57 protein-coding genes (1 of these 57 only partly in view) are annotated in these 55,917 nt (G+C 68.1%); 23 read left to right on the top strand and 34 right to left on the bottom strand.

Annotation, left to right across the window (positions count from 1 at the left end; all coding sequences use genetic code 11):
• The 7 genes in view from JK358_RS27445 to JK358_RS27415 are tightly spaced (at most 3 nt apart) and all read right to left on the bottom strand, a layout consistent with a single transcriptional unit that may run on beyond the window.
• On the bottom strand, positions 1-977 hold the 5' portion of the coding sequence (locus JK358_RS27445; RefSeq protein WP_201952918.1) for an MlaD family protein. The gene continues 91 nt to the left of window position 1, outside the view; 977 of the gene's 1,068 nt are visible here — the first part of the coding sequence; it begins with the start codon at positions 975-977; the stop codon falls past the left edge of the window.
• Positions 974-1,936: an MlaD family protein gene (locus JK358_RS27440; RefSeq protein ID WP_201952915.1), complete on the bottom strand. Its 963-nt coding sequence runs from the start codon at positions 1,934-1,936 to the stop codon at positions 974-976. The genes JK358_RS27445 and JK358_RS27440 overlap by 4 nt, the downstream gene beginning before the upstream one ends.
• Positions 1,936-2,949, bottom strand: a complete 1,014-nt coding sequence (locus JK358_RS27435; RefSeq protein ID WP_201952912.1) for an MlaD family protein — start codon at positions 2,947-2,949, stop codon at positions 1,936-1,938. Before JK358_RS27435 ends, JK358_RS27440 begins: the two co-directional genes overlap by 1 nt.
• A complete protein-coding gene (locus tag JK358_RS27430; RefSeq protein WP_201952909.1) occupies positions 2,937-3,935 on the bottom strand; it encodes an MlaD family protein in 999 nt (332 codons plus the stop codon). The genes JK358_RS27435 and JK358_RS27430 overlap by 13 nt, the downstream gene beginning before the upstream one ends.
• Positions 3,932-4,948 (bottom strand): MlaD family protein, encoded by a 1,017-nt coding sequence (locus JK358_RS27425; RefSeq protein ID WP_201952905.1) that lies wholly within the window; start codon positions 4,946-4,948, stop codon positions 3,932-3,934. The genes JK358_RS27430 and JK358_RS27425 overlap by 4 nt, the downstream gene beginning before the upstream one ends.
• Positions 4,949-4,951: 3 nt before the next feature.
• On the bottom strand, positions 4,952-5,815 hold the full coding sequence (locus JK358_RS27420; protein WP_201952901.1) for an ABC transporter permease: 864 nt from the start codon (positions 5,813-5,815) through the stop codon (positions 4,952-4,954).
• A complete protein-coding gene (locus JK358_RS27415) occupies positions 5,815-6,660 on the bottom strand; it encodes an ABC transporter permease (protein WP_201952898.1) in 846 nt (281 codons plus the stop codon). Before JK358_RS27415 ends, JK358_RS27420 begins: the two co-directional genes overlap by 1 nt.
• A gap of 372 nt (positions 6,661-7,032) precedes the next feature.
• On the opposite strand from JK358_RS27415, the gene JK358_RS27410 reads away from it, so the two are divergent.
• Positions 7,033-7,257 (top strand): nuclear transport factor 2 family protein, encoded by a 225-nt coding sequence (locus tag JK358_RS27410; RefSeq protein ID WP_201952895.1) that lies wholly within the window; start codon positions 7,033-7,035, stop codon positions 7,255-7,257.
• On the opposite strand, the gene JK358_RS27405 is transcribed toward JK358_RS27410, so the two are convergent.
• On the bottom strand, positions 7,254-8,363 hold the full coding sequence (locus tag JK358_RS27405; RefSeq protein WP_372440734.1) for a calcium:cation antiporter: 1,110 nt from the start codon (positions 8,361-8,363) through the stop codon (positions 7,254-7,256). The two genes, JK358_RS27410 and JK358_RS27405, sit on opposite strands and share 4 nt — an antisense overlap.
• Before the next feature lie 98 nt (positions 8,364-8,461).
• Between JK358_RS27405 and JK358_RS27400 the strand changes: the two genes are divergently transcribed.
• Positions 8,462-9,205: a VIT1/CCC1 transporter family protein gene (locus JK358_RS27400; RefSeq protein WP_201952892.1), complete on the top strand. Its 744-nt coding sequence runs from the start codon at positions 8,462-8,464 to the stop codon at positions 9,203-9,205.
• Positions 9,206-9,214: 9 nt separating this feature from the next.
• On the opposite strand, the gene JK358_RS27395 is transcribed toward JK358_RS27400, so the two are convergent.
• From JK358_RS27395 to JK358_RS27380, 4 genes are all read right to left on the bottom strand, one after another.
• The gene (locus JK358_RS27395) at positions 9,215-9,655 is read right to left on the bottom strand and encodes a hypothetical protein (RefSeq protein ID WP_201952889.1); all 441 of its coding nucleotides are present in this window, start codon (positions 9,653-9,655) and stop codon (positions 9,215-9,217) included.
• 27 nt (positions 9,656-9,682) lie between these two features.
• Positions 9,683-10,168 carry a hypothetical protein gene (locus tag JK358_RS27390; protein ID WP_201952886.1) on the bottom strand — a complete coding sequence of 162 codons (486 nt, stop codon included), beginning with the start codon at positions 10,166-10,168 and terminating at the stop codon, positions 9,683-9,685.
• Between the two features lie 145 nt (positions 10,169-10,313).
• Positions 10,314-10,712, bottom strand: a complete 399-nt coding sequence (locus JK358_RS27385; protein WP_201952882.1) for a nitroreductase/quinone reductase family protein — start codon at positions 10,710-10,712, stop codon at positions 10,314-10,316.
• 24 nt (positions 10,713-10,736) lie between these two features.
• Positions 10,737-11,240 (bottom strand): nuclear transport factor 2 family protein, encoded by a 504-nt coding sequence (locus JK358_RS27380; RefSeq protein WP_201952879.1) that lies wholly within the window; start codon positions 11,238-11,240, stop codon positions 10,737-10,739.
• 120 nt (positions 11,241-11,360) lie between these two features.
• Here JK358_RS27380 and JK358_RS27375 point away from each other — a divergent pair, with 120 nt between their 5' ends.
• Positions 11,361-12,248 carry a LysR family transcriptional regulator gene (locus JK358_RS27375; protein WP_201952876.1) on the top strand — a complete coding sequence of 296 codons (888 nt, stop codon included), beginning with the start codon at positions 11,361-11,363 and terminating at the stop codon, positions 12,246-12,248.
• Here JK358_RS27375 and JK358_RS27370 read toward each other — a convergent pair.
• The gene (locus tag JK358_RS27370) at positions 12,245-13,264 is read right to left on the bottom strand and encodes a zinc-dependent alcohol dehydrogenase family protein (RefSeq protein WP_232852002.1); all 1,020 of its coding nucleotides are present in this window, start codon (positions 13,262-13,264) and stop codon (positions 12,245-12,247) included. The genes JK358_RS27375 and JK358_RS27370 overlap by 4 nt on opposite strands.
• A gap of 188 nt (positions 13,265-13,452) precedes the next feature.
• Here JK358_RS27370 and JK358_RS27365 point away from each other — a divergent pair, with 188 nt between their 5' ends.
• The 3 genes from JK358_RS27365 to JK358_RS27355 all read left to right on the top strand — a co-directional run bounded on the left by JK358_RS27365 (position 13,453) and on the right by JK358_RS27355 (position 16,351).
• Complete coding sequence (locus JK358_RS27365) at positions 13,453-14,244, top strand: helix-turn-helix domain-containing protein (RefSeq protein ID WP_201952873.1); 792 nt, start codon at positions 13,453-13,455, stop codon at positions 14,242-14,244.
• Between the two features lie 62 nt (positions 14,245-14,306).
• The gene (locus JK358_RS27360; protein ID WP_201952871.1) at positions 14,307-14,957 is read left to right on the top strand and encodes a PadR family transcriptional regulator; all 651 of its coding nucleotides are present in this window, start codon (positions 14,307-14,309) and stop codon (positions 14,955-14,957) included.
• A gap of 188 nt (positions 14,958-15,145) precedes the next feature.
• Positions 15,146-16,351: an FAD-dependent oxidoreductase gene (locus JK358_RS27355; RefSeq protein ID WP_201952868.1), complete on the top strand. Its 1,206-nt coding sequence runs from the start codon at positions 15,146-15,148 to the stop codon at positions 16,349-16,351.
• On the opposite strand, the gene JK358_RS27350 is transcribed toward JK358_RS27355, so the two are convergent.
• Entirely contained in the window at positions 16,340-18,373 is a 2,034-nt protein-coding gene (locus tag JK358_RS27350; protein WP_232852001.1) for an MDR family MFS transporter, read from the bottom strand. The genes JK358_RS27355 and JK358_RS27350 overlap by 12 nt on opposite strands.
• A gap of 89 nt (positions 18,374-18,462) precedes the next feature.
• The gene (locus JK358_RS27345; RefSeq protein ID WP_201952864.1) at positions 18,463-19,122 is read right to left on the bottom strand and encodes a TetR/AcrR family transcriptional regulator; all 660 of its coding nucleotides are present in this window, start codon (positions 19,120-19,122) and stop codon (positions 18,463-18,465) included.
• A 107-nt stretch (positions 19,123-19,229) separates the two neighbouring features.
• Between JK358_RS27345 and JK358_RS27340 the strand changes: the two genes are divergently transcribed.
• From JK358_RS27340 to JK358_RS27325, 4 genes are all read left to right on the top strand, one after another.
• Positions 19,230-20,174 carry a sigma-70 family RNA polymerase sigma factor gene (locus tag JK358_RS27340; RefSeq protein ID WP_201952861.1) on the top strand — a complete coding sequence of 315 codons (945 nt, stop codon included), beginning with the start codon at positions 19,230-19,232 and terminating at the stop codon, positions 20,172-20,174.
• A gap of 100 nt (positions 20,175-20,274) precedes the next feature.
• A complete protein-coding gene (locus JK358_RS27335) occupies positions 20,275-21,150 on the top strand; it encodes an oxidoreductase (RefSeq protein WP_201952857.1) in 876 nt (291 codons plus the stop codon).
• A gap of 63 nt (positions 21,151-21,213) precedes the next feature.
• Positions 21,214-21,660 carry a transcriptional regulator gene (locus JK358_RS27330; RefSeq protein WP_201952855.1) on the top strand — a complete coding sequence of 149 codons (447 nt, stop codon included), beginning with the start codon at positions 21,214-21,216 and terminating at the stop codon, positions 21,658-21,660.
• On the top strand, positions 21,657-22,067 hold the full coding sequence (locus JK358_RS27325; protein ID WP_201952851.1) for a DUF3817 domain-containing protein: 411 nt from the start codon (positions 21,657-21,659) through the stop codon (positions 22,065-22,067). The genes JK358_RS27330 and JK358_RS27325 overlap by 4 nt, the downstream gene beginning before the upstream one ends.
• Before the next feature lie 90 nt (positions 22,068-22,157).
• Here the strand turns inward: JK358_RS27325 and rdgB are convergent, their stop codons facing one another.
• From rdgB to JK358_RS27305, 4 genes are all read right to left on the bottom strand, one after another.
• Complete coding sequence (gene rdgB / locus JK358_RS27320) at positions 22,158-22,766, bottom strand: RdgB/HAM1 family non-canonical purine NTP pyrophosphatase (protein WP_201952847.1); 609 nt, start codon at positions 22,764-22,766, stop codon at positions 22,158-22,160.
• On the bottom strand, positions 22,763-23,533 hold the full coding sequence (gene rph, locus JK358_RS27315) for a ribonuclease PH (RefSeq protein WP_201952844.1): 771 nt from the start codon (positions 23,531-23,533) through the stop codon (positions 22,763-22,765). Before rph ends, rdgB begins: the two co-directional genes overlap by 4 nt.
• A 149-nt stretch (positions 23,534-23,682) precedes the next feature.
• Positions 23,683-24,447, bottom strand: a complete 765-nt coding sequence (locus JK358_RS27310; RefSeq protein ID WP_201953572.1) for a cyclic nucleotide-degrading phosphodiesterase — start codon at positions 24,445-24,447, stop codon at positions 23,683-23,685.
• Between the two features lie 68 nt (positions 24,448-24,515).
• Positions 24,516-25,169: a rhomboid family intramembrane serine protease gene (locus tag JK358_RS27305; RefSeq protein ID WP_232852000.1), complete on the bottom strand. Its 654-nt coding sequence runs from the start codon at positions 25,167-25,169 to the stop codon at positions 24,516-24,518.
• Between the two features lie 179 nt (positions 25,170-25,348).
• On the opposite strand from JK358_RS27305, the gene JK358_RS27300 reads away from it, so the two are divergent.
• Positions 25,349-25,576 carry a hypothetical protein gene (locus JK358_RS27300; protein ID WP_201952830.1) on the top strand — a complete coding sequence of 76 codons (228 nt, stop codon included), beginning with the start codon at positions 25,349-25,351 and terminating at the stop codon, positions 25,574-25,576.
• Positions 25,577-25,597: 21 nt separating this feature from the next.
• Here the strand turns inward: JK358_RS27300 and JK358_RS27295 are convergent, their stop codons facing one another.
• The 6 genes from JK358_RS27295 to clpS form a co-directional block, all read right to left on the bottom strand.
• Complete coding sequence (locus JK358_RS27295) at positions 25,598-26,560, bottom strand: PLP-dependent cysteine synthase family protein (protein WP_201952826.1); 963 nt, start codon at positions 26,558-26,560, stop codon at positions 25,598-25,600.
• A 2-nt stretch (positions 26,561-26,562) separates the two neighbouring features.
• The gene (locus JK358_RS27290; RefSeq protein ID WP_201952823.1) at positions 26,563-26,841 is read right to left on the bottom strand and encodes a MoaD/ThiS family protein; all 279 of its coding nucleotides are present in this window, start codon (positions 26,839-26,841) and stop codon (positions 26,563-26,565) included.
• A gap of 35 nt (positions 26,842-26,876) precedes the next feature.
• Positions 26,877-27,338 carry a M67 family metallopeptidase gene (locus tag JK358_RS27285; RefSeq protein ID WP_201952820.1) on the bottom strand — a complete coding sequence of 154 codons (462 nt, stop codon included), beginning with the start codon at positions 27,336-27,338 and terminating at the stop codon, positions 26,877-26,879.
• A gap of 83 nt (positions 27,339-27,421) precedes the next feature.
• Entirely contained in the window at positions 27,422-28,492 is a 1,071-nt protein-coding gene (locus JK358_RS27280; protein ID WP_201952817.1) for a P1 family peptidase, read from the bottom strand.
• A 102-nt stretch (positions 28,493-28,594) separates the two neighbouring features.
• Positions 28,595-29,164, bottom strand: a complete 570-nt coding sequence (aosR, locus tag JK358_RS27275; RefSeq protein ID WP_201953569.1) for an oxidative stress transcriptional regulator AosR — start codon at positions 29,162-29,164, stop codon at positions 28,595-28,597.
• 22 nt (positions 29,165-29,186) lie between these two features.
• The gene (gene clpS / locus JK358_RS27270; protein ID WP_201952814.1) at positions 29,187-29,543 is read right to left on the bottom strand and encodes an ATP-dependent Clp protease adapter ClpS; all 357 of its coding nucleotides are present in this window, start codon (positions 29,541-29,543) and stop codon (positions 29,187-29,189) included.
• A 194-nt stretch (positions 29,544-29,737) separates the two neighbouring features.
• Here clpS and JK358_RS27265 point away from each other — a divergent pair, with 194 nt between their 5' ends.
• The 3 genes from JK358_RS27265 to JK358_RS27255 all read left to right on the top strand — a co-directional run bounded on the left by JK358_RS27265 (position 29,738) and on the right by JK358_RS27255 (position 33,993).
• Complete coding sequence (locus JK358_RS27265; RefSeq protein WP_232852035.1) at positions 29,738-30,991, top strand: nicotinate phosphoribosyltransferase; 1,254 nt, start codon at positions 29,738-29,740, stop codon at positions 30,989-30,991.
• 288 nt (positions 30,992-31,279) lie between these two features.
• Positions 31,280-31,849 (top strand): isochorismatase family protein, encoded by a 570-nt coding sequence (locus JK358_RS27260; RefSeq protein WP_201952808.1) that lies wholly within the window; start codon positions 31,280-31,282, stop codon positions 31,847-31,849.
• Positions 31,850-31,938: 89 nt separating this feature from the next.
• Positions 31,939-33,993 carry an ATP-dependent DNA helicase gene (locus JK358_RS27255; protein ID WP_201952806.1) on the top strand — a complete coding sequence of 685 codons (2,055 nt, stop codon included), beginning with the start codon at positions 31,939-31,941 and terminating at the stop codon, positions 33,991-33,993.
• A 152-nt stretch (positions 33,994-34,145) separates the two neighbouring features.
• Here the strand turns inward: JK358_RS27255 and JK358_RS27250 are convergent, their stop codons facing one another.
• The gene (locus tag JK358_RS27250) at positions 34,146-34,694 is read right to left on the bottom strand and encodes a DoxX family protein (RefSeq protein ID WP_201952804.1); all 549 of its coding nucleotides are present in this window, start codon (positions 34,692-34,694) and stop codon (positions 34,146-34,148) included.
• 165 nt (positions 34,695-34,859) lie between these two features.
• On the bottom strand, positions 34,860-36,224 hold the full coding sequence (locus JK358_RS27245; RefSeq protein ID WP_201952802.1) for an NCS2 family permease: 1,365 nt from the start codon (positions 36,222-36,224) through the stop codon (positions 34,860-34,862).
• Positions 36,225-36,493: 269 nt separating this feature from the next.
• On the opposite strand from JK358_RS27245, the gene JK358_RS27240 reads away from it, so the two are divergent.
• Positions 36,494-38,548: an AMP-binding protein gene (locus tag JK358_RS27240; RefSeq protein ID WP_201952799.1), complete on the top strand. Its 2,055-nt coding sequence runs from the start codon at positions 36,494-36,496 to the stop codon at positions 38,546-38,548.
• A 2-nt stretch (positions 38,549-38,550) separates the two neighbouring features.
• On the opposite strand, the gene glgP is transcribed toward JK358_RS27240, so the two are convergent.
• Positions 38,551-41,118, bottom strand: coding sequence for an alpha-glucan family phosphorylase (gene glgP, locus JK358_RS27235; protein WP_201952797.1), 2,568 nt, complete (start codon positions 41,116-41,118; stop codon positions 38,551-38,553).
• A 186-nt stretch (positions 41,119-41,304) separates the two neighbouring features.
• Here glgP and JK358_RS27230 point away from each other — a divergent pair, with 186 nt between their 5' ends.
• The gene (locus JK358_RS27230; RefSeq protein WP_201952794.1) at positions 41,305-41,964 is read left to right on the top strand and encodes a PaaI family thioesterase; all 660 of its coding nucleotides are present in this window, start codon (positions 41,305-41,307) and stop codon (positions 41,962-41,964) included.
• A gap of 241 nt (positions 41,965-42,205) precedes the next feature.
• Positions 42,206-44,209, top strand: coding sequence for an alpha-1,4-glucan--maltose-1-phosphate maltosyltransferase (locus tag JK358_RS27225; RefSeq protein WP_201952791.1), 2,004 nt, complete (start codon positions 42,206-42,208; stop codon positions 44,207-44,209).
• Between the two features lie 44 nt (positions 44,210-44,253).
• On the opposite strand, the gene JK358_RS27220 is transcribed toward JK358_RS27225, so the two are convergent.
• Positions 44,254-45,207: an SDR family NAD(P)-dependent oxidoreductase gene (locus JK358_RS27220; protein WP_201952788.1), complete on the bottom strand. Its 954-nt coding sequence runs from the start codon at positions 45,205-45,207 to the stop codon at positions 44,254-44,256.
• Positions 45,208-45,307: 100 nt separating this feature from the next.
• Here JK358_RS27220 and JK358_RS27215 point away from each other — a divergent pair, with 100 nt between their 5' ends.
• The 4 genes from JK358_RS27215 (at position 45,308) to JK358_RS27200 (ending at position 50,339) form a co-directional block, all read left to right on the top strand.
• The gene (locus JK358_RS27215) at positions 45,308-46,219 is read left to right on the top strand and encodes an SDR family NAD(P)-dependent oxidoreductase (protein WP_201952784.1); all 912 of its coding nucleotides are present in this window, start codon (positions 45,308-45,310) and stop codon (positions 46,217-46,219) included.
• Between the two features lie 48 nt (positions 46,220-46,267).
• Positions 46,268-47,833 carry a flavin-containing monooxygenase gene (locus tag JK358_RS27210; protein WP_201952782.1) on the top strand — a complete coding sequence of 522 codons (1,566 nt, stop codon included), beginning with the start codon at positions 46,268-46,270 and terminating at the stop codon, positions 47,831-47,833.
• Positions 47,834-47,908: 75 nt separating this feature from the next.
• Complete coding sequence (glgB, locus tag JK358_RS27205; RefSeq protein WP_201952779.1) at positions 47,909-50,056, top strand: 1,4-alpha-glucan branching protein GlgB; 2,148 nt, start codon at positions 47,909-47,911, stop codon at positions 50,054-50,056.
• Between the two features lie 58 nt (positions 50,057-50,114).
• Positions 50,115-50,339 (top strand): hypothetical protein, encoded by a 225-nt coding sequence (locus tag JK358_RS27200; RefSeq protein ID WP_201952777.1) that lies wholly within the window; start codon positions 50,115-50,117, stop codon positions 50,337-50,339.
• A 63-nt stretch (positions 50,340-50,402) separates the two neighbouring features.
• Here the strand turns inward: JK358_RS27200 and JK358_RS27195 are convergent, their stop codons facing one another.
• The 3 genes from JK358_RS27195 to JK358_RS27185 form a co-directional block, all read right to left on the bottom strand.
• Complete coding sequence (locus JK358_RS27195; RefSeq protein ID WP_201953566.1) at positions 50,403-51,257, bottom strand: tetratricopeptide repeat protein; 855 nt, start codon at positions 51,255-51,257, stop codon at positions 50,403-50,405.
• A 58-nt stretch (positions 51,258-51,315) separates the two neighbouring features.
• On the bottom strand, positions 51,316-51,681 hold the full coding sequence (locus JK358_RS27190) for a DUF3817 domain-containing protein (RefSeq protein WP_201952773.1): 366 nt from the start codon (positions 51,679-51,681) through the stop codon (positions 51,316-51,318).
• 219 nt (positions 51,682-51,900) lie between these two features.
• Complete coding sequence (locus JK358_RS27185) at positions 51,901-53,079, bottom strand: acetyl-CoA C-acetyltransferase (protein WP_201952770.1); 1,179 nt, start codon at positions 53,077-53,079, stop codon at positions 51,901-51,903.
• A 114-nt stretch (positions 53,080-53,193) separates the two neighbouring features.
• On the opposite strand from JK358_RS27185, the gene mce reads away from it, so the two are divergent.
• The gene (gene mce / locus JK358_RS27180) at positions 53,194-53,664 is read left to right on the top strand and encodes a methylmalonyl-CoA epimerase (protein ID WP_201952767.1); all 471 of its coding nucleotides are present in this window, start codon (positions 53,194-53,196) and stop codon (positions 53,662-53,664) included.
• A gap of 86 nt (positions 53,665-53,750) precedes the next feature.
• Positions 53,751-54,719 carry a coiled-coil domain-containing protein gene (locus tag JK358_RS27175; protein ID WP_201952753.1) on the top strand — a complete coding sequence of 323 codons (969 nt, stop codon included), beginning with the start codon at positions 53,751-53,753 and terminating at the stop codon, positions 54,717-54,719.
• A 104-nt stretch (positions 54,720-54,823) separates the two neighbouring features.
• Here the strand turns inward: JK358_RS27175 and JK358_RS27170 are convergent, their stop codons facing one another.
• A complete protein-coding gene (locus JK358_RS27170; protein ID WP_201952750.1) occupies positions 54,824-55,126 on the bottom strand; it encodes an Rv1322 family protein in 303 nt (100 codons plus the stop codon).
• A gap of 10 nt (positions 55,127-55,136) precedes the next feature.
• On the bottom strand, positions 55,137-55,817 hold the full coding sequence (gene nucS, locus JK358_RS27165) for an endonuclease NucS (protein ID WP_201952748.1): 681 nt from the start codon (positions 55,815-55,817) through the stop codon (positions 55,137-55,139).
• Positions 55,818-55,917 lie beyond the last annotated feature (100 nt).

The following is a 55,917-nucleotide window of genomic DNA, read 5'->3' as shown; positions in this document are numbered from 1 at the left end:
TTCACCTTCGGGCCGTTCTCCACCCACGGAATCAGCTTGTCCCGCAACAGGGATACGAACATCGACAGATTCGACGGCTTGGACAGGTCCAGCGGCTGCCCCGACAGGGCCAGCGGCGCGAACGCCTGCACCGCCGCGTCACCGGAGGTCGCGAGCGGCCCCAGCCACACCAGCGAGGAGCCCAATTGGCCCAGGCAGGCGAAGATCTGGGTGACGCCGCGAATGGAGTTGGTGACGCCGGTCATCACATCCACCGACTCCTGCGACAGCTGATGGTCCAGGAAGTCGACGCGGTCGCGCAGCACCTGCGCGTTCACGCCCAGACCGTTCAGCAGCGAGTCGACACTGTCCAGGTTGGCCGCCAGATCGATGGCATTGCCGCCCGCGTTCTCGGCGATGCGAGCCGTCTCCTTCGGATCCGACGGCAGCACCGCGTTGATCCGATTGATGATGTCCTGCAACTGATTCACCGCACCGCCCTGGGTGAAGGCGGCCAGCGCGGCCATGGTGTCCTCCAGCTGCACCGGCGGCCGCGTGCGCTCCTGCGTGATGGTGCCCTCCGGCTTCAGCAGCGAGCCGAAACCGTCCGGCGGCGTGGTCAGCGCCAGGTGGATGTCACCGAGCACGGTGTTCTGCCGCAGCTCGGCGATGGTGTTCGTCGGCAGCTGCACCTTGGACGAGATCTCCGCGTCCACCACGACATAGCCGCCGCGGCCGCCGGACTGCGCCGAATTCACCACGCGCACCCCGGAAACCGAGCCGACCTGCGCGCCGTTGGCGATGACCTTCGCCCGCGCGGGCAGATTCAGCACGTTCGCGAACTCGATGTGGATGCGGTAGGTCGGACCGGACACGGTGGTGCCGGGCACCGGCACCGACGAGGGGTCGAAGGCGCAGCCGCTGCCACCGGCCAGCAGACCCGCGGCCATCAGCATCGCGCCCGCGCTCTGCACGAGTCGGCTTTTCGCGATTCTCATCGCACACCTGCCATTCCGAGCGCGCCGGGCAAGCTCATGCCGTCGGTCATCATCGACTGCGAGGCATTGGTGAGCACCGGGAGTTTGAGCATGATCTCCGACAGCGAGCCGACATTGGCGCGCAGCATGCGCACCAGCGGCAGGGTGTCCTCGAGCGCCCGCATGATCGGATCACCGGCGATGGTCACCAGATCGTTGAGCATGGGCAGCGCGGCCCCGAGCCGATCGATCAATTCCGCACCGGGACCGAGCAATTCGGTGCTGGCATTGTTCAGCGCGGGAGCCAGGCGCAGCAGCATGGAGCGCAGATCACCCCAGTGGCTCTCCACCTTCTCGCCGACCGAGGCGAAGGCGTCGAAGATGCCCGCCAGATGGCCGATGTCGGCATCCGGCTGCGACAGCGCCGAACCCAGCTTCTTCACGATCGCGTTGATCTCCGGGCCCGCGCCCACCGTGGCCGTATCCAGCGCGGACAGGCCGTGCTGCAACGCATCCGGGGCCTGCGCCTGCTGCAGATCCGCGGACAGGTCCGCCAGCGCGGTCAGGGTCTCCGTAATGCTCTTGGGCGTCAGGGTTTTGGTGATGCAGTCCGACGGGCTCCAGCGCGCGGTGTTCTTACCGCTGAACAGCACCGCCAGATTGCGGTCCGCCACAATGGAATCCGCGACGGTAGTGGCGGCGGCGTCGGCGTACACGGGGTATTTCGCGTCCACCTCGAAGCCCACCTTCACCTTCGCACCGTCGGATGCGATGGAGGTCACCGTGCCCACCGGGATACCCCGCATGGTCACCTTGTTGCCCACGTACAGGCCCACCGCGTCCGGCATCAGCGCGCAGTAGGACTGGGTCTTCTTCATCGGATCGAAGTAGACGAAGTAGCCGACCACGGCCAGCACCACCACCAGGGCGGCGCCGGCCACGGACATGAAGGCCTGGGATCCGAGCATGCGCTTGAGCATCAGCAGTCCTTCCCGGGCAGCGGGACGCACACCTGCGGCGCGGTCACGGGCTGGTTCTGATCGGCCGTCCCCTCGGCGGGGATCATCAGCTCGGACAGTTTGGTCTGCAGGCTCTGCGCGGCGGTCAGCGTGGGCGCGAACTTCGCACCGAGCTGTTCGAGCTGGGTGATGGCATCCTCCAGCTGCGGTTTCAGCTGATCCCACGCGGGCTGCGCGCCGCCGAGCCGGCCCAGCACATCACTGAGCAGCCGGATGGCCTCGGCCATCTCGGTGTGCTTGTCGTCGAGGATGGTCACCAGCATGTTGGCGTTGTCCATGAGCCGGCCCAGATGCGATTTCGCGCCGTCGTACATGCGCACGTACTCATCCGCCACCGAGACGGCGTTCGAGACCTGGGTGCGCTGGCGGTCCAGGGCGTCCACGTAGTCGCTGACGGTCTGCAGCGTGGTGCGCAGGCTGTCGGGCGCGGAGTCGATGGAACCGGCCAGGGCGGACAGATTCTGGTTCAGCGTGCCGCCGTCGATCTTCGCGAGCGGGGTGGCCGCGTCCTGGAAGGTCTGAACCAGGCTGTAGGGCAGGCGAACTCGGTCCATCGGAATGGCCTTGTCGCCCAGAGGCTTGTCACCGGCCGGGAACAGCGCCACGTAGTGGCCGCCCACGATGGTCAGCATGCGGATGTCCAGGGAGCTCTGATCACCCACGAACACATTGGAATTCACGGTGAACTTCATGACCACGCGATCGGGCTTCAGGTCCAGCGACTTCACCTCGCCCACCGTGATTCCGGCGATGCGGATGTCGTCGCCGGCCTTCACCGACTGGGCCTCGGCGAGTTCGGCGGTGTAGGTCTGCTTGCCCAGCGGCAGCACGAACAGCGCGCCCGCGCCGATCAGCAGCAGCGCCACCAGCGCCGCGCCGATGATGCCGCGGCGCAGTTCCCGCTTCTTCTTCGTCCCCTCGTCGATGACGCGATCGTCGCGAGTCAGGAAGCGCGGCAGGGTCATCCGTTGCATACCGCCACCTCCTGGCCCGAGACGAGCACCTTGACCACGGTCGGCAACTCGGCATTCCCCTTGCTGCACACCGGCTTCCAACCGCTCCCGGTCGCGGGCAGCGAGGCGTCGGCGGCGGCCAGCACGGCGGGCAGCCGGCCGAAGACCTCGACGGCTTCCTGGGCGTCCGGGAAGATCCGGCGGATCAGCGCGTCCACATCGCTGCCGCTGTTGATGCCGAGGGTGCGCAGCAGGTTGTCGACCGGCCGCAGCACCGACGGCGCGGTGGCCGCGAACTGGGCCAGGCCACCGATATTGGCGTTGAGCGCCTCGAAGATGTCGGTCAGCTGGGCGAGCAGCGGCACCAGGTAGTGCACGCGACCGCTGAGCCGATCCGACAGCTCCGACATATTGCGGATGAGCGTGCCGATCACCTGCTGGCGGTTGTCCACGTAGGAGGCCAGTGTGCCGATGGCGTCCAGGGCCGGGCCCACGCCCTGACCATCACCCTCGATCAAAGCGACCATGCTGGCGGCGAACTGGTTGATGGCCTCCGGGGAAATGGTGGCCAGCACCGGCTTCAGACCGTTGAACAGGCTCGTCACATCGAAAGACGGGACGGTGTGGTCGATTCCGACGCGCGCGCCCGCGGCCAGCTCGGTACCGGGCACCGGCTGCTGCTGCAGATCGATGTAGCGCTGTCCGGTGAGGTTCTGGTAGCGGATGGCCAGCTTCGAGTTGTCGTAGATCGGCGCATCGGTCTTCAGCGACAGGGAAACTCGCGCCTGCGCGTTCTCCAGGGCGATGCTCTTGACCTTGCCCACCTGCACGCCGTACATGCGCACGTCGTCACCGACCTTGAGGCCGTTGGCGTCCGCGAAGATCGCGTCGTGCAGTTCGGTCTCGCCCGACACCGGGCGCTGGATCGCGGTGATCACCAGCATGAGCACCACCGCGATCACCGCGGCGAACAGGCCGAGCCGCCACGCTGCGGCTTTCACGCTCATCGGGCACCTCCCAGCAGCGGAACCGCGATGGCGGGCACGCCCTTCAGATCGAGTTCGACATCGAGCCCGTTGCCGGTGAACGAGGAATCCAGGCGCTGCAGCAGCGCACGCAGTTCGGCCGAGGACTGCTGCGGGGCGGGCACCATCTGCGCCAGCACGTTCAGCAGCGGCACCAGCATGTCGGTGGTGCCGGACAGCTGGGTTCCGGCCGTGGTCAGGGTGTTCGCCAGCACCGGCAGCAACTGCCCGGTGACGACCGCGACGCCCTGGTCGTAGGCGTCCCTGTCGTGCTGCAACCGCTCCATGCTGCGGATCAGGTCCACCACCTGCACGGTCGCGCCCGCGAACTGGCCGCCGCCGTCGAAGGCTGGGCCGAGCGTGCCGAAAAGCTGTGACAGCGGCATCTTCTGGTTGTCGGCGATGACGCGCTGCGCGGTGATGAGCGCCTGCGCCAGCGGGGTCAGCGCCTGGGTGTCGGCGGCCGCCTGCGCGATGACCGAGGCCATCTGCGGGGTCAGCACCGAGCCGCCGACCTGCGACATGCTCCGCAGGATCGAGCCCATGGTGGCGTCGTAGACGTCCTCGGCCTTCGCCCCGGTCAGGTCGATCACACTGCCCGCGCGCAGCGGGGAACCGCCCGCGCCCCGGCGCAATTCGATCTCGCTGATGCCGAAGAGGTTGGCGGGCGCGTAGTCCACCAGCAGGCTGTCGTCCAGCCCGAACAGGCGGGAATCGTCGAGCCGCAACGAGATTCGCTGGGTGCCGCGCGCGTCCGGGGTGATCTCGGTGACCTTGCCGATCACCACGCCCTCGGCGCGCACATCGGTGCCCACCAGCACGCCGTCACCGATCTGCTCGGTGCGCAGCGAAATGTCCATGCCCGCTTCGGCTTTCTGCGAGCGGTACAGCGCCCATCCGGCGGCCACGGCCACCACGAGCGCGATGGCGATCGCCCCGACCGCCATGGACCGCTTGCGGTCCACGGCGACACCCGGCATTCCGTAGTTCGGCATCCCCTACCCCGTAAACGTGATGGCCGAGTTGAATCCCCACAGCCCGAGCGACAGCACCATGTCGACGGCGATGATGGCGACCGAGCTGGCGCGCACCGCCTTACCCGACGCGATGCCCACGCCCTCCGGGCCGCCGGTGGCGAAGAACCCGTAGTAGCAGTGGATCAGGATGACGACCACCGCGAAGATGGCCACCTTCACCACCGCCGCGATCACATCGAATCCGGCGACGAACTGGAAGAAGTAGTGGTCGTACACACCCGCCGACGACCCGTGCACCAGCGTGATCAGCCCGCGGCAGGCCGCGTAGGACAGGATCAGCGCGATGAGGAAGGTCGGGATGATGGCGACCGCACCCGCGAGCACGCGGGTGGTCACCACGAACGGCACCGACCGCAGGCCCAGCGATTCGATGGCGTCGATCTCCTCGGAGATGCGCATGGAACCGATCTCGGCGGTCATGCGGCAGCCCGCCTGCGCGGCGAAGCCGATGGCCGCGGCGATGGGCGCGAGTTCACGTGTGGTGGCGTAGGCCGACACCAGGCCGGTGACCGGGCCCATGCCCAGCATGTCCAGGGTCGCGAAGGACTCCACGGCCACCGACGCGCCCATGACCAGGCCGAGCACGATCATCATGGGCACGGTGCCGCCGCCCACGATGATGGAGCCGCGGCCCCAGGTCATATTGGTGATGGCGCGCATGGTCTCATCGCGATAGCGCTTGAGCGTCAACGGAATCGACGACAGCACCTGCCATACGAACGACAGCACGAAGCCGAGGTTCTCCACGCGGCGCAGAATCAGGCCGCGCTTGCGATAGGCGCGCGCGGCCCAGCCCAGTCCCTTCGGGACGTAAGTAGCGGACATCAAGCCAGCCTTGTCGGCAGGAACATGGCGGTGAGCTGGGTCGCCACCAGGTTCACGGTCACGATGGACACGACGGAGAGCACCACGGCGGCGTTCACGGCGTCGGCGACGCCGCGCGGGCCGCCCTTGGCCTCGAGCCCGCGCTGACAGGCGATGATCACCACGAGGAAGCCGAAGATGACGGCCTTCACCAGTGAGATCCACACGTCGGCGGTGGTGGTGAAGGAGCCGAAGGTGGCCCAGTAGCTGCCGGGGGTGACGCCCTGCCCGCCGATGGCGACCATGTATCCGGCGAGCACGCCGACGAAGATGATGAGCACGTTCAGCAGCGGGGCCACGAACAGCATGGCCACCATGCGCGGGATCACCAGGCGGTGGATCGGGCTGATGCCCATGGTGTTCAGCGCGTCGATCTCTTCGCGGATGGTGCGCGCGCCGAGGTCGGCGGCCAGCGCCGCCGCGCCCGCGCCGCCCAGCAGGAAGCCGGTGGCCAGCGGTGCGCCCTGCTTGATGACGCCGAGGCCGCCGGTCGCGCCCAGCAGCGAATCCGCGCCGAGGGTGTGGATGAGGTTGCCGACCTGGACCGAGACGATCACGCCGAACGGGATCGCCATGAGGATGGCCGGAATCGCGGTGACGGTCACCAGACGCCAGGCCTGAAGGATGGCTTCCTTCCACTGGAATTCCCGGCGCGCGATATCGGTGATCGTGCCGACGACCGACTCCTGTGCGATGCCGGCGGCTCGGCCGAAGGTGCGGAGGGAGGCCACGACCGTGCCTGAGAAGTTGTCGCGGACTATGCGGACGGCACTGTCCTTGTCAGGTTGGTAGGTGACCAGCTTCAAAACTCTTCTCCGTGATCGGCAACACTGCCTGCCCACCAAGCTAATGGTTACGGCCGGTTACAACAAATCCAGATCGGGTGTGATCGGGACCGCCAAGCTACCAGCGGGTAGATCGGCTGTCGAACCTGTTGAGAGCAGCATTTCCGCATGTGAACGGCAGTTCTGGAACGTGTTATCAGAGTGGATCCGCTATCAATATGACGCCCGACACGCCGACGGCACTTCCTCTACGGCACGCCGACAAGGGCTTCAGTGATACCTCGGAGCCGAATTAAGTGAACTACCAGCAACCACAACGTCCGTGGTCACGCAGCCCACCGAATCCACGCATTCGGGCTGCGGTTCCCGTACCGGACGTGTTGACTTGCGGCTGTGGATAAGACGGTGTCCGCGGTCGTGCACGCCATCGAGACCGGCGACTGGACCTCATTCGCGAAACTCGTTCACCCCTATGTGCACTGGACCGAAGACGGGAGCACCACGCGCGGCCGGACCCGCGTGATGGCCCGGCTGTCCGGCGAGCACGGCGCGCAATCACCGCGCCCGGCAACCACTTACGAACTACGCGACGGCCAGGTGTACCGCTGGACCGTCTAGGGACTGACGGCCAGGAAGACGAATCCCGAGAACAGCACCAGGTGCACGCAGCCCTGCAGCAGGGTCGCGCGGCCGGGCACCACGGTGAGCGCGCCGACCACCACCGTCAGCGCCAGCAACACCATCTGCGTCGCGCCCAGACCCAGCATGAGCGGACCCTCGATCCACACCGAGGCCAGCGCCACCGCCGGAATGGTCAGGCCGATACTCGCCATGGCCGAACCCAGCGCCAGATTCAGGCCGATCTGCACGCGGTCGCGACGTGCGGCGCGCACGGCGGCGATGGTCTCGGGCAGCAGCACCAGCATGGCGATCACGACACCGACCGCCGAATGCGGCAGCCCCGCCGACTCGACACCGGATTCGATGGACGGCGACACCAGCTTGGCCAGGCCGACCACGCCGACCAGCGCGACCAGCAGCAGCCCCAGGCTGCGCAGCGCCTGCTTTCCGGTGGGGCGCTCCTCGTGCTCGTCGTCGTCGAGCACCACATCGCCCTCGGCCCCACCCTCGACGGGCAGGAAGTCGTCCGGGTGCCGGACCGTCTGCACCATGACGAAGACGCCGTAGAGCACCAGCGAGGCCACCGCCGCGAAGATCAACTGCGAGGCCGAGAAGACCGGGCCCGGTTCACTGGTGGTGAAGGTCGGCAGCACCAGCGACAGGGTCGCGAGGGTGGCCACGGTGGCCAGCGCCGCGCCCGTGCCCTCGGCATTGAAGACCGCCACCCGCCTGCGTAGCGCACCGACCAGCAGCGAGAGACCGAAGATGCCGTTGCAGGTGATCATGACCGCCGCGAAGACGGTGTCCCGGGCGAGCGAGGCCGCCTTGTCACCGCTGGAGAGCATGAGCGTCACGATCAGGCCGACCTCGATGATGGTGACCGCCACCGCCAGGATCAGCGAACCAAACGGCTCGCCGACCCGGTGCGCGATCAATTCCGCGTGGTACACCGCCGCGAGCACCGCACCCACCAGCGCCACGCTCACCAGTGCGATCCCCACGCCGTTGAGACTCCGGCCCCAGAAGCCCGCCAGCACGACCGCGGCCAGGAGTGGAATCAGGACAGACCAGTAGCGAGTGCAGAAGCGGACCATGACCCCCATCGTTCCAGCAAATACTTCGCATTCACCGCAAAACGAGAGCGACGCCTCCGGCGTCGCGGTTCCGGAATGAGAACCCGCACGTGGCCTAGGCTGCGAATGTGGACGAAACGACCGGATCCGAACCAGTCGCGACCAGCGCGCCGCATCCGCACGAACCACACACCGAAGGGCTTGCCTCCCGGCTGAACTGGCTGCGCGCCGGGGTGCTCGGCGCCAACGACGGCATCGTCTCCACCGCCGGTCTGGTCGTCGGCGTGGCGGCGGCGACCACCGACACCTCGAACATCCTCACCGCGGGCATCGCCGGGCTCACCGCGGGCGCGATCTCCATGGCCGCCGGTGAGTACGTGTCGGTCAGCACGCAGCGCGACAGCGAGAAAGCCTTGCTCTCCAAGGAGAAACGCGAACTCGCCGAGGAACCCGACTACGAACTGCGTGAGCTGGCGCAGATCTATCAGGACAAGGGGCTCTCCCCCGCCACCGCGCGCAAGGTGGCCGAGGAGCTCACCGCCCATGACGCCTTCGCGGCGCACGCCGAGGCCGAATTGGGTTTGGACCCAGAAGAACTCACCAATCCGTGGCACGCCGCCCTGTCGTCGGCGGTGGCCTTCACCTGCGGCGCGCTGCTGCCGCTGCTGGCCATCCTGCTGCCGCCGGTCAGCTGGCGCATTCCGGTGACGTTCGCGGCCGTGCTTGTGGCACTTGCCATTACCGGATCGATCAGCGCGCGGCTCGGGCGCAGCAGCCGACGGCGGGCGATCATGCGCGTGGTGATCGGCGGCGCGCTCGCCATGCTCGTCACCTACGGAATCGGCCAGCTGGCAGACGTTTCCGGGATCTGAGGCACGCGGCTATTCGCCGGGCGGGATATCGAAATCCACCCGGGGCGGCGAGACCGGCGTGGGTGGCGAGACCTGCGGCGGCACCGCGGTGGGCACGGGGGCGATCACCGCGGCCGGGACCTCGGCCGGAGGCGGGACGGCGTTCGGGTACACCGCGCCGGGATCACCGGGACCGCGCACCGTGTTCGGGGACACCGCGCCCCCTGGGGCGGGCGGTGCGACAGCGGGCGGAACAGCCACGCCCGAGCGCACCGCCGGCGAACGCTGCGACGGGGTCGACACCGGGGCGACACCCGAATCGGTGCCCGCGGTGGTTTCGCCGGACCCGGTCAGCAGCATGCCCACCGCGACGGCGAGCACCAGGAGTCCGGAGACGACCGCCACCACGGCGAGGCTGCGCGGCGTGATGTCGCCGTCGTCGTGCGTCGCCGGTTCGAGGCTCTCCAGCATGACTGTCCTCCTTCGACTTCCGGCCCCTTACGGTGCGGGCGGCGGCGGGGGCGGGGGTGGCACCAGGAACGGGAGGATCGGGGCGAGGATTTCCGGGAGCCCCGGCAGGGGCGGCGGGGCGGGCGCCGGTGCGACCGGTTCGGGAGCCGGTTCCGGAGCCTGCTCGACGGGAGCCTGCTGGGCGGGGACATAGGTTTCCGGCGCCGGAACGGGCGGAGCCTCGGGCGGCGGGGGTGGAGCGGGCGCGACGGGGGACTGCGCCTTGACCGGTTCAGTGGTGGCGCTACCGGTGGAGGTGCTGGAGGCGGGCGCCTCGGCGGGCTCGGAATCGCCTCCGCCGAGGGTGAATCCGGCCCGCAGCGGGCCGCCGATGAGGGCGAAGACGACCGCGAACGAGAGCACGATCATGGCGGCCAGCACGCGCGGGGACATCTGACCCGACGGCGTCACGCCGGGTGTGTCCTCCTCCTGATGCGCAGCAGGCTGCTCTTTGACCGCACCGCCCAACGCCACCGCTGAACTCCTTCGATTCGAAGTCCCCGATCCGAAAAGCTCATACTCCAAGCACGCTACACATGTTTGCTGGAACGCAGGGAAACCATCCCGTAAGGATGTTGTTGCAGCTGAATATCCGTCGTTGTTATTAGCGAAAAATTCGCTAGGACGGATCCAGGTCGATCCGGACGGTCAGCAGGTCGGTACCGACCAGGCGCACCGCCGCACTGTTGGCGCGCGGCAGCGAACGCAGCCGGGCAATCGGATCGTCCTCGGGCAGCAGCTGGGCGGACCCGCTGAACCAGCGCCCGCGCAGCCGCACCCGGACCCGGTTGTCGGCCTGGATATTGCGGATGTACTGCGACCGCTCGCCGAACTCCGACACCAGCCAGAACTGATCCCCGACCCGGCGACCGCCGATGGGCGTGATGCGCGGCTGCCCGCTCACCCGCCCGCGGGTCTCCAGCAGCTGCTGGGCAGGCAGCCGTCGCAGGACGGGATTGCCCACGCTGCGCTGGAAGGTGGTCACCCAGCGATGCTGGAAATCGTGCAGCTTCGACACATCCGGCACAGTAGCACCGGCGTCTCAGTCACCGAAGATGGCCGTGGGATCGCCCTGGTACCACATGTTTTCGATCCGGATGCGACGCATCACCCAGCGCGCGCCGTCCCGCACCAGCTCCACGTCGTAGAGGTTCTTCAGCAGGGCGAAGGTGTCGTGCTCGGCGGTCAGCAGATGCTGGGCCTCGACCATGGCGGTGAGGCGGGCGGTGTCGCCGTCGACGACTACGCGCGGGTTGGTGACCTGGTGCGTGGTGTCCACCCGGCCCTCGAAACCGGTGAGGATGGTGTCGACGATGAACTCCCGTCCGGTCATGAGCGGAGCCACGCCGCCCCATTTCACCGCGGCGGGCTGGAAATCCAGTTCGGCGTCGGCGGCGAACGCGGAGGCGAACAGATCCTTGTCGCCCAGATCCTGGCCGAGGCCGAAGCGGTAGAGGGCGTCGACGATCTCTGCGCGGTCGCGCAGTTCACGAACGACGGCCTCGCCGGTGGTGGCGGATACGGCGTGCGAGTCGGTGATGTACACGGGATTCTCCTGGTGGGTCGGTGTTTCGATGACTCCACCTTCGCCCGGCGCGGCAACGCCATCAATGCGGAACTGTGCAATGATCGTCAAGCCAGGATTAACGATCGAGGTGGAGGACCGATGCTGGAACGCCACGAGCTGGAGGCGTTTCTGACCCTCGCCGAGGAACTGCACTTCGGCCGCACCGCCGACCGGCTGCACGTGTCCACCGCCCGGGTCAGCCAGACCATCGCGAAACTCGAACGCCGCCTGGGGGTTCCACTGTTCGAGCGCAGCAGCCGCCAGGTCCGCACCACCCCCGCCGGACGCGACCTGTACGCCGAACTGCGGCCGGCCTGGGACCGGATCACCACGGCCGTGCGGCACACCATGGACACCGGGCGCGGGCGCACCGGGACGCTCGAGATCGCCTTCGTTGACCCGGCCACCAGCCAACTGCTGATCCGCGCGGCCGAGGTGTTCCGCACGATGCTCCCCGACTGCGCCGTACGGCTGCGGGAAGCCCAACCGGCACAGGTGATTCCGTGGCTGCGCGACGGCGAGGTGGATCTGGTGCTGGATATGGTTCCCTTCCCCGCCGAAGGCGTCACGGCCGGTCCCGCGCTCGTGAGCGAGGCCCGCATGCTGGCCGTGCCCGCGAATCACGCACTGGCACGGCGACGTTCGATCACGCCCCGGGACCTGACCCGCGCCCCCATGCTGCAACTGCCCCCGGACCTTCCCGAGCAGGTACGCGGAATCCGCACGCCCCGAACGACTTCCGACGGGCAGCCGATACCTTCGGGTCCGGCGGCGAACACCTACAACGAACTGCTCGCCATGGTCGGCGGCGGGCAGGGCGTCTTCCCGGTGGGCGCGCACATCCGGCGGTATCACGTGCGCCCGGACGTCGCCTACGTCCCGCTCCGCGACGCCGAACCGGTGCGGTGGGCGCTGCTGTGGCGGACCGGCGGCGACACCGCGCCGATCCGCGCCTTCGCACGCGCCGCCGCCACCGCGGTCGGCTAGGACATCGTGATGACGACCTTGCCGAACGGGTCGCCCTGCGCGAAGTAGCGGTACGCCTCCACGGCCTGCTCGAAGGGGAAGACCCGGTCGATCACCGGATGCACGGCGTGCTCCGCGAGCGCGCGGTTCATGGCCTCGAAGTCGGTGCGGCTGCCGACGGCGGGGCGGCGCAGCGCCCGGTAGCCGAAGCCCAGCGGGTCGGCGAGCTGCTGTCCGTCCGGTGCGGGGAAGGCGCCGATCAACGTGACCTGGGCGTTGTAGCCCGCGGCGGCAAGGGATTTCGGCAATGTGGGCAGGCCGACCGCGTCCACGACGTGCTCGGCGCCGTCCCCGCCGGTCAGGTCCAGAACCGCCTGCTCCCAGTCGGGCGTCTCGGTGCGATCGACGGTCTCGTCCGCGCCGAGCGTGCGCAACCGCTCCGCCTTGTCCCGTGAGGAGGTGATCGAAACAACCCGTGCGCCCAGCATTTTCGCGTGCTGCACCGCGAACAGCGCCACGGTGCCCGTGCCGACCGTCACCACCGTCTCCCCCGGGGCGACCGGGATCGGCTTACTGATCGCGGACCAGGCCACCAGGCCCGCGGCGGTGAGGCTCGCGGCCTCCGCATCGGTCAGGTGGGCCGGCACGTGCGCGATCGAATCCTGCTCCAGCACAATGTAGTCCGCGAGCCAGCCGTCGAAGTTCGCGCCGTACTGCTGGGCACTCAGGGCTTGCGTCTGGCGGCCGTCCACCCAGTGCACGAAGTAGGAACCGGTGACGCGATCGCCGATCGCGGCCCGGGTCACGTTGCCGCCCAGGGCCACGACCGTACCGACGCCGTCCACCAGCGGGACCACGCCCGGCCGCATGGGCAGCGGATAGGCGCCCTCCATGAGCATCAGATCGCGGCGGTTGAGCGAGGCGGCGCGCACCCGCACCACCACCTGATCGGGGCCGGGCTCGGGAATCCGCTGGGCGCGGGTGGTCAGTCCGTCCAGACCGCGCATCGGGTCCGCCTGGTAGGCAATGGCATTCATGGTTCGCTCCGGATCTCCGAGGGTTCGGCGGGGTCCCGCCGCCGGTGGCGAGTCTGTCCGGCGGGCGGACGCCGCGCGATTCCCTCCGGGGAATGATCCGGTGGCCGCCCGCGTCATTCCCTCGCGGGCGTTCGCGTCATTCCCTCCGGGGAATCGCGAGGTGACCCGTGTGACGGCACGGTGGAGGTATGACGGCAATGGTGATCGCGAGTCCCTTCGCACAGCAGCTGCGGCACTGGCGCGGGCTGCGCCGGATCAGCCAGCTGGACCTGGCCATTCGCACCGAGACGAGCCAGCGGTATCTGAGCTTCCTGGAGCAGGGGCGGTCGCAGCCGGGGCGGACCATGGTGGTGCGGCTGGCCGAATCGCTGGAGCTGTCGCTCCGGGAGCGCAACAGCCTGCTGCTGGCCGCCGGGTACGCACCCGTGTTCGCCGAATCCGCTTTCGACGCACCGGAACTCGGAGCCGTGCGGGATGCGCTGGACTCGATCCTGCGGGGGCACATGCCGTATCCGGCCGTGGTCACGAAGGGCCACGGCGAATTGGTGTCCGCCAACGGCGCTTTCGAACTGCTCACCGAGGGGGCTCCGGCCGCGCTGCTGGAGCAGCCGGTGAACGTGCTGCGGCTGGCACTGCATTCGGAGGGGTTGGCGCGGCGGGTGCGGAATCTGCCCGAGTGGGGGCGGCACATCACCGACGCCCTGCGCGGACGGGACGCGCGCAGTCCCGATCCGGCGCGGGCGGGGTTCATCACCGAGCTGGAGAGTTACCTGCCACCGCTCGTACCCGGGCCGGAACATGTCGGTTTCTCGGTGCCCCTGCGTCTGCACACGGATGCGGGCGAGCTGAGCCTGATCACCACCATCAGCACGTTCTCCACGGCCACCGACGTCACCCTGTCGGAGCTGCACCTCGAGGCGTTCCTGCCCGCGGACCGGTTCACCGCCGACTATCTGCGGTCGCGGTTCTCACCCGAATAGGACCTTGCCGCCCTGATACTCGTAGACGTATATTCGTAGACGAGTAACAGGAGGTGTCCGCAATGGCCCGCAAGCGCAAGATCACCAATCTGATGGGCCTGGCCGTCCTGTCCACGCTGCATGTCGCACCCATGCACCGCTACGAGATCGCTGCGAAGTTGCGGTCCTGGGGCAAGGACCGCGATATGGATATCAAGTGGGGTTCGCTGTACACCGTCGTGGACAACCTCACCAAGCACGGGTTCCTGGAGATCACCGGCAGCGAGCGCGACGGAGCCCGGCCCGAGCGCACCATCTACGCCATCACCGAGGCCGGTCGCGCCGAATTGACCGACTGGACAAGGGAACTCATCTCCAGCCCCGAACCCGAGCAGCGGCGCTTCCGCGCCGGGCTCTCGGTGCTGGCGGTGCTGCCGCCGGACGAGGTCATCGACCTGCTGGGTGAGCGAATCACCAAGCTGGACAAGACCATTGCCGAGTATCGGGCCCAGATGGCAGCGCTGGAAGGCTCGCTGCCGCGCCTGTTCCTGGTCGAGGACGACTACGAGCTGGCCATGCTGGAGGCCGAGGTGAATTGGGCGCGCGGGCTGCGAGAGTCGCTGTCCGACGGCAGTTTCCCGGATGTCGAGGGCTGGCGCAGCTGGCACGTCAGTGGCCTGCCGCCCGCCGAAGTCGTCGCACTCATGGAGGAGGAACAGCCACCGCAGGACTGACCACCGACACGAAACCGGGCCCCGGCGGGGTGCTGCAACACCGTCGCCGAAGCCCGGGAAAACACCGCCTCGAACCGCGTCCGTGCAGGCGAACTTGGTAACGAGTTTGGCAACTACAGGATAACTGGGTTCTCCGCACGCGCGCCGTTTCGGGTATCGAATCTCGAATTCACTCAGGGAGACAACCCATGTCTGTTTCACGCGCGCTCATCATCGGCGGCGGCATCTCCGGCCCGGTGGCCGCGACCGCCCTGCACAAGGCGGGTATCGACGCCCGCGTCTACGAGGCCTATCCGGGCCCGGCCTACGGTATCGGCTCCGCACTGGCGCTGGCCCCCAACGGAATGGCCGCACTCGAGATCGTCGGAGCCGCGAACGCGGTGCGCGAGATCGCCGCTCCGGTCTCGCGGTCGTCGGCGTCCATCGGCGCCAAGACCATCCCGATGCCGCAGCTCACCGGGGTCGAGCCACTACAGGTGGTGGAACGCCCGGACCTGCACCGGGTACTGCACGACACCGCCGTCGCGGCGGGCGTGCCGTTCGAATACAACCGGCGCCTGGTCGATGTCGAGGAGCATGCGGGCGGGGTCACCGCGCATTTCGCGGACGGCAGCACCGCCACCGGCGACGTGCTCATCGGCGCCGACGGAATCCGTTCCACCGTGCGCGCTCTCGTCGATCCCACGGCTCCGGGGCCGAAGTTCCTGCGCATGATCGGTTTCGGCGCGACCGTCGACTGCGATGTCGAATGCCCGCCCGACACCATGGTTTTCGCGTTCGGCAAGCGGGCCTACTACATCTACTGGGGCATGCCGGACGGCCGGGTGGCCTGGGGCGCGAATCTGCCGCACGAGCAGTACCTTTCGCTCACCGAGGCGCGGGCGGTGCCCGCCGAGCAGTGGTTGCGGATCCTGCGCGAGACCTACGCCGACGACGATCCGGGTCATCGGCTGGCGCAGGCCACCACCGCCGACCAGCTGGTCACGACCGGTGCGCTGCACATCATGCCGCCGGTCCCGCGCTGGCATGGCGGGCGGCTGGCGCTCACCGGCGACGCCGTCCACGCGCCGAGCAACACCTCCGGACAGGGCGCGTCCCTGGCCATCGAGAGCGCCATCGAACTGGCCCGGTGCCTGCGGGACATCGAGGATCCGGCAACGGCTTTCACGACCTACGAGGCGCTGCGCCGCCCCCGCGTGGAAGCCGTGGCCGCCCGGGTGGCCCGCATCAACAACACCAAGGCCGCCGGGCCCATCGCCCGGCGGGTCATGCAGGCGGTCATGCCGGTCATGTTCAAGGCGATGAATCCGGAGAAGGCGTTCGGGGCCGAACAGCGGTTCCGGATTCCGTGGGACGAGCCGGTACGCCCGGCCCGCATGGGATCAGCTGCGTGACAGCACATCCGGGCGATCGGACTCGTCGAGCAGTTTGGTGGCGATATTGTCCAGCGCCTGATCGAGCAGGGCACGATCGTCCGGATCGGTGAGATCCCAGTCCTCCAACTGGGTGTCGAGCCAGCGCCGCCACGCGGCGCGCACCTTGTCCACCTCCGCGACACCGGCGTCGGTGAGGGTCAGGTCCGCACCGGCCCGGCGCACCAGCCCGTCCCGCTCCGCCTTGGCGAACACCGGATCGACCAGTTCGCCCGGAATGAAATGGGTCCTGGCGATATCCGACACCGTGGCGTGCCCGCGCAGCTGGGTGTAGAGGCGCACCTGCCCGAGCGCCCACGCCTCGTCCCGGTCCAGCGAACTGCCCGCCGCGGCAAGGATTCCGGTCTCCGGGACGGTGTTGTCGCGCTGCCTGCTCAGCACCCGCGCCACCGCCTTCTCCAGGTGCACCAGGCGATCCGGCGAGATCGGCATCGAGAAGCCGTCGCCCACATCGGACGCCTCGGCGCGCACGCTGTCGCGCAACTTCACCTGCTTCAGGAACCAGGCCACGAGGAAGCCGATCACCGCGACCGGCACCACCCAGCGGAAGACGTAGTCGATGGAGGTGGCGTAGGCGTCGATGATCGGATTCGCCTGTGCCTCGGGGAGTTTGCGCAGCAGTTCCGGATTCTGCGCGGTCTCCGGCGGCACCCTGGTCTCGATGACGGCCGCCTCCAGCTTCGGGGTGAGCTGATTGGTGTAGAGCGTGCCGAAAATCGCTGTGCCGAAGGCGCTTCCGATGGTGCGGAAGAAGGTGACACCGGAGGTCGCGGTGCCCAGATCCGCGTAGGGCACGCTGTTCTGCACCGCGATGGTGAGCACCTGCATGGTGAGGCCGATGCCCAGGCCCAGGATCAGCATGTACAGCGACTGCTCCCAGAAACCGGTGTCCCTGCCCATGGTGGACATCAGGGCCAGGCCCACCGCCATGACCGCGGTGCCGACGATCGGAAAAGCCTTGTAGCGCCCCGTCCTTCCCACCACGATGCCCGAGAGGATCGAGGTGGTGAACAGGCCCACCACCAGCGGCAGCGTCCGCAGGCCGGAGGCGGTGGCGCTGACGCCCATCACGTACTGCAGGAAGGCGGGCAGGAAGGTCATCGCGCCCAGCATGGCGAAGCCGACGATGAAGCTCAGGATCGAGCAGACCGTGAAGACATTGCTGCGGAACAGCTTCATGGGAATCGTGGGTTCCTTGGCCCGCAATTCCACCGGCACGAACAGCGCCACGGCGACGGCCGCCGTGACGAACAGGCCGATGATCATCGAAGAGCCCCAGGCGTATTCCTGCCCGCCCCACTCCAGGGCGAGAATCAGGCAGGTGACGCCGACGGCGATCAGGGCGACGCCCAGGTAGTCGATGATCGGCTTGGCGGCGGCCTTCACATGCGGCAGCGTGCGCGCCGCCAGCAGGATCATGAAGATGGCCAGCGGCACGTTCACGTAGAAGCACCAGCGCCAGCTGAGGTGGTCGGTGAACAGTCCGCCCAGGGTCGGCCCGAGCACGGTGGTGAGACCGAAGACCGCGCCCAGCGCACCCTGGTACTTGCCGCGTTCGCGCAGCGGAATGGTGTCGGCGATGAGGGCCATGGAGGTGACCATGAGCCCGCCCGCACCCACGCCCTGAATGCCCCGGGCAATGATCAGCAATGTCATGCCCTCGGACAGACCGGCGATGACCGAGCCGAGGATGAAGATCAGGCCGCTGATCTGGAAGACCAGTTTGCGGCCGAACATGTCACCGAACTTGCCCGCCAGCGCGGTCGCGATCGCCTCGGTCACCAGATATGAGCTGACCACCCACGCGATATGCCCGGCACCGCCCAGATCAGCGACGATGGTCGGCAGCGCGGTGGAGACGATGGTCTGGTCGAGGGCCGCCATGAGCATGCCCAGGACCACGGTGGCGAACACCAGATTGGTGCGTGCCCGGCTCATCGGCTGCGGCCCGGCAAGGTCTGCGGCGGCACTGGCACCAGTCATCGGCCCAGTATGTGACGGCCGTCGACCACGCCTGAGCAACGACACGGCAAACCATCGGATGCCCGACTCGCGGCGATTGCCGCGCCCGGTCAGGCGCGGACGGCGTACTCCCCCAGCGCGGGTTCGAGCACATCGAACGCGGCGCGCGTGCGCTCGACCAGCAGTGCGGCATTGGCATCGTCGGGCACGCCGTCGACCGTGCGGCGCAGGGTGTCCTCGAACAGTGCGCGATGGATGCCGCCCAGCAGCGCGGCGACGATGCGGGGCGTGAAATCGTCTGCGGCGGCGTGCGTTTCCGCGGCGAGCGTCTCGGCCAGCCGGTTCTCGCGCGCCTCGTGGAATTCGCGCACGCGGGCGGCCAGGGCCGGGCTCTCGGTCATCAGCCGGCCGAACTCCGGCCCGGAGAAGCCCTGGATCGGATTCCGTTCCGCCGCCCACTCGAGGTAGACGCGGCGCAGCGCGGCCAGCGCGGATTCACCGGACCGCCGTTCGCGCACCGTCCGGGCGAGGCTGTCCACGAAGACGTCCGACATGTCCAGCGCGAGGTCCTCCTTGCGCGGGAAGTAGTTCGTGACGGTCATCTTGGCGACATCGGCCGCCGCGGCGATCTCGGCGATGGTGACGGCCTCGAAGCCGCGTTCCAGGAACAGCCTGGTGGCCGTATCGGAGATGTTCTGCCTGGTCTGCAGCTTCTTCCGCTCGCGCAGGCCCAGCGGCTGCGCATCGGGCTCGACGGTGCTTGCACTCATACGGATGAGCGTATCTCAAACCCATCATAAATTCATGGTTGACATATTTTTAGGTCTGCTCTAACTTTGTGTTCGTCGCCGCAAGCGACGAGACCAGAGGAGCCGCCATGCCTGCCACCGTGAGCACCGTGAGTGAAGACGCCATCAAGGACTACCTGCGGCAGATCGGGCGGACGGAACTGCTGACCGCGGCCGACGAGCACGAGCTCGGCGAACGCATCGAGGCGGGCCTGCTCGCACAGCAGCGGCTGGACGAATGTGCCGCCGCGGGAATCGAACTCAGCGCGACGGAGCGCCGGGAGCTGGGCCGCGCCGTCGCCGCCGGCCACCGCGCCAAGGACCACATGGTGCGGGCGAATCTGCGCCTGGTGGTCTCCATCGCCAAGCGCTACCCCACCCCCACCGGCATGTCACTGCTGGACCTGACCCAGGAGGGCACCTTCGGGCTCATGCGGGCCGTCGACAAGTTCGAGCACCGGCGCGGGCTCAAGTTCTCCACCTACGCCACCTGGTGGATCAAACAGTCCATCGGGCGCGCGCTGGCCGATCAGAGCCGCACCATCCGAATTCCGGGGCATGTGGTCGAGGTGCTGAACCGGGCCGTGCGCACCCAGCGGACGCTGTCGCAGCAGCTGGGCCGGGACTGCACCGTCGAGGAGCTGGCGGCCGAGCTCGACCTGCCGGTCGAGCAGGTCCGCGAGACGCTTCGCCATGGGCGCGAACCGATTTCGCTGCACACGCCGATCGGCGAGGAGGACGCCACCGAATTCGGCGAACTGCTCGCCGACCGCACCCCCGACCCGTCGGTGACGGTCACCGAGGCGGCGCTGCGCGGTCAGCTCGGCAAGGTGCTGCGGTCCCTGCCCGAGCGGGAGGCACAGGTGATCGCACTGCGCTACGGGCTGGACGGCAGCGAGGCGCGCACACTGGAGGAGGTCGGGCGCGTCTTCGGCGTGTCGCGCGAGCGAATTCGCCAGATCGAAGCCAAGGCCATGCAGAAGATGCGGCATCCGTCGCGCACGGCCCTGCTCGAGGGCATGCTGTCTGAGTAAGCTGGCACGGCAGGCTACCGCCGGAACTTACTCTGAAGTAAGGTCGAGTGGGAGAATGCGACGGAGCACCTCCCCCGCACCTATTCAGTGAGGTCAGACCATGGCATGGAAGCCGAGCGAAATCCCGGATCAGTCGGGGCGCACCTTCGTGATCACCGGAGCCAATGGCGGGATCGGCGAGCAGACCACCAAGGTGCTCGCGAGCAAGGGCGCGACCATCGTCATGGCCTGCCGCAACACCGCCAAGGCGCAGGAGGTGGCCGACCGCATCGACGGTGACGTGCGGGTCGCGGCCCTCGACCTCGCCTCGCTGGCTTCGGTGCGCGAATTCGCCGCGCAGCAGGGCGAATTCGATGTGCTGATCAACAACGCGGGTCTGATGAACGTGCCGTTCTCGCGCACCAAGGACGGGTTCGAAACCCAGTGGGGCGTCAATCATCTGGGCCACTACGCGCTCACCGGCCTGCTGCTCGACAAGATCAATGACCGTGTGGTGTCGCTGGCCTCCATCGCGCACAAGCAGACGCCGAAGCTGTGGATCGACGATCTCAACTACGAGAACCGCCGCTACCAGCGCAATCTCGCGTACGCGCAGTCGAAGCTGTCCAACCTGATGTTCGCGCGGGAACTGCAGCGGCGACTCAGCGAGGCCGGGTCCACCAAGCGGTCCTACGGCGTGCACCCCGGCGTCTCGGCCACCGATCTGTTCGCGCAGACCGAAACCCCGCTGGACAAGATCTCCAAGCCGTTCATCCGGCTCGTCGGCCACTCCCCCGCCCGCGCCGCGCACTCGTCGCTGTTCGCGGCGACCATGCCGGACGCGGACCCGACCGTGTACTGGGGTCCGAACCGGTGGTTCGGCAGCCAGGGACCGGTCGAAGCGGCGGCCTCCACCAAGCTCTCGCAGAACCGCGAGCTGTGGCGGCGACTGTGGGAGGAGTCCGAGCGACTGACCGGCGTCACGTACAAGTTCTGACGCACGTCACATGTGTGTCCCCTGGCTACTACGGGCTCCGTAGTAGCCAGGTACCTTGTTAGTGTGTCCGCTCCCCAACGCCGTCCGGCATTGATTCTCTTCGTGATCATTGCGTCCGGGGTCTGCTTGGCCCTGGGGTACTGGCAGTGGACGCGCTTCGAAGCGACCGGTGGCACGGCACAGAATCTCGGTTACGCACTGCAGTGGCCGCTGTTCGCCGGGTTCGTCGTGTGGGCCTATTTCCGGTTCGTGCGGTTGGAACACCATGCCGAACTGGAACAGCAGGCGCAGGCTCCCGAGGAGCCCACGCCTACGCCCAAGCGGCCCAAAGCGGCCACGGCCCGCGAAATTCCCGCCGGAATCCTCCCCGAGCGCCCGAAGGCCGCCAAGGACGACGATCCGGAGCTCAGCGAATACAACAAATACCTGGCTGGATTGCACGCCCACGACATGGATGAACAGATCCGTGCTGCCGGGCTACGCACCAACACCGAAAGGAACGCCGGTTGACCACCCGCGACAACTCCGCCGACACCCCTGTCGCGACCGGTGACGCCACCCTCGCGCCGCGTCCGCTCGGTGCCGCGCCGACCGAGAAGATCCGCAGCGCACTGGTGCGGTACCGAGTCTTGGCCTACATCACCGGTATCTGGCTGCTCGTGCTCACCGGCGAGATGATCTACAAGTACCTGCTGCTCGACGACAGCAGCACCGCGCCGGGCTGGCTGTTCTACATCGGCCAGGTGCACGGCATCTTCTACATGATCTACCTGGCGTGCACGATCGACCTGGGTATCAAGGCGCGGTGGAAGCCGATGACGACCTTCCTCACCTGCCTGGCGGGCACGATTCCGTTCCTGTCGTTCGTATTCGAGCACACCCGCACCAAGGACGTGAAGGCGACCTTCGGCCTGTAGGGATCCAGACATAGCAGCGGCGCCCCCTCCTGATGGAGGGGGCGCCGCTGTATTCCCACAGTCGAAACAGCGAGATCGCCGCGTGCTGATTCAGTTGTCGGCCAGCGCCGCCAAGGTCGGGAGCAGTTGGCGCAGGGCGCGGCCGCGGTGTGAGGCGGCGTCCTTCTCCGCGGGGGTGAGCTCGGCCGAGGTGACCGTGCCGCCGGCCGGGACGAACAGCGGGTCGTAGCCGAAACCGCCGTCGCCCACCGGGTTCCGGTTGATGGTTCCGGGCCATTCGCCGCGCACGATCTCCTCGACGCCGTCGGCGACCAGGGCGCAGGCGGAGACGAACTGCGCGCCGCGACGGTCGTCGGGGACGTCGCCGAGCTGGGCCAGCAGCAGAATGTTGTTGGCCTCGTCGTCGCCGTGCTTGCCGGACCAGCGGGCCGACAGGACACCGGGCATACCGTTCAGGGCGTCCACGGCGATGCCGGAATCGTCTGCGACACAGGGCAATCCGGTGGCGGCGAAACCGTCTCGGGCCTTGGCGACCGCATTCTCCTCGAAGGTGGCTCCGGTTTCCGGGGCCTCCGGGTATTCGGGGACGTCGTTCAGGCCGACGATCTCGATGCCGGTGACGTTCGCTTCATCGAGGATGCGGCGGAGTTCGTTGAGCTTCTTGGCGTTTCGGCTGGCCACCAGGACGCGGCGGGTCATCGCTTCTTCGATTCCTCGGGTTCGGGGAGGACGCCGGGGTACGGGAGGGCGAGCGCTTCCTTCTGAATGGCGAAGATCTGCTCACAGCCCGCCAGCGCGGAATCCAGCAGGCGGTCCAGGGTGGAGCGCGGGAAGGTGGCGCCCTCACCGGTGCCCTGGATCTCGACCAGGGTGCCGGTGTCGGTGGCGACCACGTTCATGTCGACCTCGGCGCGCGAATCCTCCTCGTACGGCAGGTCCAGGCGCACACGGCCGTCCACCACGCCGACGCTCACCGCGGCGATGGCGCAGGAGATGGGCTGCGGGTCGGTGAGCTTGCCCGCGGCGGCCAGGTAGGTGACCGCGTCGGAGAGCGCCACGTACGCGCCGGTGATGGCGGCGGTGCGGGTGCCGCCGTCGGCCTGCAGCACATCGCAGTCGACGGCGATGGTGTTCTCGCCGATCGTGGACAGGTCGATGCAGGCGCGCAGCGAGCGGCCGATGAGCCGCGAGATCTCCTGGGTGCGGCCACCCACCTTGCCCTTCACCGACTCGCGGCCCGAGCGGGTGTGCGTGGCGGCGGGCAGCATGGCGTATTCCGCTGTCAGCCAACCCAATCCGGAGTCACGCCGCCACGGCGGGACGCCGTCCTGCACACTCGCGGTGCACATCACCCGCGTCTGCCCGAACTCCACCAGCACCGAACCTGCCGGATGCGTGGTGAACCCACGGGTGATCCGTACCTCGCGGAGTTCGTCATCCGCCCTGCCATCGGCTCGTTTAGACACGAGCACAGCCTAGCTCTCCCGCCTCTCCGCGACTCTTGCGGGCGATAAGGAGCCGTCGACAATCGTGCATCCGTGCCGCCGGTAACAGCCGACCCGATTTCGGACGTACCCGGTGAGTTACCCGGCCCGCACGAAATCAGTTGTCGCCTTCAGATCTCGAAGGTCTCACCCGGGGAGACGGCGTGGACGGGACCGGTGAAAACGGCCTTGGCTTCGGCGATCACGTCTTCGCGGGAGGTCCACGGCGGGATATGGGTGAGCAGGAGTTCCCCCACGCCTGCTTCGGCGGCGATCATGCCGGCCTCGGTGCCCGATAGGTGGATGCCGGGCGGGCGGTTGGCGGGGTCGTGGGTCCAGGAGGCCTCGGAGAGGAGGACGTCCGCGCCGCGCGCGAGTTCGTAGACGTCGTCGCAGATGGCCGTGTCGCCGGTGTAGACGAAGGTCTTGCCCGCGGCGGTCTTGATGCGCAGGCCGTAGGACTCCGGCGGGTGGTACATGCGGCGGGCCTCGACGGTGTGGCCGGGGCCGAAGGGGATCGGCTCGCCGACCGTCCACTGGCGCATGTCGATGACATCGGACCAGTCGTCGGTTTCGCCGCCGATCTCCGCGGAGGCGTTGCCGATGCGCAGCGAGGTGTCGGACGGGCCGTAGACGATGGCCTTCCCCGTGGGCGGGTTCGGGTGGTAGCGCCGCCACACCAGCAGGCCCGGCAGATCCAGGCAATGGTCGGCGTGCAGGTGGGTGAGGAAGATGTCCACCTCACCCGGATCGAGGTAGCGCTGCAACGCGCCCAGCACACCGGGACCGAAGTCGATGACGGTCGGGGTCATATCCGGGCCGGTGAGCAGGTATCCCGACGCCGGGGAATCCGGGCCGGACACGCTGCCCGAGCACCCGATGACGGTGAGGCGCATTCCCCCATGCTGCCACGACGCGTTCTCACTCAAGGAGGGATCCCCCAAATCGCCGACCGGTGCTCGCGTCACCCCGACGACGCGAGACGGCCGGCGTCAGCCCCGCGACGATGACGACGTTCATCGCTAGAGAGTACCCACCCGGCTACCAGTCCACCCAACGCCCCGAAAAGATGCCCTTGCCAAGAGATTCCGTTCTGTCCGGGCAGCACTCCCCACAGAATCGAGCCGTACAGCAACCCCACGACCACCCCGATGGCGATCTGAGCCACATTCCGCGCGAACCAGCCGCGCGAGATCAGATAGGTGAGCCAGCCGAACACCAGCACCGACGCGCCCACGTGGACGGAGTTGCTCGCACCCAGCAGCCACTGGCCCAGACCGCCGATCACCCACACGATTGCCGTGGCAGCCAGCCCACGGCCGATGCCGGTGAGCAAGGTGAGCAGTCCGAGGACCAGCACCGGGACGGTGTTGCCCATCAGATGCTCCCAATCGGCGTGCAGCACAGGCGCGAACAGAATCCCGTCCAGCCCGTCGACCTGCCGCGGCTTCACACCGCCGGCGAAGTCGAGACTGTGATCGGTCACGGAGTCGACGCCCTCTACCCCGTAGAGAAACGCCGTAAACGCGAGAACAATCGCAATCGCGCGCTGCCACAGCAGCTTCACCGCACCGCGCCCGCGCGCGGCCACGCCCGGATTCGCCAACTGCCCGCGCATGCGCGCGATCCGATCCGGATCGAACGACGCTCCGACGCCACCGCTCATCGCCAGTACCTCCTCGGCCTGCAATCGAGCGTACCGCCCGGCCGCGCCGGACCCGGGAAATGCGAAACCCGCCCCGGTCACGGCTGGGAAAATCAGGAGCGCGCGCGGCGGGGCTCGCCCTACCCTCGAGTATGTTCAGACGCCGGAAGACCGACCAGCGGGAACCGTCCGCAGCCGAAACGCCTCCGCCACAAGGGGACAACCCCGAGCCGCACCCACCCGAGGAGCCCGGCACCGGGCAGCGCGCGAAGCTGGTCTCGACGCTGATCGGGAAGATACGGAAGGACAACGAGCGCAACCGCCCCCGACCTCGCAACGACTACCACCCGCAGGGCGGCGGACCCAGTATCGCGGGCTGAGCCTGCGCCGAGTCCCCGGGCTCAGGCCCAGAGCTGGCCGTCGAGTTTCTCCTCCGCCTCTTCGAGGGTGCCGTCGTACGCGCCGGTGGACAGGTACTTCCAGCCCGCGTCCGCGACCACGAAGGCGATATCGGCGCGGCGGCCCGCCTTCTGCGCCTTCTTGGCCACGCCGAGTGCGGCGTGCAGGATCGCGCCCGTGGAGATGCCCGCGAAAATGCCTTCCTCCAGCACCAATTCGCGGGTGCGGCGGACGGCGTCGTAGGGGCCCACCGAGAAACGGGAGGTGAGCACCGACTCGTCGTAGAGCTCGGGGACGAAACCCTCGTCGAGATTACGCAGGCCGTAAACCAGTTCGCCGTACCGGGGTTCGGCGGCGACGATCTCGATATCGGGAAGCTTCTCGCGCAGGAAGCGGCCGGTGCCCATGAGGGTGCCGGTGGTGCCCAGGCCCGCCACGAAGTGGGTGATCTCGGGCAGGTCGGCCAGAATCTCCGGGCCCGTGCTCTCGTAGTGCGCGAGCGCGTTCGCGGGATTGCCGTACTGGTACAGCATCACCCAGTCCGGGTTCTCGGCGGCGATCTGCTTGGCCAGCGCCACAGCCTGATTGGAGCCGCCCGCGGCCGGGGAGTCGATGATCTCGGCGCCGAACATGGTGAGCAGTTGCCGCCGCTCCACCGAGGTGTTCTCCGGCATGACGCAGACCAGGCGGTAGCCCTTGAGCTTGGCGGCCATGGCCAGCGAGATGCCGGTGTTGCCGCTGGTGGGCTCCAGGATCGTGCAGCCGGGCGTCAGCCTGCCGTCGGCTTCGGCCTGCTCGATCATGCGCAGCGCCGGACGGTCCTTGATGGAGCCGGTCGGATTGCGGTCCTCGAGTTTCGCCCACAGCCGCACGTGGTCGTCGCCGTCCCACTGCGGGGACAGCGTCTTCAGCCCGACCAGCGGGGTATCGCCGAGCGTCGCGATCAGCGACTCGTAGCGCGCCACGGTTAGCGCGCGCCGCCGGCGACCGCCGGAAGAATGGTCACGGTGCCGTCAGCGGGCACCTCGGCCTCCAGCCCGCCCGCGAACCGCACATCCTCGTCATCGATGTAGATGTTGACGTAGCGGTTCAGCTTGCCGTCCTTGAGCAGCCGCTCCTTCAGCCCGGGATGGTTGGCCTCGAGGTTCTCGATGAGCGCGGCCAGGCTCGCGCCTTCGGCCGTCACCCGCTTCTCCCCTCCGGTGAGGGGACGCATGATGGTCGGGATGGACACGGTGACCGGCATGAGGGGGACTCCTTGCTTGTTCCGGCGGAAGGTGTTCAGGCGTCGGCGATTTCGGCCGCGTCGAGATCCTCGGTGGCATGGTCGGCGTACGAGTCGACGATGCGCACCGGCTCCTCGGTGACCACGCCGTCGACGATGCGGTAGCTGCGCAGCTCGTGCTGCACGGGGTCACGGGTGCCGATCAGCACGTAGTGCGCGCCCGGCTCCTGCGCCAGCGTGATATCGGTGCGGCTCGGGTACGGCTCGGTCGCGGTGTGCGAGTGGTAGATGACCACCTGCTCCTCGTCCTTGCCCTCGAGCTCGCGCACCAGACGGAGCAGATCCATCGAGTCGATTTCGTAGAAGGTGGGCGAGCGGGCGGCGTTCACCAGGGGGATGAACCGTTCGGGGCGGTCCGAGCCCTCGGGACCGGCGAGGACGCCGCAGGCTTCGTCGGGGTGATCGGCGCGCGCGTGCGCGACCATGGCGTCCACGAGGTCGGCCCTGATGACCAGCACGTTGCATCCTTCCCTTCACCACTCGACGCGACGCCGCTGCCTCGGCAGTCGAGTCGCTGTCGTCAACAGGTCAGGATATTCGGCTATTCCGGGCGCGCGCCGAACAGGTCGGTGTATGCCGGAATACCGGCGACCGAACGCGCGGAGAGGATCGCGTCCACGATCGCCCGCTCCACACACACCGCCGCGGCCGTGCACAGCTGGTCCAGAATCAGCAGATCAGCCGGAAAGGCCGGGGGCAGCGGGAAGTTCGCGGCGGTCTCGGCCGTACCGGTGGCCAGCGCGAACAGGGTGTCGCCGTCCAGCGGGGAGTGCGCGGGGCGGATGGCGCGGGCCAGACCGTCGTGCGCGGTGGTGGCCAGCCGCTTGCAGCCGACCGGATCCAGCGCCGCATCCGTCGCGACCACCCCGATGGTGGTATTGAGCACGGTGCCCTTCACCGGCAGGGCGTTCGCGGTGGCCAACTGCTCCGCGGTGGCGGGCCGCAGCCCGAAGAACTCCGGCCCATCGGTACCCGCACCCCACGGCAGCCCGGTGCGCGGATCGAACACCGACCCCACCGGATTGGCGACGATCAACGCGCCCACCGTGATCCCGGCGGCCGGGCCTTCGCTCAACCGGATACTCGCGCTGCCGACCCCGCCTTTGATCGACCCCGCACGCGCACCGGTGCCCGCACCGACCGCCCCCCGCGCGAAATCAACCCCCGCGTCCTCGGCGGCCAGGAACCCGAAGTCGGGCGTGGGCCGAATACCCCAGTCCCCCACCGGAAGATCGAAGATCACCGCCCCCGGCACGATCGGCACGACCCGGCTCGGATCGGCCGGATCCATCGGAATCCCCTCCTTGTGCTCCTCCAGCCACCGCATCACCCCATCGGCCGCGGCAAGCCCGTACGCACTACCCCCGGTCAGCAGAATGGCATTCGCCTGCCGCACGGTATTACCCGGATCGAGCAGATCGGTCTCCCGCGTCCCCGGCCCCCCACCGCGCACATCGACCGCCGCCACCGCTCCTCCGGACACCCGAACCACGGTGCAGCCGGTAGCCGCCCCCGCGCCGATGGTCGCGTCGGGATCCAGCTCCTGGTGATGCCCGACCAGCACCCCGGCCACATCGGTGATCGAATTACGCGGTCCCGCAACGCTGTTCATCAGCAACCTCCTGGAACTCCGGTTCGTCCTCCACTTGCGCACCCGCTCGCGCGCGTCGAGCGTCCCAGCCCCTCTTTCTTCTTACTCCACGATCACCAGCGGTTATGGGGCCATGGCCTGCAGCAGGGAGTCCTGCATCCAGGTGAGCCAGTGGTAGACCTCGAGGCTCGGGGCGCGGGGGTCGTCCTCGTCGAGGTGGTCGGGGGTGTCGGCCTCGATGCCGAGGGCGGTGCCGAGGGCGAGGCGGACGTCGTTGAGGGCGTTGAGCCAGGCGTCGGCCTGTTCGGGGTTGAGGGTGATCTTGCCGCCCTGGGGTGGGAGGGTTTCCAGGATGACCAAGCCCGCGGCGACCTTGGATTCGATGATCTCGGGTTCGTGCAGGCTGCGCAGGGCGCTGTTGAGGTCGGCGCGGTCGGCGTCGGGGGAGCCGGGTTCGCTGCGGTGGAAGTCGGGGAGCAGGCGGCGCAGGCGCGGATCCTCGGGCGGGGTGGTGTTGCCGAGCTGTAGCCCGGTGAGGGCGGCGAGGTCGTCCTCGGGGGCCGAGCGGGCGCGGTCGGTCAGCAGTCCGGTGACGGCTCCGACCAGCGATCGCAATATCTCCGCCTCGTGGGCGTCCATTTCCGAGCGTAGTTTCGGCCCGCCCAGGGAGGTCTTCCTGCTCCACTTCCGCACGGGTTCACCGTAGTCGCCCGGATCAGTCGTCACGCTGCATGGTCGCCCACAGGCCCGCCGCGTGCAGGCGTTGGACGTCGTGTTCCATTTTGTCGCGGGAGCCGGACGACACCACGGCCTTGCCGTCGTTGTGCACCTTGAGCATGAGCTCGGTTGCCTTGGCTTTGCTGTAGCCGAAGAGCTTCTGGAAGATGTAGGTCACGTAGTGCATGAGGTTGACCGGATCGTCCCAAACCACCGTTACCCAGGGCCGATCCTCGGCCTCCAGGATCTCGGTGTACTCGACCGCCTCGGGCGTCGCCTGTGCCGCCGACAGTGTCGCGATACCACCGCCCGCACCGGCGGCAATCCGGACAGCGTCTTCTGTGCACAGACCCATAACGTCAAGGGTACGACTCAACGCCGAAGAAACAACAGCCCACGCGACACGCCGATGGAGCTCGCGATGAACAGCGACGTGCCGGCGACCCGCACGCGCGTCGGCTCCCCGGCGGTGTGCCTACAGTGGGTGCCGTGAAGATCGCTGACGGGCTGGACAGCACCGCACTGTTGACCGACCAGTACGAGCTCACCATGCTCGCGGCCGCGCTGGCCGACGGATCCGCGCACCGGCGTTGCACTTTCGAGGTGTTCGCCCGGCGATTGCCGCACGGCAGGCGGTACGGCGTGGTCGCGGGGACCGGCCGGTTGCTCGCCGCGCTGCGCGAATTCCGGTTCGGCGAGCCCGAACTCGAGATCGCGGCCCGGTTCCTGGACGCACGCACGGTCGAGTGGCTGCGCGATTACCGCTTCACCGGCGATATCGACGGGTACCGCGAGGGCGAGCTGTACTTCCCCGGATCGCCGATCGTCACCGTGCGCGGCAGTTTCGCCGAGGCCGTGGTGCTCGAGACGCTGATCCTGTCGATCTACAACCATGACAGCGCCATCGCCTCGGCCGCCGCCCGCATGGTGAGCGCCGCCGGCGGCCGCCGCATGATCGAAATGGGTTCGCGCCGAACCCATGAGCTCGCCGCGCCCGCCAGCGCCCGCGCCGCCTATCTGGCCGGATTCGACGCCACCTCGAATCTGGAGGCCGCCCGCAGCTTCGGCGTGCCGACCGCGGGCACCAGCGCGCACGCCTTCACCCTGCTGCACAGCGGGGCCGACGGCCAGCACGAGGCCGAGGCGTTCCGCAGTCAGGTGGCGGCGCTCGGTATCGGCACCACGCTGCTGGTGGACACCTTCGACATCACCCGTGGCGTGGCCACCGCCATCGAGGTGGCCGGACCCGAATTGGGCGGTGTGCGAATCGATTCCGGCGATCTGGGCGTACTGGCGCGGCAGGTGCGCGATCAGCTGGACGCACTCGGGGCGACCGAAACCAGGATCGTGGTGTCCGGGGACCTGGACGAGTACGCCATCGCGTCGCTGCGCGCCGAACCGGTGGACGTGTACGGCGTCGGCACCTCCCTGGTGACCGGTTCGGGCGCGCCGACCGCGGGCATGGTCTACAAACTCGTCGAGGTGGAGGGCATCCCGGTGGCGAAACGCAGCTCGCACAAGGAATCTCGCGGCGGCACCAAGAAGGCGGTGCGGCTGGTGCGGCGCACCGGCACCCTGGTCGAGGAAATCGTCTACCCGGCTGACGCGCAGCGCCCGGAACCCAACGGGCACGAGGTCCGCGATCTCCAAACCCCGCTCGTGCGTGCGGGGTCCGTGGTGGACGGCCTGCCGACCCTCCAGGAGAGCCGGGAACTGGTGGCGCGCGGACTGGTCAGCCTCCCGTGGGAGGGTTTGAAGCTGTCCGACGGTGATCCGGCGATTCCGACGACTTTCGTGCGCTGACCCGGCGAGCGCGCTCGTTCAGCACCACCAGTACCGCGACCACCACCGCGGCGACGGGTAGCGCGCTGAACACGAGCTGGGTCCAGGTCCGGTCCCCCATCAGCAGCCCGACGCCGACGTAGACGGCCACGCAGACGACGAACGCCCACAGCGGTCCCAGGATTCGCCCCATGTCTTCTCCTCGTCACAGGCGGACGCCGCCGCGTGGACCGGTGCCCGGCCGGGCGGCACAATGCAATACGCAGGCACAACCGAAGTAGTTCATTCGCCAGCACCGGGAGGTCTCCCATGAACCGAGCCCTGATCGTCGTCGACGTGCAGAACGATTTCTGCGAAGGCGGATCGCTGGCGGTCGCGGGCGGTGCGGCGGTCGCCGACCGCATCAGCGAATATCTCGGCGTCTCCGACTACACGGCGGTGGTGGCCACCCGCGACTTCCACATCGATCCGGGCGCGCACTTCTCCAACCACCCGGACTACGTCGACACCTGGCCCCCGCACTGCCGCGCCGACACCCCCGGCGCGGATTTCCACCCCAACCTGAACACCTCCCCCATCCAGGAGGTCTTCTCCAAAGGCGCTTACACAGCGGCCTATTCGGGTTTCGAGGGCACCGCCTCCGACGGCACCACCGCCCTGGCCGACTGGCTGCACGCCCACCACATCACCGCCGTCGACATCTGCGGTATCGCCACCGACCACTGCGTCCGCGCCACCGCCCTCGACGCCCGCGCCGCAGGCTTCGACACCCGCGTCCTCCTCGGCCTCACCGCCGCCGTCTCCCCCGAAACCCTCCGCACCGCGCTCACCACCCTGCGCACCGCGGGAGTCAACCTCGCGGGCACCCTCGAACGATGACCGCTCGATCCGAGGAGCGGTGAACCCGCCCGGAGCGATGCGGAGGGCAAAAGACACGGTTGTCGGACGAGCTCGGTAATCTGGCCGCCGTGCCCGAACTGCCTCCCGTACCGAAGCTGTTGGCCACCGCTGTGCAGGCGCTGGGGGGTAAAGAGCGCAAGGGGCAGCAGACCATGTCGGCGGCGGTCGCGCATGCCATCGACACCGGGGAGCACCTCGCCGTGCAGGCGGGCACGGGGACCGGCAAGTCGCTGGCGTATCTGGTGCCGAGTCTGCGGCATGCGGTGAAGACCGGGCGCACCGTGGTGGTGTCGACGGCGACGATCGCCCTGCAGCGGCAGCTGGTGGATCGGGATCTGCCGCGGTTGTCCGAGGCGCTGGCGGAGCCGCTGGGGCGGGTGGCGCAGTTCGCGATTCTCAAGGGGCGCAACAACTATCTGTGCCTGAACAAGGTCAACAGCGCGATTCCGGACGAGCCCGCCGAGGCGGAGTTGTTCGACGCGTTCGCCATCTCGCGGCTCGGACGCGAGGTGCAGCGGCTCAACGAGTGGGTGTCGGAGACCGAGACCGGCGATCGGGACGAGCTCACCCCGGGCGTCACCGATCGCGCCTGGCGGCAGGTGAGCGTGAGTTCGCGGGAATGCCTGGGCAAGTCGCGCTGCCCGTTCGGGCAGGACTGCTTCGCGGAGAAGGCGCGCGCCGAATCCGGTTCCGCCGATGTGGTGGTCACCAATCACGCGCTGCTGGCCATCGACGCCATCAGCGGTATCCAGGTGCTGCCCGAGCACGATGTGGTGGTCATCGACGAGGCGCACGAACTGGTCGACCGGGTCACCGGTGTGGCCACGGCCGAATTGTCCACGGCCGGAATCAGTGCCGCCGCCAAGCGCTGCGGCAAGCTCATCGACGAGCAGGAGATCGACCGGCTGGAGAGCGCCGCCGAAGCCTGGCACGCCCTGCTCGACGACCTGAATCCGGGCCGCTGGGATCGCATGCCCGAGGGTGCGGCCCCGGTGCTGGCACTCGTGCGCGACGCCGCCTGGAATGCCCGCACCGCCCTCAACCCGCAGGGCGGCCAGACCCCGCAGGGCGATCCGGAGACAGCGGCCGCCCGCAATCAGGCCCTGGCTGCCGTGGAGGAAGTGCACGACGCGGCCGTCCGCGTGCTGGAGACCTTCGAGGAACCCGATCCGGCCGCGCACCGCGATGTGGTGTGGCTGGCCGCCGAGGATGTGCGCGGGGTGGCCCGCCGCACCCTGCACATGGCTCCGCTGTCGGTGGGCGGTCTGCTGCGCAGTCGCCTGTTCGGTACCGCCACAGTCGTTTTGACGTCGGCCACGCTGCAGATCGGCGGCTCGTTCGACAATCTGGCGGTCACCTGGGGCCTGCCCCCGCAGTCGCCGAACAAGGTGGATCCGGCGCTGGCCACCGGCAAGGAAGCGCCCTCGGATACCGGTGCGATCCGCTGGAATTCGGTGGATGTGGGCTCCCCGTTCGATCACGCCAAATCCGGAATCCTGTACGTGGCCAAGCATCTTCCGGCCCCGGGCCGCGACGGCCTGCCGCAGTCCTATCTGGACGAGATCGAACGCCTCATTCTCGCGGCGGGCGGGCGCACCCTGGGCCTGTTCTCCTCGATGCGAGCGGCCAAGGCGGCCACCGAGATTCTGCGCGAGCGCCTGGACACCCCGGTCCTGTGCCAGGGCGACGACGCCACCGGCGCACTGGTGAAGAAGTTCGCCGCCGACCCGGAAACCTCACTGTTCGGCACGCTGTCGCTGTGGCAGGGCGTGGATGTCCCGGGCCCGTCGCTGAGTCTGGTGATCCTGGACCGCATTCCGTTCCCGCGCCCGGATGATCCGCTGCTGGTGGCCCGGCAGCGCGCGGTGGAATCCCGTGGCGGCAACGGTTTTCTGTCGATCGCGGCGAATCACGCGGCGCTGCTGCTGGCGCAGGGCACCGGCCGACTACTGCGCAGTGTGGACGATCGCGGTGTAATCGCTATTCTGGATTCGCGTCTCGCGACCGCGCGCTACGGCGGATATCTGCGGGCTTCACTGCCGCCCTATTGGGAAACATCGGATCCCGATGTGGTGGTGAAGGCGCTCGAAAGGCTCACGAATACCGTGGCCTTGAACAAATAGTACCGTGTGAGAACAGTCACACGAGTGGTCTTCACTTCCGTACGGAAGTAAATTGGCTTTCGATGCTCCGGTGACCCCCAATTCCCACATCGGATGTATCCGTAGTCCCCGCGCCAAGCCCTGCACGCGGCGCGGGGACCCGAAACTTCTTCTTACAGCACCCACTTCAGGATCAGGGTGAGCACACCGGCACCGACCGCGAGCGCCACCGCGGCCCCGGCCCAGACCAGCCCCTGACGCTGCCACGGCTTACCGGCATCCAGCGAGAACCGGCCCGGACCGGTGAAAGCCAGTGCGACGGACGCGATCCCGAACAGCGCCGCCATCTCCCAGGCGACGAATCCGCCGCTCCAGGTGGCGTTGAGCGCATTCACCATGGTGCCCAAGGCGATTGCCGCGGCCAGCGGTGTGAACAGACCCAGCAGCAGGAGCAGGCCGCCGACGAGTTCACTGACGCCCGCGAGGGTGCCGAACAGGACGCCGGGGTTGTAGCCCATGGCTTCGAAGCCGTCCTGGGTGGCCTGCAGGCCGTAGCCGCCGAACCAGCCGAACAGTTTCTGGGCGCCGTGCACCGCGAGCAGGCCGCCGAAGCCGACGCGCAGGGCCAGCAGGCCGACATCGGAGGCGGTGGTTTCGGTAGCGGTGGAGCGGGTGGCGGAGGTCGAGGTAGCGGAGTTCTGGAAGGCGGTTGCGGTCGTCATGGCTTTCTCATTCCTCATCGGTCGGTTCGTGCTCTGGCCGCGATCTTGCAAGCGGACTGTAGTCCGAATCGCCGCCGACAGTGGGGTCCAACTGAGCCGGGCGTGACGGTATTCCGTCACGCCCGGATTGTTTTGTGAGGTGGGTTACGCCCCCGCGATACCCGGCTACTCGGCGAGGAACCAGAAGTAGGACAGGAACACCGCCATCAGCACCCACATGACCGGATGCACCTCGCGCCACTTGCGCTGCGCCACCATGACCACCGGATAGAACAGCAGGCCCATGGCGATGCCGTTGGCGATGGAGAAGGTCAGCGGCATCAGCACGATGGTGATGAAGGCCGGGACCGCGAATTCCAGTCGCGTCCAATCGATCTCACCGAGCGCGCGGGCCATGAGCACGCCCACCACGATGAGCGCCGGCGCGGTCACCGCGGGCACGCCCGCGATCACGGCGAACAGCGGGAAGCAGAACATGGCCAGCAGGAACCAGCCCGCCGTCGACACGGCCGTGAGCCCGGTGCGTCCACCCGCCGAGACACCCGCGGTGGATTCCACGTACGCGGTGGTGGTGGAGGTGCCGATGATGGCGCCCGCCGCGGTGCCGACCGAGTCGGCGGCCAGCGCCTGTCCGGCGCGTTCCAGCTTGCCGTCCTTGGTGAGCAGCCCGGCCTGGTGCGCCACGCCGATCAGCGTGCCCGAGGCGTCGAAGAAGTCGACGAAGAGCATGGTGAGCACGACGATCACCATCTTCTCGTTGGTGAACGCGTTGGGCAGGTGGATGATCGCCTGCCCGAAGGTCTGATCCAGGCCCTGCGGCAGCGCCACCAGGGATTTCGGCAGTTCGACCAGGCCGCAGACGATGCCCAGGACGCTGGTGCCGAGGATGCCGTAGAGCACCGCGCCGTGCCATTTGAGCGCCAGGAAGACGACCGTCACCAGCAGGCCGAACAGCGCCAGCAGGGTGGTGCCCTTGTGGAAGTCGCCCAGGTGCACGAAGGTCGCGTCACTGGCGACCACGATGCCCGCGTTCTTCAGGCCGAGGAAGGCCACGAACATGCCGATGCCGGCGCCGACGGCCAGTTTCATCTGCATGGGGATGGCGTCGATGATCTTCTCGCGCACCTTGGTGATGGCGAGGATGAAGAAGATGATGCCGGACAACAGGGTTCCGGACAGCGCCTCCTCCCACGGGATGCCCATGGTCAGGACGACCGTGTAGGCGAAGAAGGCGTTCAGGCCCATTCCGGGCGCGAGGGCGACGGGGTACTTCGCCCACAGGCCCATCACCAGGGTGCCGACCACGGCCGCGACGGCGGTCGCGGTGAAGACGGCCTGCATGGGCATGCCCTTGTCGCCGAGCGCACCCTCGTCACCGAGGACCGACGGGTTGACGGCCAGGACGTAGGACATGGCGAGGAAGGTGATGGTTCCGGCCATGAGCTCGCGCTTCATGGTGGAGCCGTGGTCGCTGATGCCGAAGAACGAGTCGACGCGCCCCTTGGTGCGCGTGAGGACGTCGCTGGTCATGAGTGTTGAGTCTCCAGTCGGCGGGAGGATACGAGGTGCCCTGCGCACCGTACTTGTAACCTTTGCCGGATCTGTAATCGACCCGGCGAATCGTGGGCAATCGCACCTGCCTGACTCTTGGATTCTTGCCTGGTCCAGCGCAATCGCCGGGCAATTAAACCTAATTACCGGCCGGTAATTATGGAGTCTTGACCATTACTGTCTGGGACGTTACAAATACGTAATCAGCCGGACGCAGGGGTGACCGGCCAACGCAGAATTGCACGCCCGTGGTTACACAAGTCATCGACGCGTCCGCAGAGTTCGCGATCGCCCGCAAAGCAATCTGGGAAGTGCTCACCGAGCCGCAGAATTACTCCCGATTGTTCCCCGGTATCGGAGCCGTCGAAGAAATAGACACCGTCGAACCACATCCGACCCTGAACCTGCGCATCGGCGGCAGCGGCATCGAGGTCCGCGTCCTCGTGGTCCAGCTGCGCATCGGCCGCGATCAGGAGAGCTTCGAGATCCACTGCCCGTTCACCCGCAGCTTCGCCGCCGTCCGGCTGCGCGGCGACGGGTCGCGCACCCGCGTGAACGTCACCTATTTCGCCGCGGGACTGGTGCATCCGCTGGTCGAGCAGCTCTCCAACGCGGCGGTGGTGTCCTGGACCGTGGCCGGGCTCAAACGCGCCGCCGACCTGGTCCTGGGCGCACCCACCTCGATCATCGTCAACGGCGAGGACTCGGTGGTGAAGCTGCAGGCCGGGGTCGCCAAACAGATGGTGGCCTCCGGGGTGGTGCGCACCTACCGGCCCGACGTGGGACTGAAACAGCTGGGCAGCATCGCCAAATGGGGCTTCAGCCTGGCGGGCGGGTACGCCGCCGCGGCCGCGCACTCACCCGGACGGGCGGCGGTCATAGACGACCGGTACGCCAGCACCTTCGAACAGCTCAACGCGCGCACCGACGCCCTCGCGGGCGCGCTCACCACCCTCGGCTTCGGGGCGGGCACGGGCATCGGACTGCTCTGCCGCAACCACACCGGCATGGTCGAATGCATGGTCGCCGCGGGCAAATCCGGGGCCGACTCGATTCTGCTCAACACCGGCCTGCCCGCCCGGCAGATCGAGGAGATCGCCGACCGGCACCGCATCGCGGCCCTGTTCGTGGACACCGAATTCGAGCATCTGGTGCGGTATCTGCCGTCCTCGCTGCCCCGCTTCACCACCGACGACCTGCGGCAGCGACGCGGGCTCACCACCCTCGAGGATCTCATCGCCATGCGCGCGGCCCCACCGCGCAAACCCCCGCGACCGGGGCGGCTGGTGGTGCTCACCTCCGGCACCAGCGGCACCCCGAAGGGCGCGAAACGACCGCACCCCAAGGGATTCGGGACGGTGGCCGCGCTGCTGTCGCGCATTCCGTTCGGCGTCAACGAGACCATGCTCATCCCGTCCCCGCTGTTCCACACCTGGGGGCTGGCGGCCCTGCAGATCTCGACGGCCATCCGCGCCACCGTGGTGCTCTCGGACCGCTTCGACGCCGAGGACTGTCTGCGGCAGATCGCCGAACACCGGGTGACCGCGCTGATCGTGGTGCCCGTCATGGTGAACCGGATCCTGGACCTGCCGACGCATGTGCGCGCCCGCTACGACCTGTCCAGCCTGAAGGTGGTCGCCAGTTGCGGTGCGCCACTGGCCGGGGCGGCGGTGGTGCGTTTCCTCGACACCTTCGGCGACATCCTCTACAACGTGTACGGCTCCACGGAGGTGTCGTGGGCCTCCATCGCCGACCCGGGCGATCTGCGGGTGTCGCCGACCACGGCGGGACGGCCGCCGCTCGGCACCAGAATCGGTGTGCTGGGCGCGGATCGGCGGCCGGTGCCGATCGGCGCGGTGGGCCGCATCTACGTCGGCAACCACATGCTGTTCGACGGCTACACCGACGCCACCCCGCCGGACGAGGCCAACGGCATGCTGGACACCGGCGATATCGGCTACCTGGACGCCTCCGGAAAGCTGTTCGTGGCCGGACGCGATGACGAGATGATCATCTCCGGGGGTGAGAACGTCTTCCCGCGTGCGGTGGAGGAGGCGCTCTCGCACCTGCCGCAGGTGAGCGAGGTGGCCGTGGTCGGCGTCCCCGATCACGAATTCGGCCAGCGCCTGGCGGCTTTCGTGGTGAAGCGGCCCGGCTCGGGACTGGATTCGGAGATGGTGCGCACCTACATCCGGCATCGGGTCAGCCGGTTCTCGGTGCCGCGCGATGTGACCTTCCTGGACGCACTGCCCCGCAATGCGACCGGGAAGATCCTCAAACGCACACTGACGCAACCGATCTGAGACTACGGGCTGGGCGTGGCGATCAGGCCCAGCTCGGCGTCGGAGGACAGCAGCCGGTGATGCGGGAGCACGCGGATGCTGTAGCCGACCGCACCCGACAGCGGGACCGGGGTGTCGACCTCGAAAAGGTCTGTGCCGGACTCGGTTCCGGTGTGCTTCATGGGGATGCTGGTGACGTCGGTGAGGTCGTCGGTCGGCGAGACGCGCCCCAGGACGGCCTGCACGGTGACGTCGGCGGGAGTGAGGCCGCCGAGGTCGAGGCGGGCGCGCAGTGACAGGTCCGCGCCGATGACGGGGGTGTCGGGCAGGCCGGAGCTGTCCACCTGGAGAACTTTCACTGCGGGCCAAGCGGATTCGACGCGGCGGCGGTAACCCGCGAGTTCCCGCGCACCGGCGAAATCGTGCGCCGAGACCGCCGCGTAGCCGGCCGCGGCCGGGGCGTAGTAGTCGACGGCGTAGTCCCGGACCATGCGGGAGGCAAGGACTTTCGGTCCGAGCGTCTGCAGCGTGTGGCGGACCATCTCCATCCAGCGGACCGGGACGTCGTCGTGGTCGCGGGTGTAGAAGCGCGGCAGCACACTGCGTTCCAGCAGTTCGTAGAGGGCAGCGGCCTCCAGGTCGTCGCGGCGGTTGTCGTCGCGGACGCCGTCGGCGGTGGGGATGGCCCAGCCGTTCTCGCCGTCGTACATCTCGTCCCACCAGCCGTCCCGGATGGAGAGATTGAGGCCGCCGTTGAGGGCCGACTTCATGCCGGAGGTACCGCAGGCCTCCAGCGGGCGCAGCGGATTGTTCAGCCAGACATCGCATCCCCAGTACAGGTAGCGGGCCATGGACATGTCGTAGTCGGGCAGGAAGACGATGCGGTGGCGCACGGCCGGATCGTCGGCGAACCGCACCACCTGCTGGATGAGGGCCTTGCCGCCCTCGTCGGCGGGATGGGATTTACCCGCCACCACCAGCTGCACCGGGCGATCCGGATCCAGCAGCAGGGCGCGCAGGCGGTCCGGGTCGCGCAGCATGAGGGTGAGGCGCTTGTAGGTGGGGACGCGGCGGGCGAAGCCGACGGTCAGCACCCTCGGATCGAAAACCTCGTCGATCCAACCCAATTCGGCCGGGGCCGCACCACGTTCCAGCCAGGATTTACGCAGGCGTCGCCGGACCTCGGCGGCGAGGATGCCGCGCAACGCGTTGCGGGTGGACCACAGTTCGCTCAGGTCCACATCGCAGAGCCGCTCCCAGCCGCGCGCCTCCTCCACCAGCTCGTCGCCGATGAGTTCCCGTGCCTTGTCGATCCATTCGCGTGCCGCCCAGGTGGGGGCGTGCACGCCGTTGGTGACCGAGCCGATGGGCACCTCGGCGGCGTCGAATCCCGGCCACAGCGGGTTGAACATGTCCCGGCTGACTTCGCCGTGCAGCCTGGATACGCCGTTGGCGCGCTGGGCGAGTCGCAAGCCGAGGTGGGCCATGTTGAACACCGAGGGATCGGTCTCGCGGCCCATGGCCAGGATGCGATCCACCGAAACCCCGGGCAGCACAGTGGATTCGCGGTCACCGTGCGCGCCGCCGAAGTAGCGGCGCACCAGGGCGGAGGCGAAGCGGTCGATACCGGCGGGGACCGGGGTATGCGTGGTGAACACGGTCCCGGCGCGCACAGCCGTCAGCGCGGAGTCGAAATCCATTCCGGCGGCCATGAATTCGCGGATGCGCTCGATGCCGAGGAACCCGGCGTGGCCCTCGTTCATATGGAAGACGTCGGGATCCGGCAGGCCGTTCGCCCGGGTGTAGGCGCGCACCGCCCGCACCCCGCCGATACCGGCGAGGATCTCCTGCTTGATGCGATGGTCCTGATCGCCCCCGTACAGCCGATCGGTGACCGCCCGCAGTTCCGGATCGTTGTCGGCGATATCGGAATCCAAGAGCAGCAGCGGAATCCGGCCGACCTGCGCGATCCACACCCGCGCCCGCAGCACCCGCCCCTCGGGCATGGCCACGTGGATCAGCACCGGCGCACCACCGTCGGCGAGCAGGCGCAGCGGCAACCCCTGCGGATCCAGTGCCGGATAATGCTCGGCCTGCCACCCGTCAGCTGTCAGCGACTGCCGGAAATAGCCTGAGCGATACAGCAATCCGACGCCGATCAGGGGCAACCCCAGATCCGACGCCGCCTTCAGGTGGTCACCCGCCAGAATCCCGAGCCCACCCGAGTAATTGGGCAGCACCTCGGTGACGCCGAACTCCATGGAGAAGTACGCGATCCCCCGCGGCCCGCTCTCCTGCTTCCCGAACCAGCGCGGCCGGGAGAGATAGTCCGCGAGATCGGCCGCGGCGGCATCCACCCGCCGCGTGTAGGCCTCATCGCCCGCGAGCTCGTCCAGCCGCTCGGCGGGCACCTCCCCGAGCATCCGCACCGGATCGTGCCCGACCTCGAGCCACAGCTCCGGATCCAGCTCGGCGAACACATCCTGCGTCGGCCCGTGCCAGGACCACCGCAGATTGGTGGCCAGCTCGGTCAGTGCTGTCAGCCGCTCGGGCAGGTGAGCGCGAACAGTGAATCGACGCAGTGCCTTCACGGTGCCTATTCTGCCCTGCGCTTCGCTCCGGGCTGGTTCGCGGCCCCGAAGTCTCGATTCTTCCCTCCTCCGCTCCCCCGCTCCGTCAGTCCAGAATCGAGACGGCCGCGAACCCTGACGTGAGCCGAGCAGCGGGTTTCGCGGCCCGGCCACGGGCATTCGGTGAGCAACCGATAACGTGTTCTTATGAGCGAGCAGCAGGTCGAAGCTCTTCCGACCGAACCCACCGAGGAGCATCACGAGGGCGGGTTCCGGCCGGTAACAGAACTCGGCCGCGACAACTCGGTCGGTGGGCCGCACTACGGCGAGCTGATCGAGCAGGTCCGGGAGTTGATGGACAAGGCGCGGCTGGTCAGTCCGACCGACGCGCTCGCGCAGGACGCCATCGCCACGCTGAAGGAGCTGAACGACAAGCTCGGCGCGGCCGTGGTGGACGAATGGTCCGCGCCGACCTGGCATCGCACCGATCTGCCGTCGCGCGGCAACATCACGCTGCCGCCGTTCCTGGTGGACTCCGCCAGCCGTGACGGCGTGCACGCCCGCATCACCTTCCGCACCTTCCACCTGGGCGGCAACAATGCCGCGCACGGCGGTCACATCGCGCTCGGCTTCGACGACCTGCTGGGCATGACCGCGGCTGTGCACACCAGGTCGGTCACCCGCACCGCCTACCTGCACGTCGACTACCGCTCCATCACCCCGCTCAACACCGAACTGGCCGTGCACGGCTGGGTCGAGCGGGTGGAGGGCCGCAAGGTGTTCGTACGGGCCACGCTGCACGACGGCGAACGCCTCTGCGCCGAGGCCAACGGCCTGTTCGTCCTGCTGAAGCCGGGCCAGCAGTAGGCGGATCGACCACCCTGTAGCCCCATCAGGGCAGCCCGACCACCACACCGCCGCCACACTGAGCCCCGTCATTCCGGCATGTTCTTGGCCGGAAGCCACGGGGATAGCGCACGGTTCCTTTGTCGATCCCGGCCAGAAGCTTGCCGGGATGACGGGAGTGCGGTGACAGCAGCACGGCGCGGTGGCGTGCACGCCCGTGGCGGAGCGTCGCCGGATCGCGCGACCCGGTAAGTTCGACGTCGTGACCGGCCGCATCGCAATCGATGACACCGCCCCCGCGATTCCCGGCGGCCGGCCGTCGAAAGCCGTGGTCGGCGAGGTGATTCCGGTGCGCGCCGTGGTGTGGCGCGAGGGACACGAGGCCGTGGCGGCGACACTGGCCGTGAAGGCTCCCGGGTCGTCGCGGACGCAGCGGATTCGGATGACGCCGGAGTACGAGCCGGACGTGTTCAATGCCGTGTTCACGCCGAGCAAGCCGGGGGCGTGGACCTTCCGCGTCGAGGGGTGGGGCGATCCCATCGCGACCTGGCGGTCCGGGGTCGAGGCCAAGCTGGCGGTCGGGCAGAGCGCCGTCGATCTGGCCAATGATCTGGAAATCGGGGCGCGGCTGCTGGACCGGGCCGCCCAGGCGGTGCCGAAGAAGCAGTGGGAGGTACTGCGCGCGGCGGCGGCCGCACTGCGCGGCGACGCGCAGTTGCCCGCGCGAGTGGCTCCCGCCTTCAGCGCCGAGGTGGGTGAGATCCTGCGCGCGAACCCGCTGCGGGAGCTGGTGACCGGCGGGCCGCAGCACACCGTGCTGGTGCAGCGGCAGCGGGCGCTGTACGGGGCCTGGTACGAATTCTTCCCGCGCTCCACCGGCGGCTGGGACGTCGGCGGTAAGCCCGTGCACGGTACCTTCGCGAGTGCCGCCGAGGATCTGCCGCGCATCGCCGCCATGGGATTCGATGTGGTGTACCTGCCGCCGATCCATCCCATCGGCAAGGTGAATCGCAAGGGGCGCAACAACTCCCTGACCGCCGAGCCCGGCGATGTGGGTTCGCCGTGGGCCATCGGCTCGGCCGAGGGCGGGCACGACGCCATCCATCCGGAGCTGGGCACCGAGGCCGATTTCGCCGAATTCGTCACCGCCGCAGACGCATTGGGCATGGAGGTGGCGCTCGATCTGGCGCTGCAGTGCGCCCCGGATCATCCGTGGGTGGCGGCGCATCCGGAGTGGTTCACCACCCTGCCGGACGGCACCATCGCCTACGCCGAGAACCCGCCGAAGAAGTATCAGGACATCTACCCGCTCAACTTCGACAACGACCCGGACGGCCTGTACGCCGAGGTGCTGCGGGTGGTGCGGCACTGGATCGGGTTGGGCGTCAAGATATTCCGCGTCGACAATCCGCACACCAAACCCGCCGACTTCTGGGAGTGGCTGATCGCCCAGGTGCACCGCGACCACCCGGATGTGGTGTTCCTGTCCGAGGCGTTCACCCGCCCGGCCCGGCTGTACGGTCTGGCGCGACGCGGATTCAGCCAGTCCTACACGTATTTCACCTGGCGCACCGGCAAGTGGGATTTCGTCGAGTTCGGAAAAGAACTGGCCGCCAAGGCCGATGAGGCCCGCCCCAACCTGTTCGTGAACACCCCCGACATCCTGCACGAGAGCCTGCAGCACGGCGGGCCGGGCATGTTCGCGATCCGCGCGGTGCTGGCCGCCACCCTGGCCCCCACCTGGGGCGTCTACTCCGGTTTCGAACTCTACGAGCATCTGGCCGTCCATCCCGGCAGCGAGGAGTACCTCGACTCGGAGAAGTACGAGCTGCGACCGCGCCGTTTCACGGAGGCGGCCGCGCGCGGAGAATCCCTGGAGCCGTTGATCACTCGGCTCAACGAGATCCGCCGGGCGCATCCCGCGCTGCAGCAGTTGCGCTGCATCCACTTCCACGGCACCGACAACGACTCCCTGCTCGCCTACTCGAAATTCGACCCGACCACCGGTGACGCGGTGCTGATCGTGGTGAACCTCAACCCGTTCGGTCCCGAGCAGGGCATGGTGTCACTCGACCTGCCGGCCATCGGCCGCGAATGGCACGACCGGCCGATGGTCTACGACGAGCTCAGCGGCGAGGAATACCACTGGGGCCAGAGCAATTACGTGCGCCTGGACCCGGCGCGGTCGGTGGCGCACATCCTGGTGCTGCCGCCGGTTCCGGCCGCCCTGCGCACCGAACTCGCCTACCGGCGGTCCTTCCACTGAGGATCTAACGCGCGGTTGCGAGGGCGCGCGTGACCCCGGGGACGTCAGGGTGCGGTGCTGGTGCGGGCGGGAGCGTTGGACAGGCCGCTGCGCTGCGGCAGCCTGCGCAGGAGCTGCTGCGCCGCATCGACATTGCCGCTGGACGCGGCGAGCGTGCGGCCGAGCCGCTCGAGTTCCGGGCCGGTGGCGACCCGCATGATCAGCCGGTGCGCGCCGGGCGAGAGCCGGGAAAGCGTGTAGGACGCATAGGATTCCAGCCGGATCATCTGCAGTGCCCGGTTGTGCCGGACAGCGGAGACGATGCGCCGCCCGGCCTTGTCGGGGTCCATGGCGACCAGGGCCATGGCACGTGCCACCCCCTCCTTGATCAGGTCGGCCTGATCATCGGAAACGGTGCTCATGGACGCGGTCTCGGTGAGGTTCGAAGCGATCAGCCCGGGGCATACGGCGGTGACACCGATACGGGCGGAGGCGAATTCGGCGCGGATGCAGTCGCTGAAATGCTTCACCGCCGCCTTGGACACGCAGTACGGCGTGCCGAGCCGGTACGGCGCGAACGCGGCCATGGAGGACACGTTCACCAGGTGTCCGCCGCGCCCGCGATCCACCATCTGCTGTCCGAAGATCCGGCAGCCGTGGATCATCGCCATCAGGTTGATGTCCATGATCCGTTCGAAGTCCTCGACCGGCACCTCCAGAATCGGCCCGCCGACGAGGATTCCGGCATTGTTGACCACCACGTCGGGCACGCCGTGCTCCGCGCGCACCTGCTCGGCGAAGGCTTCCAGGCCCTCGACCTCGGAGACGTCGAGCCGATAGGCGATGGCTCGACCACCGCGTGATTCGATCTGGCGCACAGTCTCTTTCGCGCCGTCGAGGTCGATGTCGGCGACCACGACGGTCGCGCCCGTAGCCGCGAAGGCCCGGGCGGTGCCCCGGCCGATACCGCTGCCGGATCCGGTGACCACGGCGAGCCTGGGTGTGGGTTGCGCGAGCATGGGCGACTCCTCGACGAGTCCGGGCCGACACCCTTGTCGGCACTGTGCAACACAGCATATTCTGTCCCAGACAGTCTAGTAAAGAGCTGGAGGCCCCCTCATGGGCAAGTTCGACAACAACGTCGTCGTCGTAACCGGCGCGGGCAGCGGCATCGGCCGCGCCACCGCGAAACGCTTCGCCGCCAAGGGCGCTCACGTCGTCGTCAGCGATATCAATGCGCGCGGCGCACAGGAAACCGTGGACATCATTGCCGGTGGAGGCGGGCACGCACACCCATACACGGTCGACGTCTCCGACCGTGCGGCCATGGAGCTCTTCGCCGGGGAGGTGCGCGGGCGACATGGTGTCCCAGACATTGTGGTGAACAATGCCGGATACACCACCGCCGGACCCTTCCTCGGACATTCCGCCCGGGACTGGGACCGCATCATGGGCGTGAACTTCTGGGGCGCGTACCACGGCAGCCGGCTGTTCGGGCGGCAGATGGTGCAGGCGCGCAAGAAGGGCCGGATCCTCACCGTGACCTCACCCGCCGCGGTCACGCCCATCCCGCTGTCCACCGCGTACTGCACCAGCAAGGCCGCCGCGCAGATGCTCACCGAATGCCTGCGGCTGGAATTCGCGGGCACCGGGGTGGGCGTCACCGCCATCCTGCCCGCCTTCATCGATACCGGGTTCTATCCCGACGCCGAACTCGTCGGGGACGACAAGGAGATGCTGGAACGCGGCAGGAACATCTCCATGCTGGCCGCGAAACTCGTTGCGCGCAGCCCGGAAACGATGGGGCGCAAGATCGTGAAGATCTCCGCGCGCAATCCCGCCATCGCCCCGACGCCCATCGAATCGCGGATCGCGTGCACCGCCGCGCGGCTCTCCCCCGCCGGCGCGCGCCTGGCCTCCCGGTTCATGGCGCCCGACTTCCTCATCGGCATGGTCAACCGCTTCGCACCCGACGCGGCCGTCCGCACCTTCGACCGGGTGGCGGAGCGCGCGCTCGCGAACATGCGCTGAGCCGCCGGAATCCCCTGGGACACACACAGACTCGACAGGAGAAGCAGCATGTCCGTGAGCTCTACGAGCACCCGGCCGGATCACGAGGTCGTGGTCATCGGCGCGGGACCGGGCGGTATCGCGGCCGGAGCCAAACTGAAGAAGGCCGGGATCACCGACTTCGTCATCCTCGACCGCTCCGACGCGCCGGGCGGCACCTGGCAGCACTACACCTATCCGGGCATCAGCGTGGACACGCCGGTGCTGTTCTACCAGTACACCTTCGAACCGGATCCGAACTGGCCGCGACTGTTCCCGTCCGGCGCGGAACTGCAGGCCTACCACCTGCGGGTGGCGCGGAAGTACGGGCTGGACGCGCACTTCCGGGTGAATACCGAAGTGGTGCGCGAGGTGTGGGACGACCGCGAGCACTGCTGGCGACTGCACCTGGCCGACGGCACGGTACTCACGGCGCGCTTCGTGATCAGCGGTATCGGGGCGTTCGTCACGCCGAAGGACGCGCCGCTGCCGGGGCTCGACACATTCGAAGGGTTCATCCAGCGACCGGGGCGGTGGGACAACAGCTTCGACCATCGCGGCAAGAAGGTCGCCATTGTCGGCACCGGGGCCAGCGCCGTGCAGATCATCGCCGCCATCGCACCGGAAGTGCAGCGGCTCACCGTCTTTCAGCGAACGCCGCCCTGGTGCCTGCCGCGACCGAATGTGCTGCTGTGGCCGATCCGGCCGCTGCTGTACGTGCCCGGCCTGGTCACCATGGTGCGGCGCGGCGCGCTGTCGGTACTCGACATCGCCTCCCGCCGGATCATGCACTGGCAGCCGTCGGATCAGGTCACCGTCCCGGCCATGCAGCGCTTCGACCGCGGCGCGCGAATCCTCTACCGCGCCTACCTTTTCGCGATGGTGCGCAATCGTCAGGCCCGCCGCGGGCTGATGCCGTCCTACGGCCCGCTCACCAAACGTCCCACCGCCAACAGCCGCTTCCTGCCGTCGTTCAACCGTGACAACGTGGAGCTGGTGACCGAGGCCGTGGACCACTTCACCGAGCGCGGGGTGGTCTCCGCCTCCGGGCGGGAGGTCGAAGCCGACATGGTGATCATGGCGACCGGGCACGAAATGTATTCCGAGCCCATGGATTACCGCATCGGCCAGATCGTCGGACGGGACGGCTTCGACCTCGCCGCCTTCTGGCGCGAGCACGGCATGCAGGCCTACGACTCCTGCTCGGTGCCCGGGGTGCCCAACCGGTTCATGCTGTCGGGCCCCTACTCCTGGTACGCCATCGACTGGCACGAGATCGTGGAGCGCGGCGCGGATCACGCCGTGCACGCCATCACCCTCGCCACACAGCGCAAGGCCACCATGATGGAGGTCCGCAAGGATGTGCACGACGCCTTCCACGCCGAGCAGTATCGGGCCGTCTCGAAGGTGCTGCCGTACTTCAACACGGTGAACAAGCACGTCAACACCTACTACCGGAACTCGCACGGCGACTTCCCGTTCCCCCTGCTCGGCGGGGTCTTCAACGCCGAGCACCGGGCCCGGAACTTCCCGGCCGACGTGTACGAGTACAGCACCGTCCCCGTCGGTGAGCTCGCGGGCGAACGGGCGGGATGACCGCGAGCCCCGGCGGCGCGCGTAAGTTGGCAGGGTGCGCGCCGACCGAGAGCCAGGCCGCCGGGACATCACCGCATGAACCGGCGCGACCTCATGCTGCTCGCGGCGGGCACCCACGCCGACCCGCACACCGTGCTGGGCGCACACGCGCATCCGGACGGAACCATCATCCGGGCGCTGCGACCGCACGCCGAGACCGTGCACGCCCGTATCGGCGGCATCGACCATCCGCTCGAGCACGTCGAACACGGGGTGTTCGAGGGGGTGGTGCCGTTCCCCGAACTGTGGGACTACCGGATCGTCACCTCCTACCCGGGCGGCCGGACGACCGTCGACGCGGACGGCTACCGATTCCTGCCGACGCTGGGGGACCTCGACCTGCATCTGTTCGGCGAGGGACGGCACGAACGCCTCTGGGACGTGCTGGGCGCGCACCCACGCCGATACCCCGGCCTCGACGGTGAGGTGACCGGCACCTCGTTCGCCGTCTGGGCCCCCAACGCGCGCGGCGTCAGCGTGATCGGCGACTTCGACGGGTGGAGCGGCAATACCGCGCCCATGCGGCGACTCGGCGACTCCGGGGTGTGGGAGGTGTTCCTGCCCGGGATCGGCGTGGGCACCGTCTACAAGTACCGGGTGCACGGGGCCGACGGGCGCACCACCGACCACGCCGACCCGATGGCCTTCGCCACCGAGAAACCGCCCGCCACAGCGTCCGTCGTCACCGAGAGCGGGCACGCCTGGGGCGACCGGGACTGGGTGACCGGACGCGAGGCCCGCGACCCCACCCGCTCGCCGATGAGCGTCTACGAGGTGCACCTCGGGTCCTGGCGGCACGGGCTCGGCTATCGGGAACTGGCCGAACAGCTCGCCGAATACGTTGCCGCGCACGGTTTCACGCATGTCGAGCTGCTACCCGTGGCCGAACACCCCTTCGGCGGATCATGGGGATACCAGGTCACCTCCTACTACGCGCCCACCGCGCGCTTCGGCTCCCCCGACGACTTCCGCTGGTTCGTGGATCACCTGCACCGCAAGGGAATCGGCGTACTGCTGGACTGGGTGCCCGCGCACTTCCCGCGCGACGAATGGGCCCTGGCGCGCTTCGACGGCACCGCCCTCTACGAACACCCCGACCCCCGGCGCGGGGAGCAACTCGACTGGGGCACCTACATTTTCGACTTCGGCCGACACGAGGTGCGGAACTTCCTGGTCGCCAACGCGCTGTACTGGATCGAGGAATTCCACATCGACGGGCTGCGCGTGGACGCCGTCGCCGCCATGCTCTACCTCGACTACTCGCGGCCCGACTGGGAACCGAACATCCACGGCGGGCGCGAGAACCTGGAGGCCGTGGCCTTCCTCCAGGAAATGAATGCCACTGTGCACAAACATCATCCGGGCGTGGTGACCATCGCCGAGGAGTCCACCACCTGGCCGGGCGTCACCCGCCCCACCGAGGTCGGCGGGCTCGGCTTCACCATGAAATGGAATATGGGCTGGATGCACGACACCCTCGGCTACCTGGCCCACGATCCCGTGCACCGCAGCTGGCACCACAACGAGGTCACCTTCTCCCTCACCTACGCGTGGAGCGAGAACTACGTCCTGCCCGTCAGCCACGACGAGGTCGTCTACGGCAAGGGCACACTGTGGACGCGCATGCCCGGCGACGACTTCGCCAAGGCGGGCGGCGTGCGCGCGCTGCTCGCCTACATGTGGGCGCATCCGGGTAAGCAACTGCTGTTCATGGGCCAGGAGTTCGGTCAGTTCCGGGAGTGGAACCACGATCGCGGGCTGGACTGGGACGAGCTGGAGAACCCACTGCACCAGGGCATTCAGCGGCTGGTGCGCGACCTCAACACGGCGTATGCCGGGCATCCCGCACTGTGGAGCCAGGACACCTCGCCGGGTGGTTACGCCTGGATCGACGCCGACGACCGGGAGAACAACACGCTGTCCTTCCTGCGCTACGGCACCGACGGCTCGATTCTGGCCTGCCTCTACAACTTCTCGGGTTCCGAGCACCGGGACTACCGGGTGGGCCTCCCGGCCGCCGGGCAGTGGCGCGAAATTCTGAACACCGACGCGATCGCGTACGGCGGCAACGGAATCGGCAATCTCGGCGCGGTCACCGCCACCGCCGAACCGTGGCACGGCCGACCGGCTTCCGCCTGGGTGACCCTGCCGCCCAGTAGCGGGCTGTGGCTCATTCCGGAATGAAACGCCAATATTCCAGATTCTGCGGTATTCCTGGCACCCGGAGCGGAAGATCAGGGATATGAACAAGATTGGCAAACTCGCGTTCGCGGCCACCGCGGCGGCCGCTATCACGACCACCGGCGCCGGCCTGGCCTCCGCCGATGTCGTCACCGAAACCAAACCGGTCGTCGCCCCGGGCGAACCGAACCCCAGCGGCACCGGATCCTCGACCCTGCTGGGCGAGGCCCTGGGCGAACTGGTCCACAAGCTGCTGCTGGCCACCGGCAGCTACGACGGGCACTAGCGAACGAGAACCGGGTCCCCGCCCGCTCGGCGGAGACCCGGTGTGGCGGTTCGAGATCCGGACTCAGTACAGCGCGGTCGCCAGTTTGCGACGGGCCGCCACCACGATCGGCTCGGCCGGATCGAAGAGTTCGAAGAGTTCGAGCAGATGGGTGCGCACGCGGGTGCGGTCGTCGCCCGCGGTCCGCTTGATCTGGGCGATGAGGCGGTCGAAGGCGGCCTCGGGCTGCTGGTTGAACATCTCCAGGTCGGCGGCCGCGAGGGCGGCGTCGATATCGGCGGGATCGGCGTCGGCCTTGGCCAGGGCGGCCGGATCCAGGTCCTGGACGCGGGCGATGAACTGGACCTGCCGCAGCGCCGCTTTCGCCTCGGCATTGTTCGGCTCGGAGTTCAGGATGGCGTTGTAGGCGGCCTGGGCGGTGTCGAAATCGCCACGCTCCAAAGCCTCTTCGGCGGCGACGAAGCGCGGGTCCTCAGGAACCTGCGGCTCCTCCTCGCCCTCGGCCGCGTCGCCGGACAGCTTGCCGCGCACGGCGTCGACCACGGCGGCCAGCCACTGGGTCACCTGCGCCTCGGGCTGATTGCCGGTGAAATCGGCCAGCGGCTGACCCGCGGCCACCGCGATCACCGTCGGAATGCCCTGCACGCCGAACGCCTGCGCGATCCGCATGTTGGCCTCGGCCTCGATGGTGGCCAGATCCCACTCGGTGGTCTGAGAAGCCAAGCGCTCCAACAGTTTCACCAGTTCGATACTGCCGGGGCTGCGCTGCGAGTACAGCACCACCACGACCGGCACGGCCGTGGAGCGCCGCAAGACCTTGGTCTCGAAATCGGCTTCGGTGACGGCGTGCCCACCGGGCACGTCACCCGGCGCGGCGGCCGGCTGCTTCAGTGCGGACAGATCCACCGCGCCGGACATTGCGGCGGCGACGGCGGCGGATGGGCGTCGTGCAGGTCGAGTCACGACACCCAGTCTGTCATGAACGGGCTGCGACCGGTGCCGGGGCACCGCCCGCGGGTGCCTTGCTCAGCTCGCCGAGCAGCCCATTCCGGACCGCCCACATCTCGAACAGCACCGTGAAGAACGGCGGGATGCTCGACAGCAGCGCCAGCACCGCGACCCACCACTTCCAGCCCAGCTCGCGCGCGGCCAGCACGGCGGCCAGCAGGAAGGCGATGAACACGATCCCGTGGATCATGCCGAACACCTTCACCGGCCACAGGATCGGATCATCGATGCGCTTGAGCACCATGCCGATGATCAGGAACACCCACGACACCGCCTCGAGCACCGCGACGAAACGGAAACGCTTGGACACGGTGCTGAGATCGAAAAAGCCCATGGCCACCATTGTGCCGTACATCTACGACGGACTGTCGTGGATATCGGTCACACCGTGGCCGGGCACACTCGACTTCCCCGCACTCCGCAAGTCCATCAAGGTTTGCGGCGCGTCTCGATTCTGGACTGACGGAGCGGGGGAGCGAAGCGGAGGAGCGGAGGAGGGAAGAATCGAGACTCCCAGCGCCGCAAACCCGCCCGGAGCGAAGCGGAGGGCAAATTAAACACGGATGATCAGGGCGTCGCCTTGGCCGCCGCCACCGCACAGGGCGGCCGCGCCGACGCCGCCGCCGCGGCGCTTCAGCTCGAGGGCCAGGTGCAGCACGATGCGCGCGCCGGACATGCCCAGGGGGTGGCCGATGGAGATCGCGCCGCCGTTGACATTCACCTTGTCGGCATCGATGCCCAGCTTGCGGGTGGAGGCGATGCCGACCGCGGCGAACGCCTCGTTGATCTCGATCAGATCCAGGTCGGCGGGCGAGATGCCTTCCTTCGCACAGGCTTTCGCGATGGCGTTGGCGGGCTGGTCCTGCAGGGTGGAGTCCGGTCCGGCCACGACGCCGGCCGCGCCGATCTCGGCGATCCAGCTCAGACCCAGTTCCTCGGCCTTGGCCTTGCTCATCACGACCACCGCGGCCGCGCCGTCGGAGATCTGCGAGGCGGTGCCCGCGGTGATGGTGCCGGTCTTCGAGAAGGCCGGTCGCAGCTTGCCGAGCGACTCCACGGTGGTGTCGGCGCGGATGCCCTCGTCCTGCGCGAAGACGATCGGATCGCCCTTGCGCTGCGGGATGGACACCGGGACGACCTCGTCCTCGAAGACGCCGTTCTTCCAGGCGGCCGCGGCCTTCTGGTGCGAGGCGGCCGCGAACGCGTCCTGATCCTCGCGGGAGATGGCGTCGGCGGCGTTGCGCTGCTCGGTGAGCGCGCCCATGGCCTGATCGGTGAAGATGTCGTGCAGGCCGTCGTAGGCCATGTGGTCGCGCAGCGTCACGTCGCCGTACTTGAAGCCCTCACGGCTCTTCTCCAGCATGTGCGGCGCACGGGTCATGGATTCCTGGCCGCCGGCCACCACGATCTCGTACTCGCCCGCGCGAATCAGCTGATCCGCCAGGGCGATCGCGTTGATGCCGGACAGGCAGACCTTGTTCAGGGTGAGCGCCGGGACATCCATCGGGATGCCCGCGGCCACGGCCGCCTGCCGCGCCGGGATCTGGCCCGCGCCCGCGGTGAGCACCTGGCCCATGATCACGTAATCGACCTGGTCGGGGCGGACGCCGCCCTTCTCCAGGGCCGCCTTGATGGCGAAACCGCCGAGATCCGAACCGCTGAAGTCCTTCAGCGAGCCGAGCAGCCGGCCCACCGGGGTGCGTGCGCCGGAGACGATGACGGTGGTGGTCACGTTGAGCCCTCGCTTACGTTGTAATGTGCCTGCTCCGCCAACCTTCGGAGCACTACTCCAAGGTAACCGGTGGGCTGCGGGCACCCGCCTTCAGGTCGCGCTACCGTTCCAGGTGTGAGCAACACCGAGAACACCGAATTCATCCCCGCCGAATACGTCACGGCCGTCGATCATGTCGGCATCGCGGTGCCGGATCTCGATTCCGCGGTGGCCTGGTACCGAGACAATCTCGGGATGGTCGAGACGCATCGCGAGATCAACGAAGCCCAGGGCGTTCACGAGGCCATGCTGTCGTTTGCGGGCGCACCGGAAGGGTCGGTTGCACTGCAGTTGCTGGCACCGCTGAACGAGGCGTCCACGATCGCCAAGTTCATCGACCGAAACGGGCCTGGCCTGCAGCAGCTCGCGTACCGGGTCACCGATATCGATGCTGTCGCCACGTATCTGCGTACACGGGGCTTGCGTTTGCTGTACGAAGCACCCCGGGCCGGAACCGCTGGTTCGCGCATCAATTTCATCCACCCCAAGGATGCTGGCGGTGTGCTGGTGGAACTCGTGGAACCCGCCTCCGAAACTACCCACTAGTACCGGGATCAGCGAGACTAAAGAGGCTGTAACAACATTCGCGGTCGGGTCACCATCGGTGGTCGACAGGCTGTATTTTGTGGGGCATGTCGTCCACTGAGCCCGATCGTAATCGCTTCGTTGCACTGCCCTTTACCGTTGTGCGGAAGGGCTATGACCGTGACGAGGTGCGTAACTACTTCGACCGTTTCGATGCCGAGCTAAGGGTCACCGCCACCGATCGCGATGCCGCCGCAGCCCAGGCCCGCAACCTGGCGGCCCAGCTGGAGGACGCCCGCGACGAGATCGACGAGCTCCGCAAGGAGGTCGACCGGCTGTCCGTGCCGCCGACCACCGCGGAAGGCATGTCGGACCGCATCTCCCGCATGCTGCGCCTGGCTTCCGACGAGGCCTCCGAGGTCCGTGCGCAGGCCCAGGCCGAGGCCGCCGAAATGATTTCGATCGCCGAACAGCAGGCGACCGAAATGCGCGGTAAGTACGAATCGCTCCTCTCCGAGACCAAAGAGAAGCGCGAAGCGCTCGAAATCGAGTTCGAGCAGACCCTCGCCAACGCGCGCTCCGAGTCCCAGAAGATCGTCGAAGCCGCCAACGCCGAGGCCGACCGCCTCACCAAGGAGTCCGAGGCCAAGCGCAAGGCCACGCAGCAGGACTTCGAGGTCACCATGGCCGAGCGCCGCACCAAGCTCACCCGCGCCATGGAGGAGCTCGAGGCCACCTCCCGCGCCGAGGCCGCCCAGCGCATCAAGGACGCCACCGACGAGGCCAACCGCCTCATCACCTCGGCCACCAACACCGCCGACCGCAAGATCGCGCACGCCAAGGAACTCGCCGAGGAGATGCGCGTCCTGCGCGGCCGCGTCCTGGCCCAGCTGCTCGGCATCCGCGGCCAGCTCGACTCCGTCCCGGCCATGCTGGCGGCGGTCAACCGCGAGAGCGAACTGCTCGACGGCGCCCCCGAACAGCGCTCGCTGAACAAGGGCGGCAACCGCAAGGCCATCACCGACCGCGAGGAAGACATCGTCGACGAAGAGCGCGAGAACGCCGACGTCTCGTAGTTAGTCGAATCCGACCGGGCGACAACACAATTCAAACGAAGGCCGCTCCCGATGGGGGCGGCCTTCCCTATTTGGCCGGTGACACCCGTTCGCGGGGTGGCGACTCAGGACCACTTCCGCGTGATGGTGCGGGTGCGGCGGCCCTTCCAGCACCCCGAGTGCCAGTGTCTGCGGTCGTCCTCACCACCGTGCGCCGCCCAGGCCACGATGTGCGCAACGCCGGGCATGATCTCCTGATCGCAGCCGGGACAGCGGTAGCGCTTCGTCGCGCGCGAGCCGGGAACCGTTCGGACGACATAGGTTTCGCCGTCGGGACCGTCCTCGGTGCGGCCGAAGACGTCGCCGACGGGACGCGGCTCCGACTGGAACCGCGCCGGGTCTTTGGGGCGTGGTTTCCGGCGGGGCATGGTATCGAGGTTAGAACAGGCGGAATTCGTCGCTCTCGGTGCCACGCAGAGCGTCGTAATCCAGGGTCAGGCAGCGGATTCCACGGTCGGTGGCGAGAACTTTGGCCTGCGGCTTGATCTGCTGGGCCGCGAACACGCCCACGACCGGGGCCAGCAGCGGGTCACGGTTGAGGAGCTCGAGGTAGCGGGTGAGCTGTTCGACGCCGTCGATCTCACCGCGGCGCTTGATCTCGACCGCCACCGTCGCGCCGTCGGCGTCCCGGCAGAGGATGTCGACCGGGCCGATGGCGGTCATGTATTCGCGGCGGATCAATGTGTAACCGGGGCCGAGGGTTTCGATGTGCTCGGCCAGGAGTTCCTGGAGATGCGCTTCGACGCCGTCCTTCTGGAGACCGGGGTCCACGCCGAGTTCGTGCGAGGAGTCGTGCTCGATCTCCTCGATGGTGATGCGCAGTTCCTCGCCGGCCTTGTTGGTGACGACCCAGAGGGCTTTCGCTGTCTCCGAATCGGATTCGCGTTCCTCGAGCCAGCACGGGGGGCTCATCCAGTTGAGGGGCTTGTAGGAGCCGCCGTCGGAGTGCACCAGCACCGAGCCGTCCGCCTTCGTCAGGATCAGGCGACGGGCCATCGGCAGATGAGCGGTGAGGCGACCGACGTAGTCCACCTGGCAACGAGCAATCACGAGGCGCATTGGATGGAGTCTATGCCATCACGATAAAGCGAAATGCCATAGGGCACAGAGCCCGGACAACGAAAAAGGCCCCCAGCATCTGCTGGGGGCCTTCTCGAAT

Source organism: Nocardia acididurans, from assembly GCF_016741815.1.
GTDB lineage: Bacteria > Actinomycetota > Actinomycetes > Mycobacteriales > Mycobacteriaceae > Nocardia > Nocardia acididurans.
This window is presented reverse-complemented; position numbering and strand designations above follow the sequence as displayed.

What these genes read in the sequence shown, in the direction of transcription:
- JK358_RS27265 (WP_232852035.1), top strand. Translation starts at nt 29,738, where the DNA reads ATGCTCGCGGCCGCGCTGGCCGACGGATCCGCGCACCGGCGTTGCACT.
- nucS (WP_201952748.1), bottom strand. Translation starts at nt 55,817, where the DNA reads ATGCGCCTCGTGATTGCTCGTTGCCAGGTGGACTACGTCGGTCGCCTC.
- JK358_RS27290 (WP_201952823.1), bottom strand. Translation starts at nt 26,841, where the DNA reads ATGCCGGTCACCGTGTCCATCCCGACCATCATGCGTCCCCTCACCGGA.
- JK358_RS27435 (WP_201952912.1), bottom strand. Translation starts at nt 2,949, where the DNA reads ATGCAACGGATGACCCTGCCGCGCTTCCTGACTCGCGACGATCGCGTC.
- rdgB (WP_201952847.1), bottom strand. Translation starts at nt 22,766, where the DNA reads ATGACCCGCCGCGTCCTGGTGGCCAGCCGAAACGCCAAGAAGCTCAAC.
- JK358_RS27220 (WP_201952788.1), bottom strand. Translation starts at nt 45,207, where the DNA reads ATGCTCGCGCAACCCACACCCAGGCTCGCCGTGGTCACCGGATCCGGC.
- JK358_RS27305 (WP_232852000.1), bottom strand. Translation starts at nt 25,169, where the DNA reads ATGCGCGGGCAGTTGGCGAATCCGGGCGTGGCCGCGCGCGGGCGCGGT.
- JK358_RS27310 (WP_201953572.1), bottom strand. Translation starts at nt 24,447, where the DNA reads ATGCGCCTCACCGTCATCGGGTGCTCGGGCAGCGTGTCCGGCCCGGAT.
- JK358_RS27340 (WP_201952861.1), top strand. Translation starts at nt 19,230, where the DNA reads ATGCCTGCCACCGTGAGCACCGTGAGTGAAGACGCCATCAAGGACTAC.
- JK358_RS27350 (WP_232852001.1), bottom strand. Translation starts at nt 18,373, where the DNA reads ATGACTGGTGCCAGTGCCGCCGCAGACCTTGCCGGGCCGCAGCCGATG.
- JK358_RS27430 (WP_201952909.1), bottom strand. Translation starts at nt 3,935, where the DNA reads ATGAGCGTGAAAGCCGCAGCGTGGCGGCTCGGCCTGTTCGCCGCGGTG.
- JK358_RS27360 (WP_201952871.1), top strand. Translation starts at nt 14,307, where the DNA reads ATGGCCCGCAAGCGCAAGATCACCAATCTGATGGGCCTGGCCGTCCTG.
- JK358_RS27395 (WP_201952889.1), bottom strand. Translation starts at nt 9,655, where the DNA reads ATGCTGGAGAGCCTCGAACCGGCGACGCACGACGACGGCGACATCACG.
- JK358_RS27370 (WP_232852002.1), bottom strand. Translation starts at nt 13,264, where the DNA reads ATGAATGCCATTGCCTACCAGGCGGACCCGATGCGCGGTCTGGACGGA.
- JK358_RS27420 (WP_201952901.1), bottom strand. Translation starts at nt 5,815, where the DNA reads ATGTCCGCTACTTACGTCCCGAAGGGACTGGGCTGGGCCGCGCGCGCC.
- JK358_RS27245 (WP_201952802.1), bottom strand. Translation starts at nt 36,224, where the DNA reads ATGACCAGCGACGTCCTCACGCGCACCAAGGGGCGCGTCGACTCGTTC.
- JK358_RS27215 (WP_201952784.1), top strand. Translation starts at nt 45,308, where the DNA reads ATGGGCAAGTTCGACAACAACGTCGTCGTCGTAACCGGCGCGGGCAGC.
- JK358_RS27230 (WP_201952794.1), top strand. Translation starts at nt 41,305, where the DNA reads ATGAGCGAGCAGCAGGTCGAAGCTCTTCCGACCGAACCCACCGAGGAG.
- JK358_RS27440 (WP_201952915.1), bottom strand. Translation starts at nt 1,936, where the DNA reads ATGCTCAAGCGCATGCTCGGATCCCAGGCCTTCATGTCCGTGGCCGGC.
- clpS (WP_201952814.1), bottom strand. Translation starts at nt 29,543, where the DNA reads ATGGGTCTGTGCACAGAAGACGCTGTCCGGATTGCCGCCGGTGCGGGC.
- JK358_RS27300 (WP_201952830.1), top strand. Translation starts at nt 25,349, where the DNA reads ATGTTCAGACGCCGGAAGACCGACCAGCGGGAACCGTCCGCAGCCGAA.
- JK358_RS27175 (WP_201952753.1), top strand. Translation starts at nt 53,751, where the DNA reads ATGTCGTCCACTGAGCCCGATCGTAATCGCTTCGTTGCACTGCCCTTT.
- JK358_RS27405 (WP_372440734.1), bottom strand. Translation starts at nt 8,363, where the DNA reads ATGGGGGTCATGGTCCGCTTCTGCACTCGCTACTGGTCTGTCCTGATT.
- JK358_RS27365 (WP_201952873.1), top strand. Translation starts at nt 13,453, where the DNA reads ATGACGGCAATGGTGATCGCGAGTCCCTTCGCACAGCAGCTGCGGCAC.
- glgB (WP_201952779.1), top strand. Translation starts at nt 47,909, where the DNA reads ATGAACCGGCGCGACCTCATGCTGCTCGCGGCGGGCACCCACGCCGAC.
- JK358_RS27195 (WP_201953566.1), bottom strand. Translation starts at nt 51,257, where the DNA reads ATGTCCGGCGCGGTGGATCTGTCCGCACTGAAGCAGCCGGCCGCCGCG.
- JK358_RS27345 (WP_201952864.1), bottom strand. Translation starts at nt 19,122, where the DNA reads ATGAGTGCAAGCACCGTCGAGCCCGATGCGCAGCCGCTGGGCCTGCGC.
- JK358_RS27170 (WP_201952750.1), bottom strand. Translation starts at nt 55,126, where the DNA reads ATGCCCCGCCGGAAACCACGCCCCAAAGACCCGGCGCGGTTCCAGTCG.
- JK358_RS27250 (WP_201952804.1), bottom strand. Translation starts at nt 34,694, where the DNA reads ATGACGACCGCAACCGCCTTCCAGAACTCCGCTACCTCGACCTCCGCC.
- JK358_RS27335 (WP_201952857.1), top strand. Translation starts at nt 20,275, where the DNA reads ATGGCATGGAAGCCGAGCGAAATCCCGGATCAGTCGGGGCGCACCTTC.
- JK358_RS27375 (WP_201952876.1), top strand. Translation starts at nt 11,361, where the DNA reads ATGCTGGAACGCCACGAGCTGGAGGCGTTTCTGACCCTCGCCGAGGAA.
- JK358_RS27280 (WP_201952817.1), bottom strand. Translation starts at nt 28,492, where the DNA reads ATGAACAGCGTTGCGGGACCGCGTAATTCGATCACCGATGTGGCCGGG.
- JK358_RS27190 (WP_201952773.1), bottom strand. Translation starts at nt 51,681, where the DNA reads ATGGGCTTTTTCGATCTCAGCACCGTGTCCAAGCGTTTCCGTTTCGTC.
- JK358_RS27260 (WP_201952808.1), top strand. Translation starts at nt 31,280, where the DNA reads ATGAACCGAGCCCTGATCGTCGTCGACGTGCAGAACGATTTCTGCGAA.
- JK358_RS27355 (WP_201952868.1), top strand. Translation starts at nt 15,146, where the DNA reads ATGTCTGTTTCACGCGCGCTCATCATCGGCGGCGGCATCTCCGGCCCG.
- JK358_RS27210 (WP_201952782.1), top strand. Translation starts at nt 46,268, where the DNA reads ATGTCCGTGAGCTCTACGAGCACCCGGCCGGATCACGAGGTCGTGGTC.
- JK358_RS27425 (WP_201952905.1), bottom strand. Translation starts at nt 4,948, where the DNA reads ATGCCGAACTACGGAATGCCGGGTGTCGCCGTGGACCGCAAGCGGTCC.
- JK358_RS27200 (WP_201952777.1), top strand. Translation starts at nt 50,115, where the DNA reads ATGAACAAGATTGGCAAACTCGCGTTCGCGGCCACCGCGGCGGCCGCT.